Below are 50,121 nucleotides of genomic sequence, written 5' to 3' on the forward strand. Positions count from 1 at the left end.
GTCGGCGCTGGTGAGCCGGAATCGCTGGCCGCGCTCTCGGCTCCCGACATCGTGGTCTTCCGCAGCTTGACCAAGACCTGGGCGCTGGCGGGGCTGCGGTGCGGGTACGCCCTCGGAGCGCCCGAAGTCCTTGCCCGGCTGGCGCACGGCCGTCCGCACTGGCCGCTGGGCACCCTGCAACTGGAAGCGATCATCGCGACCGCCGAACCGGCCGCTGTCGCGGAATCCCGCCGCTACGCCGAGCGCATCGCCACCGACCGGGCCGCCATGATCGACCGACTCACCGCGCTCGGCCTCGATGTCCACACTCCGGCGACCGGACCGTTTCTGCTCGTGCGCGTTCCCGACGGTGCACTGCTGCGCAAACGCCTGGCCGACCGAGGCATCGCCGTCCGCCGCGCCGACACCTTCCCCGGCTTGGGGCCCGACCATCTTCGCCTGGCGGTGCGCGGCCGAGCCGAAGTCGACCGGTTGATCGACGCGATGAGCGCGGCCCTGTGGTGACTCGACCGCGCGGGACATCCTGTCGTGGATCGCACTCGGCTGCCTCCGCCCGACGAATCACCGCACGGACGGTGGCGGCCGGATCGAACCCGGCGACGTCCGTCCGACGGATCACCGTTCGGGCGGTGGAGGCAGGATCGAATCCGGCGACGTCCGTCCGACGGATCACCGTTCGGGCGGTGGAGGCAGGATCGAATCCGGCGACGTCCGTCCGACGGATCACCGTTCGGGCGGTGGAGGCAGGATCGAACCCGGCGACCTCCGCCCGATGGATCACCGTTAGGGCGGTTGAGGCCGATCGCGGTCGCCGCTACGCTCCGCGATCATCCGAAATGCTTGCGGGACAAGGGGATCAAGCGATTCGCCGCATCCCCGCCACGGCAACAGCTCGCACACAACGAAGGAGGCGGCGGTGACCGACCTGGCCGAACTGATCGGGGTGCTCGATGCGGCGTACCCGCCGAGGCTGGCCGAATCGTGGGATTCGGTGGGGCTGGTCTGCGGTGATCCGGCGCAGGAGGTCACCAAGGTGGTCTTCGCCGTGGACGCGACCGCCGCCGTGGTCGACGAGGCGATCGCCTGGGGCGCACAGGCTTTGGTGGTCCACCATCCGCTGCTGCTGCGCGGGGTCGACACGGTCGCCGCCGATACGCCCAAAGGTGCTCTGCTGCACCGGCTGATCCGCTCCGGGTGCGCCCTGTTCTCCGCGCACACCAACGCTGATTCCGCCGATCCCGGTGTGTCCGACGCGCTCGCCGAGGCGGTCGGGCTCACGGTCACCGGCCCCCTGGACCCCAAACCCCTTGCCGCCGTGGACAAGTGGGTCATCCAGGTCCCCCAGTCCCACACCGCCTCGCTCATGTCGGCCCTGTTCACCGCCGGCGCGGGCGCGATCGGTGACTACCGCGAGGCCGCCTGGTACACCTCGGGCACCGGCCAGTTCCGTCCGATCGTCGGCGCCAACCCGGCCATCGGCTCGATCGGCACCGTCGAGACCGTCACCGAGGACGCCGTCGAGGTCGTCTCACCGCCGACCTCGCGCCTGGCGGTCCTCGCCGCCCTGCGTGCCGCCCACCCCTACGAGGAACCCGCCTACCACGTCACCGAACGCGCGCCCCTGCCGTCCTCGCTCGGCATCGGCCGCATCGGCGAGCTCGCGCGGCCCGAAACCCTGCGCGAGTTCACCGCCCGCGTCGGCGCCGGACTCCCGCGCACCGTCTGGGGCGTGCGCGCCGCGGGCGACCCGGACCGGATGATCCAGCGGGTCGCGGTCTGCGGCGGCGCGGGCGACTCCTACCTCGACAAGGCCATCCGCGCCGGCGTCGACGCCTACCTCACCTCCGACCTGCGCCACCACCCCGTCGACGAACACCTGCGCCGCAACGGCCCCGCCCTGATCGACGCCGCCCACTGGGCCACCGAATTCCCCTGGTGCGCTCAGGCCGAAGGGTTCGTCAACGCGGCCCTCCCCAAGGTGGAAACCCACGTCTCCACCCTGCGCACCGACCCCTGGACAGTCACCGGCTGAGCGGTCTCACCACTGCCTCGGACCGGCCCAGGTTCGGGGCCCGTGGACGGCGGCCGGCTGAGTGGTCTCACCACTCCACTCGACCCGCCCACACCCGCGCGAAGTCGGGATGGGCGCTCACGGTGACCGAACTCGCGTCCGGTGCCAGCGACGCCACCAGGTAACGGTCCAGGCGCACGAACACCACCGACCCCGCCAGTACCGCGAGCACGATGACGCCGATGCCGGCCGCGCACAGGATCCACGCGAACGCCGACGGGATGGTCGCCATCAGCCCCACGCCGACGAACAGCGGCAGCAGGCTGCTCATGTAGTAGGCGATCAGCACCCTGACGCGGGTGTCCGCGCGCACCGCGCACTGTTCGCACTCGGGCCACTGCGCGCCGATGATCGCGAGCGGCTCGTTGCATTCGGCCACGATGCGGCCGAGGGCGCCTTTCGGCAGTTCGAACAGCCTGCGCCCGAAACCCTCCTGGCGGTAGGCGCCCGGCTTGCCCCAGAACTTCAGCAGCTGGTTCTTCGGCCCGGTGGCGGGTCGGCCGTGGACGAGACACACCGGGGGCAGCGGGCCCGCCACGGTCAATTGGAGCTGGCGGTCCTCGCCGTTGGGGTCGAGAACGTGCGGTCGCAGGGGCAGTACCAGGTCGACTCTCGGATTCGATGTGGTCACACCTGATCAGACGCGGCCCGGACGCGTTCGGTTCCCTGGTTCGCCGCACGTGTTCGGGTCATGGCGAGATCACACCCGTCGGCGCGGTACGGTTGGGCGATCCATCCATCCACTGTTCAGGAGTTCGTGCGCGTTGAATGTCGAACCGTCGGTCCAGACCAAGCTGTTGCAGCTCGCAGGAGTCGATGCCGAGTTGACGCGCATCGCCCATCGCCGTTCGGCGCTACCCGAGCAGCAGGAGGTGGCGCGCCTGGCGGCCGAGCGTAACGGCTACAAGGACGCGGCCGTGGCGGTGGAGATCGGCATCGACGATCTGGATCGTGACATCCGCAAGCTCGAGGGCGAGGTCGACGCCGTGCGCAAGCGCGAGGACCGCGACCGGGGCATGCTCACCGCGGGCACCGTCGCCGCCAAGCAGCTCTCCGAGCTCCAGCACGAACTCGCCAGCCTGGAGCGTCGTCGCTCGGTGCTCGAGGACGAGCTGCTCACGGTGATGGAACAGCGCGAGGCCATGGTCGCCGATCACGATCACGCCGGTGCGCGGCTGAGCAAGGCCGACGCCGACCTCGACGACGCCGAACGTCTGCGCGACGAGGCGATGGCCGATCTGGAAGTGGCCCAGCAGCGCTGCGAGAAGGACCGCGGCGAGCTGATCGGCCTGTTCCCCGGCGAGCTGATCGCCGTCTACGACAAGCAGCGCGCGGCTCACGGCGTCGGCGCGGCCCTGCTGCAAGCGCGTCGCTGCGGCGCCTGCCGGATCGAGATCGACCGCGGCGAGATCCAGCGCATCGCCAAGGCCGCGCCCGACGCGGTCCTGCGCTGCCCCGAGTGCGGCGCGATCATGGTGCGCACCAAGGAATCGGGGCTGTGACCGGATCGGTGCGCTGATGCGCGCGGTGATCGTCGAAGCCGACGGTGGTTCGCGCGGCAATCCCGGTCCGGCCGGGTACGGCGCGGTCGTGTTCGCCGACGATCACGTGCGGGTGCTGGCCGAACGCAAGGAGTACATCGGCGTCGCCACCAACAATGTGGCCGAATACCGTGGTCTGCTGGCGGGTTTGGCGGCGGCGGCGGAGTTGGGCGCGCGGGTGGTCACGGTGCGGATGGACTCCAAGCTCGTCGTCGAGCAGATGTCAGGACGCTGGAAGATCAAGCACGCCTCGATGATTCCGCTGGCCGAGCAGGGTCGGGCGCTGGTGGCCGGGTTCGACGAGGTGCGTTTCACCTGGATTCCGCGCGCGGAGAACTCTCACGCCGACCGCCTGGCCAACGAGGCGATGGACGACGGCGAGGTGGTCGGCACGGTGCGGGAGGCGGTCGCGGCGGGCCATGCGTCGGGTGACGAAGTGGCCGTGCGAGATTCGGCTGCGGACGACCAGGTCGGCCGTGCTGTGTCGGACACCGCTCGCGTCGACGACGCGGCGCGAAAGTCGGCTGCCCAGCAGGATGCTCGCGACGCGCCTTCCGCTCGCACCACGGAAACGCCTACCGCGCAACAGGTTTCGCACGGCCCCGGCTGGACCGGCACGATCGGTGAACCCACCCGCCTACTGCTGCTGCGCCACGGCCAGACCGCCCTGTCGGTGCAGCGCCGCTACTCCGGTCGCGGCAACCCCCCGCTCACCGAACTCGGCCGCGAACAAGCCGCCCGCGCCGCGACGACGCTGGCCGCCAAGGGCGATATCGCCGCCGTGGTCACCTCCCCGCTCGAACGGGCCAGAGCCACCGCGCAGGCCGCGGCCACCGCGCTGGGCGCACCCCTGCGCGTCCTGGACGGCCTCATCGAAACCGATTTCGGTGACTGGGAGGGTCTCACCTTCACCGAAGCGGCACAGCGGGATCCGGCCCTGCACGCCGCCTGGTTGGGTGACCCGTCCGTGCCGGCGCCGGGCGGCGAGAGTTTCGATCAGGTGCGCGAGCGCGTCGAACAGGCGCGCCGAGATCTGGTGGCGCGCTACCCGGGTCAGAACATCGTGGCGGTCAGTCACGTGACCCCGATCAAGACGCTGCTGCAATTGGCCCTCGGCGTCGGCCCGTCGCTGCTGTATCGGCTGCATCTGGACCTGGCGTCGCTGTGCGTGGCCGAGTTCTACCCCGACGGTGGCGCTTCGGTGCGACTGGTCAACGACACCTCGTACCTGTAGCCACTGGCCCCCTGTCACCTCCGCGCGGTACGGTTCGCGCGGGTCACGGTCGGCGTCACGACAGCGCCCCCGCGCCCGAGGGTGGCGCGTGGACTCGCCGCGACCATCGAGAAAGGCACTTGATGAGGTTTCTACGGGTGGCGGCCTTCGGGGCGGCCATCGCGGGGGCGCTGTCCGCGTCCGCCGGTAGCGTGGCGGCCGACCCGAGCGTGGTGCTCGGCGCCGGTTCGGGCATCGTCTTCGACAACAACTCCGGTTGTTCGCTCACCGCCATCGGCCACGACAGCGCGGGCCGTCTGGTCGGCCTCACGGCGGGGCACTGCGCGCCGACCGGGTCGCGGGTCGGTTCCGAGCAGGCGATCAAGTCGGGCGTGATCGGCACCGTCGCCTTCTCCGACGACGGCGACTACCTCGATTTCGCGGTGCTGCAACTGGACGCGTCGAAGGTGGTCCCGGTGCGCACCATCGGCCAGACCACCGTGGCCGGCATCGGTGAGCCGCCGGCGGCCGGCGCCACGGTGTGCTCGGACGGGCGCACCAGCGGTCGCAGCTGCGGGGTGGTGTGGGGTGAGCTCGAGGGCACCTCGATCAACCAGTACTGCTCGCAGCCGGGCGATTCCGGCGGACCCGTCGTGGTCGGCGACCGTCTGGTCGGCATGAACCAGGGCCGCCTGACCGGCCTTGGCCCGATCGACTTCGACGTGCCGTGCACCAACGGCGCGAACCCGATCCACTCGCCCGCCTACTTCCAGCCGATCGGCGTCATCCTCGACGTGATCAACCGCGCGGGCGGCGTCGGCGCGGGCTTCCAGCCCCTCTGAGCCACGAGAACCACGGGGGGGCGGCACCTTTCATCGGGTGCCGCGCCGTCGCGTCTCAGGGGCGAAGCACCGACACCAGGAAGTCGGTCTGGTCGCGGACGACCTGTTCGAAGACATCGTCGAAGTACACGTCGAAGTGGCCGACCGGATACTGCTTGACCACCGCGTGTTTGGTGCGCTCGGCCGCCTTGCGGGTCGGGCCCGCCGGGGCGATGGTGTCGTTCTCGGCGATCGCGTAGAACACCGGCACCTTCAACGCCTTGGCGCGCCGGCCGGGGCGATCGAAGAAGGTCGAGAAGGCGATGCGCGCACCGACTTTGGGCTCGTAGGTCTCGCTCTCCTCGGCAAGGCGCCCGTAACCCTCCGGCACATCGCCCGCGCTCATCAGCGCCGCCGCGCGCTTGCGCCCCGCCAACCGGATCCGGATCGGCTTGCGCCGGATCGGCCCGAACAGCAGATCGGTGGCGGCGATGGTGACCACCTTGGTCAAACTGATCGGGCCCTTCACCATCGACGACGCCCACCCGCTGGTGAACGGCACCTGCGCCACCACCGCCGCGATGTAGTCGTCGTCAGGCGCCACCGACAGCACATGCCCACCGCCGAACGAGGTGCCCCACAACGCGATTCGCGTGGCATCGAAACCGCGGATACTGCGCGCGTAGGCGATCGCGGCCTTCCAGTCCTGGCGCTGGCGCGAAATGCTCAACACCTGCCGCGGCGATCCCTCACTGGCGCCGAAACCGCGATAGTCGAAGGCCAGCACGCCCATTCCGGCCGCGACGAAGCGGCGCGCGTACCGGTCCAAACCCATCTCGCGGGTCGCCCCGAGCCCGTGTCCCATGATCACCAGAGGGCGCGGCCGTGGCGCACCGTCGGGCAGGTAGAGCCACGCGGCGCACTGCTGGTCACCCGAGGGGAAACTGACGTCGACACGTTCCATGAGTCAATACCGTAGCGAGTACTCTGTAGCGGCGGACGAGTCGGCCGGGCGACCGCGGTGACGGGAACGGACACGAACAGTGTCGCTGCCCGGTGCCGAGGAAAGTCCGGACTCCACAGAGCAGGGCGGTTGTTAACGGCAACCCGGGGTGACCCGCGGGACAGTGCCACAGAGAACAGACCGCCGCACGCGAGTGCGGTAAGGGTGAAACGGTGCGGTAAGAGCGCACCAGCGCCCCGGGTGACCGGGGCGGCTAGGTAAACCCCGCCCGGAGCAAGGTCGAAGGTCGCACCGGTGACGGTGCGGCTGCGCAGGTGTTCGAGGGCTGCTCGCCCGAGCCTGCGGGTGGACCGCTCGAGGCACCCGGCGACGGTGTGTCCAGATGGATGGTCGCCCCCCGATGCGAATCGGGGACAGGATCCGGCTTACGGGCCGGCTCGTCCGCCCATGAACGCGAAAGCGGCGACTCCCCACCGGGGAGCCGCCGCGACGCGCGCCGAAACTCGGCTCAGCACATCAGCTTGGACATCTGGTAGACGGCCGTGGCCTCTTCGGTGGTCGCGGTGGTGGCGCCGTTGCTGGCGGCCTTGGCGATCGCGGCGATGGTGTCGGCCTCGGACTTGCCCGACTTGATGTCGGCGCAGGACTGGTTCAGCACCGACGCGACCGCGGCGTCGTCGCGCCCCTCGGCCAGTTTCGGGAAGGCGTTGCGGTAGCTCACCACGAACATGCCCGCCTTGCTGGCGTCGATCTGGAAGGTCGTGGTGGTCGAGGCGGGGGCGTCGGTGGCGGCGGCGGAGTCGTCGTCGCAACCGGTCAGAAGCAGGGCGAAGGCGGTGGCGCTGGCCGCGATGGCGGCGGTAGTTCTACTCACGGAGCGGGATCGTAGCGGCCCAGGAAACACGCCGCTGCCCGTGCGGTTAACGGGAGGCGACATATTCCGGATCGCGGCGGTGAGCACGCCCGGATCACCTGGTCCGCCTGCTCGGGACCGATGAATATACGCGGGAACTCGTCATGAACGTGAGCGAGGTCATAGAGTGGGCGCCGTCGGCAGGGCTCGCTGCCACCTCCTCGGGCCCGAACACATTCGATCGCGGAAGCAGGTCTTATTCAACATGCGGGTAGTTCGTTCCATTGTCGCCGGTGCACTCATCGCCGGAGCCGCCGCGGTTATCGCTTCGCTGGGTGCCGGTACCGCGAGCGCGGTCGCGGTGACGCCGCTGGCGGGCGGGGTCCAGGTCGATCTCAGCCCCGCTGATACCGCCTGGGTCGCCCAGTCGCGCTTCGGTCTCACGGTCGCGGGTCTGCCGCATCCGTCGGCGGCCTCGTTCGGCCAGGCGCTCGACGCGGCGGCGGTCGTGTCCTCCTCGGTGCCCAACGGCCGGGTCACCTTCACCGTGTACGGCCCGTTCGATCAGCTCAACGGCACCATGCTCGCCCTGCAGTAGGTCTCGCTACGCTGCGAGGATGCAACTCCATCAGCGGATCGTCTCGGCGCCGGTCGACTTCGGCGCCATCCGTTCCGAATTCGGACTGGCCTCGGACTATCCCCCCGAGGCCGTCTCCGAGGCCCGCGACGCGACCGACGCGTTCGCCGACAGCCGGATCGATCGGACCGATATCGAGTTCGTGACCATCGATCCTCCCGGCGCCATGGATCTGGACCAGGCGCTGCATATCGCCCGCACCCCCACAGGTTTCACCCTGAACTACGCGATCGCGGATCTGGGTGCGGTGATCGTGGCAGACAGTGCGCTCGCCGCCGAATCCGAGCAGCGCGGGCAAACCTTCTATCTGCCCGACGGCAACGTGCCGCTGCATCCCCCGGTGCTGTCCGAGGGGACCGCCAGTCTGCTGCCCGGCGTGGACCGGCCCGCCGCGCTGTGGACCATCGAGCTCTCCGAAGACGCTGTGCCGCTGAGCTTTTCGGTGATGCGCGCGATGGTGCGTTCGCGGGAGCGGTTCGACTACGCGCAGGTGCAGGCGGCGGCCGACGCCGGGACGCTGCCGCCGTCGCTGGTCGCGCTGCCCGAGTTCGGGCGGTTGCGGATCGAGGCGGGGCTGGCCCAGGGCGCGATCTCGCTGCGCCTGCCGTCCCAGGACGTGGTGGCCGAGGGGGACCGGTGGCGGCTCGAGCTGGAACCGCGCACCGCCGTCGACGACTGGAACGAACAGGTCTCGCTGCTGACCGGCATGTGCGCGGCGCGAATCATGATCGAGCACAAGGGTGTCGGGCTGTTGCGCACGATGCCTGCCCCGCCGTCGAGCGCGGTCGAATCGATGCGGCGGACCGCGGCGGCGCTGGGTGTGCAGTGGCCCGCCGACGTGCCGGTGGGGCGGATGCTGGCCGGGCTCGACGCGAACACGCCCGCCGCGCTGGTGTTGATGTCGGAGGCGACCGGGTTGCTGCGCGGGGCCGGGTACACGCTGCTGGCCGAACTCGCGGAGCCCACCCCGGATCGGTTGGTGCACAGTGCGATCGGGGCGCCCTACGCGCACGTGACGGCACCGCTGCGGCGGTTGGCCGACCGGTTCACCACCGAGATCTGCCTGGCGCACTGCGCGGGCGTCGAAGTGCCGCGGTGGGTCGTGGACGGGCTGGCCGGGGCGGCCGAGACCATGCGCCGCACCGACGGTGTGTCGAGCAAGGTCGGCCGGGCCTGCGTGGACCTCACCGAGGCCACCGTCCTCGCACCCCGAATCGGCACGGAGTTCACGGCGGTGGTCCTGCGCGCCGCCACCGGCACCCGCCCCGCGGAGGTCTTCGTCGCCGACCCACCCGTACTCGCCCGGTGCGAGGGGGAACCTGTTGAGGGACAGACTGTTTCGGTGCGGTTGGTGGTGGCGGACCCGGCGACCCGGACGATCGGGTTCGCGTACGAGGGAACCGGCACGAAGGGATAGCCAGGGCGCAACCGGACCCGGCAGTGCGAGTTCCGCTCAGAACTCCGGGACGGTGGAGCAGAAACTGGCCGCGGCGGGGTAGTGGCCGATGGCTCGACCGGCGGCGGCTTCTTCGGCGTCGGCCAGGAGTTCGTAGGTGGTGGCGTCGTGCGGGGCGGCGGCGGCCGCGGCGAGGATGGCCTCGCGGGATTCGACGGCGTCGCGGTGGTCGCCCAGGACCGTCTGGAGGCGTTTGGCGCGTGTGCCGAGTTCGGTGGCCGGTTCGTCCAGGGTGGGGCCCGCGGCTTCGCAGGAATAGCGCAGGCGTTTGGCGGCCTTGCGGATGTCGTGGAGCAGTTCCACGCGCTCGGCGGGCGGCGCGGTGGGTTCGGCGAAGACCAGTGCGCGCAGGCGCTTGTTGTCGCGGCGCGCGACATTGCCGAACACGTCGGTCGCGGGTTCGCCCGACAGGGTGCGGTCCAGCGGGGGATCGGTGCGCCACGCGGACAACACCTTTCGCAGGCGGCGGTAGCGCTTGCGGTCGAGTTCGTCCACGACCTCGGCGTGCGCGTCGGCGTAGGCCCGGCGGGCCGCGCCGACCAGCGCGTCGGTGACCGCCGCGGGCACCTCGCCGTGTTCGGCCAGCAGGTCGGTGAAGCGTTCGGCGCGCACCTCGGCGTCGCGGGCCACCCCGAGCAGATCGGCCAACCACTTCAACTCCGCCACGGTCGCGGCGGCTTCCTCGGCGTCGAACAGCCGGCGATAGGAACGCAGCACACTGCGGAGTCGGCGCGTGGCCACCCGCATCTGGTGCACCGAATCCTCGGCGTCGGCCCGCACCTCGGGCTCGGCGGCGAAAAGCCGGTCGATGTCCTCGCGCAATGCCGCGACGACGGCTTTTCCGGCTTTCGGCGCCATAGGTCAGCCTCGCTTCCCGAACGTGTCGGTCGCCTCCACCAGTCGGGCGGTGATGCCGGGCTCGTGCGCGGTATGACCCGCGTCCTCGACGATGTGCAGGGTCGAGCCGGGCCAGGCGTTGTGCAGATCCCATGCGCTCACCGCGGGGCACACGATGTCGTGGCGGCCCTGCACGATCACACCGGGGATGTCGGCGATCCGATCGATATCTCGCAACAACTGTCCCTCGTCGAGGAATCCGCCATGCCGGAAATAGTGGTTTTCGATCCGCGCGAAGGCCAACGCGAACCGCGCCTCCCCGGTCTCGGCCACCCGATCCGGGTGCGGCAGCAGCGAACTCGTCGATCCCTCCCACGTCGACCAGGCGATCGCGGCATCGAGGGCGACCTGCGGATCGTCGGAATGCAGCAGCCGGTGATACACCTCGACCAGGTCCTCGTCGCGTTCGGCGACCGGCACCGGGGCCAGGAAGCGCGCCCACTCGGCCGGGTACACGTTGCCCGCCGCGCCGTTGTAGTACCAGTCGATCTCCTTGCGCCGCAACAGGAAGATGCCGCGCAACACCAACTCGGTCACCCGCTCGGGATGGGCCTGCGCGTAGGCGAGACCGAGGGTGGAACCCCACGAACCGCCGAACACCTGCCACCGCTCGATCCCCAGGTGCTCGCGCAACAGCTCCATGTCGGCGATCAGATTCGGGGTGGTGTTGGTGTCCAGTGACGCCCCATCGGCGATGTGCGGCATGGACTTTCCGCACCCGCGCTGATCGAACAGCACGATCCGGTACACGGCCGGATCGAAGAAGCGTCGTTGCTGCGGACCGGTGCCACCGCCGGGGCCGCCGTGCACGAACACCACCGGCTTGCCCTCGGGGTTGCCGCTGACCTCCCAGTACACCGACTGGCCGTCGCCCACGTCGAGCAGGCCCTGGTCGAAAGGTTCGAGCTCGGGGTAGAGAGTGCGCATCAGAAGGCCAATCCGGCAGCGAGGGTGGGCAATTCGAGGGCGGTGAGGGCTTCGGAGCGCACCTCGGGGCAGCTCTCGGTGGTGATCCGATCGATCATGGCCTTGTCGGCGAGCACGTGACCGTTGATGCCGCCGTTGCGCAGACCCCAGTCGTGGACGATCGCGTTGAGCGCGATCTTGCCCAGCGTGGGGCCCTGCACGCGGAAGTTCGACAGCTCCGGCCGGATCATGTCGCACAGCTGGGTGGCCGAAGACGGGCTGATCGTGAGCGTCTGCGACGGGGTGGGGATCGCCGGCGCCGAGGTGGTGCTCGGCACCGAACTCGGGGACGCGGCACTTCCACTCGGCGCGGGCTCGGTGCCCGCGCAGGCCGCCATGGTGGTGGCGGCCGCGATCAACAACACGGAACGGGTTATCCAACGGCGTGGCGGCATCGATACCTCTGCTAGTCGAGAGCTGACCCCCCGAGTCTGCCATCGGTCACCGATGAGCACCGTGCGCGAACAGCCGCCCCCGGTCGGAGGCGGCTGTCGTGGCGAACGGTCAGAAGCTGTGTTCGGGGCCGGGGAAGGTGCCCTGGCGGACTTCCTCGGCGTAGTTCGCCGCGGCGGTGCGCAGCTCGTCGCCGACATTGCCGAAACGCTTGACGAACTTGGCGGTCTTGCCGCTGGTGTAGCCGGCCATGTCCTGCCAGACCAGCACCTGGGCGTCACAGTCCGCGCCGGCGCCGATGCCGACGGTGGGGATGGTGAGCTTGCGGGTGACCTGGCCCGCGATCTCGGCGGGGACCATTTCCATGACCACCGAGAACGCGCCCGCCTCCTGGACGGCGATGGCGTCGGCGACCAGCTGCTCGGCGCCGTCGCCGCGACCCTGCACCCGGAACCCGCCCAGGGTGTTCACGCTCTGCGGGGTGAACCCGATGTGGGCCATGACCGGGATGCCCGCGGCGGTGATGGTGGCGATCTGCTCGGCGACGCGTTCGCCGCCCTCGAGCTTCACCGCGTGCGCGCCACCTTCCTTCATGAAGCGGATGGCGGTGGCCAGGGCCTGCTGGGGGGAGGACTCGTAGGTGCCGAACGGCAGGTCGGCCACGACCAGCGCGTGCGGTGCGCCGCGCACCACCCCGCGGACCAGCGGGATGAGCTCGTCGACGGTGATCGGCACGGTGGTGTCGTAGCCGTAGACGACATTGGCGGCGGAGTCGCCGACCAGGAGCACGGGAATGCCGGCTTCCTCGAACAGGCGCGCGGACGAGTAGTCGTAGGCCGTCAGCATCGACCAGCGTTCACCGTCGACCTTCATCTGCTGGAGATGCTGGACGCGGGTCTTGCGGCGGGGCTTGTCGGACACGGCGGGAGTGGCACCGTAAGCAGGACGCTGCTCATCGGATACGGACATCATCGTCCCTTTCGTCGGGATTCCTCGAGGCCCATACGTGGGTCCCCGGGCTTTTCTGACGTCTCCAGTGTGGCAGCCCGCATCGGCCGATTTAAGGCCGGACTGGGGTGGGATCGGTCACAGGGCGAATTCGGCTACCGTGACGGGCGCACCCCGGGTGGGGGTGCGCAGCGGAAAGGTGGACCCACCGTGCAGCGAGGCCGGTTCGTAGTACTGCTCGGCGCGATCTGCGCGTTGATCGCCACCGGATGCGGTACCGGCTCCGACAACGCCGTCCCGGAACCACTTCCTCCCGCCCCGCCCGGCCTGAACGCCTTCTACGAGCAGCCCGTCGAGTGGGGTTCGTGCGCCGACTTCGGCGGCCCGGACGACCGCCTGCCGCCCAAGGCCGAATGCGCGCGCGTCACCGTGCCGATCGACTACGCGCGCCCCGACGGCCCCACCGCCCGGATCGCGCTGTCGCGACTGCCCGCCACCGGTCGCAAGATCGGTTCGCTGCTGATGAATCCGGGCGGCCCCGGCGTCTCCGGACTGTCGATGATCTCCGTCGGCACCCGTACCGGCGTGGCCGAGCACTTCGACCGGGTCGGTTTCGATCCGCGCGGCGTCGGCTCCTCGCAGCCCGCGATCGTGTGCCTGACCGCGCAGGAGGCCGACGCCGAACGCGCCGAACCGCCGCTGGACAACACCCCCGCCGGCGTCGCCGCCGCCGAGGCCGACAACCGCCGGTACGCCGACCGGTGCGCCGAACGCTCGGGTCTCGAGCTGCTCGGCCACGTCGGCACCCGCGAGGTCGTCCAGGACATGGACATCTTGCGCGCGGTCCTCGGCGACGCGAAGCTGAACTTCCTCGGCTACTCCTACGGCACCCGTCTCGGTTCGGCCTACGCCGAGAAGTACCCGCAGAACGTGCGCGCGATGGTCCTCGACGGCGCCGTGGACTCCTCCCAGGACCCGGTCCAGGAGTCACTGCGTCAGGCCGCCGGTTTCCAGGGCGTGTTCACCGCCTTCGCCACCGACTGCGCGAAGAAGCCCGACTGTCCACTGGGCACCGACCCGAACCAGTCCGTCGCCCGCTTCCGCGCCCTGGTCGACCCGCTGGGTCGCGCCCCGGCCGCGACCGAGGATCCGCGCGGGCTGAGCTATCACGACGCCATCACCGGCGTCCAGCAGGCCCTCTACACCGATGACTTCTGGCCGATGCTGACCCAGGGCCTGAGCGAACTGCGCGGCGGCACCGGCGACACCCTGCTGCAATTGGCCGACCTCTACGACGGCCGCGGCCAGGACGGCACCTACGCCAACACCCAGGACGCCTTCAACGCCATCCGCTGCGTCGACGACCCGCGCATCACCGATCCCGCCGTGGCGGCCCGCCAGGACAGCGAGTACCGCAGGGCCGCGCCCTTCCTCGACGACGGCAAGGGCTCCGACGCCGCGCCCCTGGAACTGTGCGCGTCCTGGCCGGTGCCCAACACCAGCGAACCGCACCGCGTCTCCGCGCCGGGCCTGCCGACGGTCGTGGTGGTCTCCACCACCGAGGACCCGGCCACGCCGTACCAGGCCGGGGTCGATCTGGCCGAGCAGTTGGGCGCGGATCTGATCACCTTCCGCGGCAACCGGCACACCGCCGCGCTGGTCGCCGGTGATCGCTGCCTGGACCGCGCGGTGATCGACTACCTGGTCGAGCTCGCCACGCCCGCCCCGGGTCTCACATGTTGAGAGTTCATTTTCCTCACAACGCCTCGCCATGGCCTGTGAGATGTGCGAACGATGTGAACGTGATCGAAAACGCGTGCGCGTATGTAACACGGATTTAACGCCGGGTGCTTACTCTCGCCGGTATGGATCGCCAGAAGGAATTCGTGCTGCGGACGCTCGAAGAGCGGGATATCCGCTTCGTCCGTCTCTGGTTCACCGATGTGCTGGGCTACCTCAAGTCCGTCGCCATCGCCCCCGCCGAGCTCGAAGGCGCCTTCGAGGAAGGCATCGGTTTCGACGGGTCGGCCATCGAGGGCTTCGCGCGCGTGTCCGAGGCGGACATGGTCGCGCGGCCCGATCCGTCGACCTTCCAGGTGCTGCCGTGGGCCAGCTCCAAGGGCCACCAGCACTCCGCGCGCATGTTCTGCGACATCACCATGCCCGACGGTTCGCCGTCGTGGGCCGACCCGCGCCACGTGCTGCGCCGCCAGCTCAACAAGGCCGCCGACGCCGGTTTCAGCTGCTACGTGCACCCCGAGATCGAGTTCTTCCTGCTGAAGAACCAACTCAAGGACGGCTACGAGCCCACCCCGGCCGACAACGGCGGCTTCTTCGACCAGGCCGTGCACGACTCGGCGCCGAACTTCCGCCGCCACGCCATCGACTCGCTCGAGTCCATGGGCATCTCGGTCGAGTTCAGCCACCACGAGGGCGCCCCCGGCCAGCAGGAGATCGACCTGCGCTACGCCGACGCGCTGTCGATGGCCGACAACGTGATGACCTTCCGCTACCTCATCAAGGAGGTCGCGATCGACGAGGGCGTGCGCGCCACCTTCATGCCCAAGCCGTTCTCGCAGTACCCCGGCTCGGCCATGCACACCCACATGAGCCTGTTCGAGGGCGAGTCCAACGCCTTCGCCGACGCCGACGACCCGAACAACCTCTCGGGCACCGCGCGCTCGTTCATCGCCGGCATCCTCGAGCACGCCCCCGAGATCAGCGCGATCACCAACCAGTGGGTCAACTCCTACAAGCGCCTGATCCACGGCGGCGAAGCCCCGACGGCGGCCTCGTGGGGCCGGTCCAACCGGTCGGCGCTGGTGCGGGTGCCGATGTACACCCCGAACAAGTCGTCCTCGCGGCGCGTCGAGATCCGCAGCCCAGACTCGGCCTGCAACCCGTACCTGACCTTCGCGGTGCTGCTGGCCGCCGGTCTGCGCGGCATCGAGAAGGGCTACACGCTGCCCCCGGAGGCCGAGGACGACGTGTGGTCGCTGACCGACGCCGAGCGCCGCGCCATGGGCTTCCGCACCCTGCCCGGCACCCTCGACGAGGCCCTACAGGCGATGGAGCGCTCGGAGCTGGTCGCCGAAACCCTCGGCGAGCACGTCTTCGACTTCTTCCTGCGCAACAAGCGCCGCGAATGGGCCGACTACCGCAGCCAGGTCACCCCGTGGGAGCTCAAGGAGTACCTGAGCTTGTGACGTGACGCAGTCGGTGGCGTAGTAGTTTTAACCCTATGGTCCGGCCACCGACTGCCCGCTCCGCTGTTCCCGGCGTTGGCCGGCTCGGGTTACTCGAACCGACAGCGGCGGGCTCACTGCACCAGCTCGGCTGGGACAACGTCGACTCCGTGCCCGTGCTCTGGGCACTGTCACGTTCCCCCGATGCCGATCTCGCGCTGTCCACCCTCGTGCGGCTGCGCGAATCGCTCGAAGACGCCTGGCCCGAACTGGATTCGGCCATTCGTGCCGATACCCGGTTGCGCGGCAGGCTGTTCGCGCTGCTCGGTTCCTCGACCGCCTTCGGTGACCATCTCGTGGCGCGGCCCTCGGCGTGGAAGATCTTGCTGCGCAAGGAACTTCCCACTCGCGAGGAACTGATCGCCGATCTGCTCGACGCGGTCGAGGCGAAACCGGAGGCCGGACCCAACGCGGGCCCGATGCTGTTCCGGGCCGAGATCGCCGGGCCCGAGGCAGTCGCGTTGCTGCGCACCAGGTATCGCGATCAGCTGATGCTGCTGGCCGCGGTCGATCTGGCCTCCACGGTCGAAAACGAGCCGGTGCCACCGTATCTGGTGGTCGGCAGGCAGCTCTCGGACATGGCCGACGCCGCTCTCACCGCCGCGTTGTCGGTGGCGGTGGCCCGGGTGTGCAAGACCGGTCCGGTGCCGGTGCGCCTGGCGGTCATCGCGATGGGCAAATGTGGTGCGCGCGAACTGAATTACGTCAGCGATGTCGACGTGGTGTTCGTGGCCGAACCGGCCGACGCCACCGCGACCCGACTGGCCGCGGAGATGATGAGCGTGGCCAGTTCGGCCTTCTTCGAGGTCGACGCCGCCCTGCGCCCCGAGGGCAAGGCGGGCGCGCTGGTACGCACGCTCGACTCGCACCTGGCCTACTACAAGCGCTGGGCCCGCACCTGGGAGTTCCAGGCGCTGTTGAAGAACCGTCCGATGACCGGCGACCTCGAACTCGGCCGCGAGTACCGCGACGCGCTGATGCCGATGGTCTGGACCGCCTCCGAGCGTCCCGACTTCGTCGCCGACGTGCAGGCGATGCGCCGCCGCGTGGAGGACCTGGTCCCCGCCGATCTGCGCGAACGCGAGCTCAAACTCGGCGCGGGCAGCCTGCGCGATGTCGAATTCGCCGTCCAGCTCCTGCAATTGGTGCACGGCCGGGTCGACGACTCGCTGCACGTGACCAACACCGTCGAGGCGCTCGGGGCGTTGGCCGACGGCGGCTACGTCGGACGCGACGACGCCGCCAACCTCACCGCCTCCTACGAATTCCTGCGCCTGCTCGAACACCGCCTGCAATTGCAGCGGCTCAAGCGCACCCACACCCTGCCCGCCGCCGACGACGCCGACGGCATGCGCTGGCTGGCGCGGGCCGCGCACATCCGCCCCGACGGTCGCCAGGACGCGGTCGGCGTGCTCGACACCGACATCCGCCGCAATTCGGTGCGGGTGCGCCGCCTGCACGCCAAACTGTTCTACCGCCCGCTGCTCGAGGCGGTCGCCCGGATGGACTCCGACGCCCTGCGCCTGAGTCCCGACGCGGCCGTGCGCCAGCTCGCCGCCCTCGGCTATGCCGCCCCCGCCAACGCGCTGGGTCACCTCAAGGCGCTGACCGGTGGTGTCTCGCGCAAGGGCCGCATCCAGGCGCTGCTGCTGCCGACCCTGCTCGAATGGCTCGGCAACACCCCCAACCCCGACGCGGGTCTGCTGGCGTATCGGCGGGTGTCGGAGGGCCTCGACGATCAGATCTGGTTCCTGCGCGAACTGCGCGACGAGGGCGCGGTCGCCCAGCGCCTGATGATCGTGCTCGGCTCCTCGGAGTACCTGCCCGACCTGCTGATCAACGCCCCCGACACGATCCGCATGTACGCCGACGGCCCCGACGGCCCGCAGCTGCTCAACACCCAGCCCGAAGACGTCGCCAAGGCCATGCAGACCGCGGCCGCCCGCTACGACGACCCCAAACGCGCGGTGGCGGCGGCCCGTTCGCTGCGCCGTCACGAACTCGCCCGCGTCGCCTCGGCCGACGTGCTCGGCATGCTCGACGTGCCGCAGGTGTGCAAGGCGCTGTCCTCGGTGTGGGTGGCGGTGCTGGAAGCGTCGCTGAACGCGGTCATCCGTGCCTCGGAGGCCGAACGCGGCGCCCCCGCGCCCGCCGATTTCGCGGTGATCGGCATGGGCCGCCTCGGCGGCATGGAACTCGGTTACGGCTCCGACGCCGACGTGCTGTTCGTCTGCGATCCGCGCCCCGGCGAGGACGAGGCCGCCGCGGTGAAGTGGGCCAACGGCATCGCCGACCAGGTCCAACGCCTGCTCGGCGCGCCCAGCGTCGACCCGCCGCTGCAGGTGGACGCGGGCCTGCGCCCCGAGGGCCGCAACGGCCCCCTGGTGCGCACGCTCGCCGCCTACCAGGCCTACTACGACCAGTGGGCCCAACCGTGGGAGGTGCAGGCGCTGCTGCGCGCGCACCAGGTCGCGGGCGATCAGGACCTCGGCGTGCGCTTCCTGCACGTCATCGACCCGATCCGGTACCCGACCGGCGGGGTCTCCGAGGAATCGGTGCGCGAGATCCGCCGCATCAAGGCCCGCGTCGACGCCGAACGCCTCCCGCGCGGCGCCAACCCCGCCACCCACACCAAACTGGGCCGCGGCGGCCTGGCCGACATCGAGTGGACCGTCCAGCTGCTCCAGCTGCGCCACGCCCACGAGGTGCCCGCCCTGCACAACACCTCCACCCTGCAATCGCTCGACGTCATCGAGACCGAGGGCATCCTCGAACCCGAGGACGTCGCCCTGCTGCGCGAATCGTGGATCACCGCCACCGCCGCCCGCAACGCCCTGGTCCTGGTCAAGGGCAAACCTACCGACCAACTCCCCGGCCCCGGCAAACTGCTCTCCGCGGTCGCCCGCGTAGCGGGCTGGCCCACCGGCGACGGCAGCGAGTTCCTCGACACCTACATGCGCACCACCCGCCGCGCCAAGGCCGTCGTGGATCGGGTCTTCGGCGGCGAGTGAGGACACGAAAAAGCCCCGCACCACTGGTGCGGGGCTTGATCAGTTCACGCCGAAATCAGATGGCGCGGACGTCCTGAGCCTGGGGGCCCTTCTGGCCCTGGCCGACCTCGAACTCCACCCGCTGTCCCTCTTCGAGGGACTTGAAGCCCGAGCCGCCGATAGCCGAGTAGTGAACGAAGACGTCGGGGCCGCCTCCGTCTTGGGCGATGAAGCCGAAGCCCTTTTCGCCGTTGAACCACTTGACGGTGCCTTGAGTCATGTTTTAAAAGTCTTTTCCGTAGGTGAGCCATGGCGATCACTTGCGATCAGCCCAGTCTCAGCAACCGAGTATGCCATACTCGTCGGCAAACCGCGCATAACGGATCGGTCTACCGCGCTGTGGGCGGGGTTCGGCGTGGTCAACCGGCGTGTCGAGCCGATGTCGGTGGCCTTTTCACATCGCGCTGCCGATTGTGCCAATCTGGGCACATGGGTGAGATGAACGGCGGTCACGTCGACCTGGCGATGCGAGTGCTCGACGCGCATGTGGCCTTCACCAAGCAGCAGCTGCGTGAGCCGGCCGGCTTCCTCGAGTTCGTCACCGAGGAGGTCGACGGGGTGCTCGCCGAGGCGGCCGATCTCACGCTCGGGCAGGCCGTCAGCCCGGCTCAGGTCAAAGCGGTCGCGCACAAGTTCGCGGTGCAGGTTCCGGTGGAGGGCGCGATCCCCGAACTCGTCGGCGAGATCGTCGCGCGCCTGTACAACCACCGCATCCACGACGAGGTCGAGGTCGGCGAGATCGTCGAGGCCCGCCGGTTCGACGAACTGATCGATGCCGTGGCCGACATGGACGTGACCCACCGGCTCGTGCGCCTGATCCTCAACAGCCCCCTCACCGTCGACGCCTGCGTGGAGGCCGTGCAGCGCGCCGTGGCCACCGCCGTCGACGACGGCAAGCACACCGAAGGCGGCGGCCTGACCCGCTCGCTGCGCGGTGCCCTGTCGCGACTGGCCGAGCCTGCGATGCCCGTGATCGAGAACGGCGTCGGCCGCATCACCCGCACCGGCGCGCGATTCGTGTTGCGCGGCAACAGCGGTGAGGCCGACGAGGTGCTGCTCGACAGCGCCCGCGAGACCTGGCGCAAACACACCGGCGACGCGGTCGGCTCCTTCCGCGATGTGGTCTCGGCCAGCGACATGGAGGACATCGTGGTCCTGGTGTTCGAGTTCTGGCGCACCTTCCGCGACACCGCCTACTTCCGCGCCCTGCTCGACGAGGGCATCGACGGCGTCTTCGACAAGTACGGCGACACCCCCCTTGCCGAATTGCTCACCGAGCTGGGCATCGGCAGGCCCGACCTGATCGAGGAAGCATTGCGCTTCGGGCCGCCCATTCTCGAAACCCTCGACGAGCGCGGCTATCTCGACACCATGCTGCGGCGCAGGCTCGCCCCGTTCTACGCCTCGGACGCCTTCCGGGCCGCGGTGTCGCCGACGGCGTAGTCACGCCAGTTCTGTTCGGCCGCTGGCATGTCGGGATGTGTCGGTACGATCCGTGCAACGATGGGGCGCTCGCTCGTCGTCGCCCGACCGGATCGCGATCGAAAGGCTGCCGTGACACGTCTGTCCACCCTGCTCGACCAGATCGACTCCGGTGCTGTGCTGCTGCCCGAGTTCCAGCGTGGCTATGTGTGGAATCGTGACCAGGTCCGTGGACTCCTGCGGTCGCTGTATCTGGGGTACCCGGTCGGCGGGTTGCTGGTGTGGGAGACCGGGTCCGAGGAGATCGCGGTGCGCGGCACCACCGCGGGCTCGGGGTTGCGCCAGCTGCTGCTCGACGGTCAGCAGCGGATCACCACGCTGTACGGGATCGTGCGCGGGCGGGCGCCGTCGTTCTTCGAGGGCGACGAGATCGCGTTCACCGGCCTGCATTTCGATGTCGAGCGGGAGGTGTTCGAGTTCCAGGTGCCCGGCCGCGATACCGCGCCGGCCTGGATCGATGTCACCGAACTGTTCGCCCAGGGGCCGATGCACTACCTGGCCCGGTTCCCCGACGAGTCGCCGGAAACCCTTGCGCTGTATCTGGATCGGTTGAACAAGGTCCGCGAGATCACCCATCGCGAGTTCAACGTGGAGACCATCACCGGCTCGGACCGCACGGTCGACGAGGTGGTCGACATCTTCAACCGGGTCAACTCCGGCGGCACCAAACTGTCCAAGGGCGATCTGGCCCTGGCCACCCTGTGCGCCCAGTGGCCGCAGGCGCGCGGCAACCTGCGCGACCACCTGATCCGCTGGGACAAGGAGGGCTACACCTTCACCCTGGACTGGTTGCTGCGCAACGTCATCGCGGTCGGCAACGGGCGCGCGCACTTCGACGCGCTCGGCGATCTCGCCCCCGCGGAGTTCGAGCAGGCGCTGCTCGATACCGCCGAGCAGGTCGACGTGTTCCTCGACACGGTGGCGGGCAGGCTCGGCCTCGACCACGACCGGGTACTGATGGGGCGCTACGCGATTCCGGTGATCACCCGGCTGCTGTTCCTCAACGGCGGCCGCTTCGACGACGACCTGCACCGCGACCGCGTCCTGTACTGGTACGTGCACTCGGCGCTGTGGGGTCGGTTCAGCGGTTCCACCGAGACCTTCCTGCAGCAGGACTACGACACCCTCGAGCGCGGCGGCATCAACGCCCTGATCGGTTCGCTGGAGCGCTTGCGCGGCGGCTCGCTGGACCTGTGCGCCGACGATTTCGCCGGCGCCACCCGAGGCTCCCGGTTCTACCCGCTGCTGTATCTGCTGACCCGCGTCGACGGTTCGCGCGATCTGGGCACCGGCTCGGAGCTGGGCATCGAGCAGTTCGGCGAGCGCACGCCGGTGCAGGTGCACTACCTGTTCCCGAAAACCCTGCTGCGCGACGCCGGTTACGAGCGCAACGAGATCAACGCGATCGCCAACTTCTGCTTCCTCAGTCCCGAGTCCGAAGCCGAACTGGGCGAGCGGGAACCCGCCGACTACCTGGCCGAGGTGGAGCGCCGCCATCCGGGAGTGCTGGCCTCCCAGTGGATTCCGACCGATCCGACGCTGTGGCGGATGGAGAACTACCGCGAATTCCTGCGCGCCCGACGCAAACTGCTCTCGGTGTCGGCGGAGGCGTTCCTGGAGAAGTTGCGCACCGGCAAGCTGCACCGCCAGATGCTGCTCAGTGTCGGCGTCGCCGGGGTGACCATCGGTGATCCCGCCGTGGATCTGGTGAACGCGCTCGTCGACGACCTGATCGCCGACGGTTTCGGTTTCCCGCTGCTCGACGCGGAGGTCTCCGATCCGATCACCGGCCGTGAACTCGCGGTCGCCGACGCCTTCTGGCCCGACGGTCTGCAACCCGGCGTCGGGATGCCGGTGGTGCTGGTCCTCGAACCCGCCAACGCCGACCTGACCCGGTTCGCCCAGCTCGGCTACGCGGTCTTCACCTCCGTCGACGCCCTGCGCGGCTACGTCGACAACCTGCGTATCGAGGCCTCCGGCGATGCCGCGATCGACGACCTCGCCGCCGATGTGGCCGCCCTCGCCGACCGCCTGCCCGCCACCTGGGTCGGCAACTCCGAGCAGGTCTGGTTCCGCTACGCCTGGAACCAGCTCGAACGCGACCGCGCCGAGGACTCCCCGCTGGGCCCCGAACAGCTGGCTCTGCGCTACATCGCCCTGTGGGCGCTCACCCGCACCTTCTACATCCACGCCTTCGACCAGGGCAATCCCGGCGAATGGCGCTACTACCTCGGCGACGTCATCGGCCCCGCCCCGCTGGTTCCCCGCGCCTGGCTGGCCCAGCGCGCCGTCGACTCCGGCGCCCTGGCCCCCGGCGCCGTCCCCGGCGACGAGGACATCGCCATCGCCCTGGTCCACGGCGTCCTGGAAACAGTCGACGAGGTAGCCACCGCCCTGTCCCACCTCCTCGGCGGCCCCGGCCTCTTCGCCTCCCTGTGGGCATCCGCGGGCGCGGCCGAGCACTACGGCTACCCCCTGTCCACCGACCAGATCAACGACCTGATCAACCAGGTCGTCAACGACCCCGCCTCCCGCAAGATCCAGGCCTACAACTGGATCGAGGCGGGCCTACCGCTCTAGGACCCGGTCTCGCGCTGGAAGGTCGTGACGAACGCACGCAGCGCGACGCCGTCCTCGAGATCGGTCGGTCGGTAGCCGCGGTCGGCCTCGACGATGATCGAGGTTCCGGCGCGGATCCCGAGCTCGGTCCAGCACACCCCGAGCACGGGAAGCTGCACGGTGCGCTCGGCCACGGTGAGCGTGATCGCCGAGGTGTATCGGCCCGCGACCGACAGCAGCTCCTCGACGGCACCTTCCGTGAGCGGTCCGGCGGCGGTGAATTCTTCGATGTACACGTCCCACCTCCTCGTCTGCGCGGCCAGTCTAGGCCTCAGAGAACCCTCATGGCGGTCATAAGGGCATAGAAAGGGTTGCTGCCTAGGGTTGGCCGCATGATGCGGACATGGGTGGAGCGGGTACTTCTCGTCCTCGGGTGGGGCGCGGTTGTCGGCGCGGTGATCGGGATCGTGTTGCACCTGGTGGACTGGCAGCGCAAGTCGTTGGTGCTGTTGGCCTCGGGGGCGATGTGGTTGATGCTCGGCGCGGTGGTGGGGCTGGTGCTGATGCTGGTGGCGCGGGGCTGGCGTAGTGCGGGGGCGGCGGCGTTGGTTCTGGCCGGGGCCGCGTGGTTGGTGGTGCCGTCCTACATTCCCGAGGCCAGGGCAGCCGATGGGCCGGAACTTGTTGTGCTGCAGTCGAACATCCTCTTCGGCCTGGCCGACACCGACTTCCTCGTCGCCACCGTGCGCGACAACGCCGTCGACGTGCTCACCGTCGAGGAGCTCACCGACGACTCGATCGTGCGGTTGCGCGAGTCCGGGATGGAAGAACTCCTGCCGCACTTCTATCTCGAGCCGGCGCGTTCCGGCGGTGGCGGCACCGGCATCTACAGCCGATACCCGTTGCGCGACACCGTGAAATACGACGGCTTCATCATGAGCAACATCTCCGCCACGATGCAGCACCCCCAGCGCGGCCCGATCGCGGTGTTCGCCTTCCATCCCATCCCGCCGAACCTCGACTTCGCGGCCTGGTCGGCGGAGATGCGCCGCGTCGACGAGATCCTCGCGGCCACCAGCGCACCCGCCGTCGTCGGCGCGGATTTCAATGCCACCCACGATCATTCGGCCTACCGCGCCCTGCTCGACGGCGCGTTCGCCTCGGCCGCGGACCAGACCGGCGACGGCGTGCTGCTCACCTACCCGGCAGACCGACGCTGGGGTCCGGTCATCGGCATCGACCACATCCTCGTCGCCGGGGGAGTGGCCCAGCGCATCCGCACCATGACCGTGCCGGGTTCGGACCACCGGGCGGTACTGGCCACGATCCGAATGGACCTGTGAGAGTGGTCGTTTACCATGTGAGCGCTCGTGCGTGGACCGTCTGTGAGTCCACGCCATTCCAGGGGAGGACAGCGCAGTGAGAAGACATCGGTTCGGCGCGACCATCGCGGCCGTGGTGAGCGTCGGCATGCTCGTCACCGGGTGCAGCGCGACCACGGTCGCCAGTGACCAGGCGGTCCCGGTAGTGGACAACCCGTGGGAGGTGGCGGGCGCGGCCTCGGCCGATGGCCCGAGCGGATTGCGTCCCGGTGTGCCCGACACCGACAAGACCGCCGAGAACAGCGACAACGGCACGATCGACAAGCTCGCCCTCAACGCCATCGCCGATATCGAAGAGTATTGGCAGACCGAGTATTCCAAGACCTTCCGCGGTGATTTCAAGCCCGCCTCGAAGGTGATCTCCTGGTCGGCGCGCGCCACCGAGGCCGAGTCGGTGCAGTTCTGCAAGAGCAGCACCTACAAGCTGGTCAACGCCGCCTACTGCCCGCTCGATCACACCATCGGCTGGGACCGCGCGGTCCTGCTGCCGCTGCTGGTCGACAAGTACAAGGAGATGTCGGTGGTGATGGTGCTGGCCCACGAGTACGGGCACGCCATCCAGTCCCAGGCCTCGCTGCTGCGCGGTTTCTTCACCGACGCGCTGGTCAAGGAACAGCAGGCCGACTGCCTGGCCGGGGTGTTCCTGCGCCATGTGGCAGAAGGCAATTCCAAGCACTTCACCCTCAACACCACCGACGGTCTCAACGGTGTGCTCGGCGCGACGGTGGCCGTGCGCGACCGCGACCCCAATGATCCCGACGCCGTGCACGGTTCGGCCTTCGAGCGGGTCACCGCGGTGCAGATGGGTTACACCCAGGGTGCCAAGTCCTGCAAGGACATCGACGAGGACGAGATCGAGCGCCGCCGCGCGGGCCTGCCGGTGACCTTCGAGGAGGACGAGCGTGAGCAACAGCTCCCGGTGAACCAGGAGAACCTCACCATCCTGGCGGCCCAGCTCGCCAAGTCGATGCCGGTGCGCAACCCGCCGACCTTCGACTACGCCGGGGTCACCCGCAACTGTAAGTCGACCACCACGACCGAACCGGTCTCCTACTGCCCGGCATCCAACACCATCGGCACCGATATCCCCGCCATGGCCGAGCGGGCAGGCGAGGGCGCGAGCGGCAAGGAGGAACCGCTCTCGGCGGTCGTCACCGGCGACTATAACGCCGCGGCGGTGTTCGTCTCGCGCTACGCGCTGGCCGTGCAGCGAGATCGCGAGCTGTCACTGACCGGCGCGGCCTCGGCGGGCCTGCGCACCGCGTGCCTGACCGGGGTGCTCACCACGAAACTCAGTGAGCCGAGCAGTGATCCGCGCCTGTCGGCCGGTGACCTCGACGAGGCGGTCTCGGGCCTGCTCGCCGACGGCCTCGCCGCCGCCGATGTCGACGGCAAGGTGGTGCCGAGCGGATATCAGCGCCTCGAGGCGTTCCGCACCGGCGTGCTGTCGGGCGAGCAGGCCTGCCTGAGCCAGTTCAAGTAGTCAGCGCGGCAGTGACTGCAGGGAGCTGAGGGTGTTCGCCACCGCGCGGGCGGCCTCGGCTCCCTTGGTCACGAAGTGGTTGGTGTAGTAGTCCACGTGCTCACTGTGCTCGTGGAAGTGGTGCGGGGTGAGTACCACCGAGAACACCGGCACGTCGGTGTCGAGCTGCACGCGCATCAGGCCGTCGATCACCGCGGAGGCGACGAAGTCGTGGCGGTAGATGCCGCCGTCGACGACGAGCGCGGCGGCCACGATCGCGTCGTAGCGGCCGGTGCGGGCCAGGCGCTGCGCGTGCAGCGGGATCTCGAAGGCGCCGGGAACGTCGAACACGTCGACGACCGAGGGGTCGAATCCGAAACCGGTGTATTCGGCGAGGAAGCCCTCGTGCGCTCTGGTGACGATGGAGCTGTGCCAGCTCGCCCGGATGAAGGCAACGGCGCCGGTAGACGTAGTCATGACGGAAGTCTACTAGGTCAGGGCGCCGAGAACCTACTGACCGGTAACATGAGTGGACAGCCAGTCGGTGACATCGCCGATGACCTTCGCGCGCTCGGGTTCGTTGAACACCTCGTGGTACAGGCCCGAGTAGCGCAGCACCGTCACGTCGGTCGAGCCGGCGTCCCGTTCGATCAGGTCCGAACTCGACGGCGCCGCGATGATGTCGGCGGTGCCGTGCAGCACCAGCACCGGCGCGGTGAGCCTGCCGAGGCGTTGCTTGACCAGCGCGGTGTGTTCCAGGATCTCCACCGCCGTGCGCGCGGGCAACTTGCCGCGGAAGACGAGCGGATCCGCGTCGTAGGCGCGCACCACCTCGGGATCGCGGCTGATCGCCGAGGAATCCAGGGTCAGCACCCCGAGATTGGGCGCCACCCGGGTGAGCAGGGGCGCGGCCAGGCGCTGCAGCGGGTTGCCCAGCGGGATGTCCAGCGGCGGGGCCGAGACGACGATGCCCGCCACATCGACCGGTGCGCGGGTGGCCAGGTGCAGCACCACCAGGCTGCCCATCGAGTGTCCGAGCAGGAAGCGGGGGACGCCGGGGTGGGCGGCGCCGGCGAGCTCGAGCAGGGTCGCGGTGTTGTCCGCGGCGGCCTGCATCGAACCGATATTGGCCGCCGCGCCCTCGGACCTGCCGTGCCCGACGTGGTCGAGCGCGTAGACCGCGTACCCCTGCTCGGCCAGCGCGTCACCGACGTGTTCGTAGCGTCCCGAGTGTTCGGCGACCCCGTGGACCAGCACGATCACCGCGCGCGGGGTGGTCTCGGGCTGCCAGGCGCGCCAGGCGATCGTGCCGCCGTGGCCCGCGAACTCGCCGGTGTCGGTCGTCATCGACGCGATCCTCCTGGATTCGGGCGTCGCGGCGAGCCGCTCGATCAGACGCCGGTTGAATTCGATGAGCCGAGCGTAGTTCAGCCGGGAGATCCGCTCGTCGGTTCCGTGGATCCGTTCCAGATCCGCCGAGGTCAGCACGATGGGCGCGAAGTTGCAGCGGGTCGCGGCCAGGCCGTCGTAGTGGCGGGAGTCGGTGGCGCCGGGCACGATTCCGGTGGTGGTCACGATCCCGGGCACCACCTCGGTGGCGATGTCGGCGATCAGCGCGTAGGCCGGTCCGGGCGCGTCGATCCGCGAGGGTTCCGAGGTCGGGCCGACGAGTTCGACCCGCACGCCACGGTCACCGATCACCCGGACGCAGTGCGCGAGCACCCCCGCCACCGAATCACCGGGCAGGATACGGAAATTCACCAGCGCCTCGGCGCTCTGCGGCAGCACGTTCGCCTTCACCCCGCCGCTGATCACCGTCGGCGCGGTGGTGGTGCGCACCAGCGCCTCGGTGGTCGGGCCCGCGGCCATGATCCGGGTGAGCAGCGGTCCGGCCAGCGCGGACAGGGCGCGCGAATCGGTGAGTTCGAGCAGGCGGCGTCGCGGTTCCGGCAGGGCCACCCGCATGCGGGCGAGCATGTCGCTGATCACCGGGGTCAACCGCAGCGGCATCGGATGGTCCTGCACCCGCGCGACCGCCCGCGCCAGTCGACCCACCGCGGTCTGCTTACCCGGCATCGAGGAGTGCCCGCCGGTCTCGCGGACCGAAAGCCGCACCGTCGCGTAGCCTTTCTCACCGAGCATGATGCTCGCGACCGGTCGGTCCACGCCGTCGGCGACCCCGTCGGTGATCACCCCGCCCTCGTCGAGCAGCAGTTCCGCGCGCACGCCCTCATCGCGCAGATACCGCGCCATCCGCACCGCGCCGCCGTCGCCGAAGACCTCCTCGTCGTGGCCGAAGGCGAGAAACACGGTGTGGTGCGGGCGAATTCCGGCCGCCAGGGCCCACTCGATCGCTTCGAGCACGGCCAGCACCCGGCTCTTGTCGTCGATCGCCCCACGGCCCCAGATGAATTCGTCGTCGACGGTCCCGTCGAACGGGGGATGGGTCCACCGTTGCGCGTCGTCGACCGGCACCACGTCCTGGTGCGCGAGCAGGATCGCCGAGACCGCGTCCGGTTCGACGCCCGCCCACCGGTAGAGCCTGCTGTGCCCGAACCTGGTCAGGGTGAGCTCGGCGTGCACCAGCGGGAAGGCCGCCTCGAGGTGCTCGGCCAGCCGGACGAACTCCGCGTCGGCGGTCCGCGCGGGATCCTCGGTCGAGACCGTCGCGCACCGCAGCGCGACGGCCAGGCGCCGGGCGACCTCGTCGTCGACCCCCTCGGTGACGGGGGAGCGGGACGGGGTCACGGTGATCGGGCGCACCCTCGCCATTGTGGTCGGTCGGGGCGCCGAGCACCGGGAAAGACGCCCGAAACCTCGGTCCGGCGACGCGCCATCTAAGCTGACACCATGGCAGGAGGCAAGGGCGGCAAGCCGTCGAAGGAAGCCAGGGCCGCGGCTAAAGCGGCCCGTAAGCAGGCATCACGCGCGCGCAGGCAGCAGTTGTGGCAGGCGTTCAACATGCAGCGCAAGGAAGACAAGGCGCTGCTGCCGCTGATGATCGGCGCACTCGTCGGCACGGCGGTGATCTTCTTCGTCGTCGGGCTGATCTTCGACATGCAGTGGTTCCTGCTGCCGTTGGGTCTGCTGTTGGGCGTGCTGTTCGCGTTCATCATCTTCGGGCGCCGCGTGCAGAAGAACGTCTACCGCAAGGCCGAGGGTCAGGCGGGCGCCGCGGCGTGGGTGTTGGAGAACCTGCAGGGCAAGTGGCGGGTCGCCAACGGCGTCGCCGCGACCACCCAGCTCGACGCCGTGCACCGCGTGATCGGCCTGCCCGGGGTCGTCTTCGTGGCCGAGGGTTCGCCGCAGCGGGTCAAGTCGCTGATCACGCAGGAGAAGAAGCGCACCGCCCGCCTGGTCGGTGACACCCCCATCTACGAGGTCATCGTCGGCAACGACGACGGTCAGGTCCCGCTCAAGGACCTGCAGAAATACCTCACCAAGCTCCCGCGCAACATCGACGTCAAGCGGATCGACCAGATCGAGGGCAGGCTCACGGCGCTGAGCTCGCGCAGCGGTCCCGCGATGCCCAAGGGCCCGATGCCCCCCGGCGCGAAGATGAAGGGCATGCAGCGCGCGATCCGTCGCCGCTGACCCGCTCGTTGCCTCCCGGCCCGTGCTCTCCCCGAGAGCGCGGGCCGGACTTATTTCAGCGGGCGTTGACCAGCGCGGTGCCGGTGGCCTGGTCGTGCATGCCGCGGCCGTCGGCGTCGGTGAACAGCGCCGGGATCACGAACACCACCAGGAGCTGCCTGGCGAGCGCGCGAACGAACCCGACCGGGACCGGCGCATCGATGCGCAGCACGCGCATTCTCAGGAAGTACTGGCCCGGGGTGAACCCGAACAGGGTCACCGCCGCCACCCCGACCACGAACCACACCATCAGCGGCACCGACGAGGACTCGAAGGTGCCCGTGATGGCCGCCGCGATCCCGACCGCGATGAACCAGTCGGCGAACAGCGCCACCACTCGGCGCCAGGTGGGCGCCAGCGAGCCCGCGCCCTCGCGCGGTAGCCCGTAGAGCTCCCCGGGGTAGCCGACGACGTCGGAGTCGCCGGATTCGGCCGAGGGGCCGGAGAGCCAAGTGCCGGTAATACGCGCCATGGTTCCCAGGATAGAGGCGGGGTCGGGGCCGCGACCTACCGCGTTGACGGAGGTCACGTCAGCGTTGAATCTCACGGATGGCAGGATTAGCGTGCAGGTTGCGACCTGATGGCGGGTGCCGTCGAGGTAAACAGCGTGCGTAACACTGGCGAAACACAGCCTTGACCGATGGGAAACTTCGCGTCTCTAGCGTGCATGGCGCGACGAACCCAGGCACTGTGAACGGCTGGGAACCGATCCGTAAGGAGAACAAGTGACGTTCAGCACGGCCGAAGAGGTCATCCAGTACATCAAGGAAGAGGACATCGAGTACGTCGATATCCGCTTCTCTGACCTGCCCGGCGTCCAGCAGCACTTCTCGATCCCGGCGAAGGCGTTCACCGCCGACCTCGCGGAAGAGGGCCTGGCGTTCGACGGTTCCTCGGTGCGTGGCTTCCAGTCGATCGATGAGTCGGACATGCTCCTGCTCCCCGACTTCAGCACCGCCCGGATCGACCCCTTCCGTGCCGCGAAGACGCTCAACCTGAACTTCTTCGTGCACGATCCGTTCACCCGTGAGGCCTACTCCCGCGACCCGCGCAACATCGCGCGTAAGGCGGAGGAGTACCTGCGTTCGACCGGCATCGCCGACACCGCCTACTTCGGTGCCGAGGCCGAGTTCTACATCTTCGACGGCATCCGCTACGGCTCGGGCATGAACGGCTCGTTCTACGAGATCGAGTCGGTCTCGGGTTCGTGGAACACCGGCAAGGAGTTCAACCCGGACGGCAGCCGCAACCTCGGCTACAAGGTCCGCAACAAGGGCGGCTACTTCCCCGTGGCCCCCTACGACCACTACGTCGACCTGCGCGACAAGATCTCGACCAACCTGCAGAACGCAGGCTTCGAGCTCGAGCGCGGCCACCACGAGGTCGGCACCGCCGGTCAGGCCGAGATCAACTACAAGTTCGGCACGCTGCTCTCCGCCGCGGACGACCTGCAGCTGTTCAAGTACATCGTGAAGAACACCGCGTGGCAGGAAGGCAAGTCTGTCACCTTCATGCCGAAGCCCCTCTTCGGTGACAACGGCTCGGGCATGCACGTGCACCAGTCGCTGTGGAAGGACGGCAAGCCGCTGTTCCACGACGAGGCCGGCTACGGTGGCCTCTCGGATCTGGCGCGTCACTACATCGGCGGCATCCTGCACCACGCCCCGTCGCTGCTGGCGTTCACCAACCCGACCGTGAACTCCTACCACCGTCTGGTGCCGGGCTACGAGGCCCCCATCAACCTGGTGTACTCGCAGCGCAACCGTTCGGCCGCCGTGCGTATCCCGGTGACCGGCAACAACCCGAAGGCCAAGCGCATCGAGTTCCGCGCGCCGGACTCCTCGGGCAACCCGTACCTGGCCTTCGCCGCCATGATGATGGCCGGCCTGGACGGCATCAAGAACAAGATCGAGCCGCTGGCTCCGGTCGACAAGGACCTCTACGAGCTCCCGCCGGAGGAGGCCAAGAACATCCCGCAGGCCCCCACCAGCCTGGCCACCGTCATCGACCGCCTCGAGGCCGACCACGACTACCTCACCGAGGGCAACGTGTTCACCCCCGACCTGATCGAGACCTGGATCCAGCTCAAGCGCGACAACGAAATCGCGCCGGTGAACCTGCGTCCCCACCCGTACGAGTTCGAGCTCTACTACGACGTCTAAGTCGTAGCGAGCCGATCCGTCGGTAGCTGTACCTGAAACACCCGCCTCACGGCTTCGTGGGGCGGGTGTTTCGTTGTGTCCGGCGCCGTGCGGGAGCCCCTGATTGTCGGGGCTGGACGGTGGGCGGGGGAGCGTGGATAGTGCTGGGGTGCGATGGGGTGCTGTGGTGTTGCGGATAGTGGCCGGTGTGGCGTTGGTGTTCGGTGTGGCGGCGCCGGTGCGGGCCGAGGCGGTGGCGTTCACGTGGACTCAGGAGTATCTGACCGCGCCGGACGGCACCCGCCTGCATGTCGACATCCTGCGGCCCGAGGGGCTGGCGGTCGACGCGCGCACGCCGGTGTTGCTGACCGCGAGTCCGTACCGGGCACATCTCGCGTACCTGACCGTGCCCCGGCCCGAGGGTGGGCCCTCGATCGAGAACCTGCCGGTCGAGTGGGCGTTGCGGGCCGGGTACACCTATGTGATCGTCGATCTGCGCGGGTTCGGCGGGTCCAACGGCTGCCCCGACTACGGCGGTCCGGGCGAGCGCTCGGATGTGGCCACGGCGGTCGAGTGGGCGGCGAGCCAACCGTGGTCGACCGGGCGAGTCGGCGTCGTCGGCACCTCCTACGAGGGCTGGACCGGCATGATGGCACTGGCCGAGAAGCCGAAGGGCCTGGCCGCGGTCGCCACCTTCGAACCCGTGGTCGACCCGTACTCGTACCTCTACATGCAGGGCACGGCGTGGAAGTTCGGCGGAAAACCGTTGACCGACGACGGAATCCGCCCCGCCGACCTCGCGGGCCCGGAACACCTGGCCATCGCCTCCACTCCCGGCCACTGGGCCGACAGCGACGAATACAAGGCCAACGCCGTCGCGATGACCCAGGAGTGCGCCGCCGGATACCTCGCGCTCACCGGTGACCACAACGGCGCCGATCCGGGCTGGCAGGACCGCGACATGGTGGAGTCGGTGCGCGGCAACACGATCCCGACCTTCCTCGTGCAGAGCTTCCTCGACGCCAACACCCGCGCCGACCGCATCCTCGACGCGTGGGAGGCCCGCGGCCCCGGTGAGCACCGCGCCTGGTTCGGCCAGTGGGGTCACGCGGACTGCCGGGAGAAGTGCGGCACACCGCAATTCAGTGCCGAGCTGTCCGCGTTCCTCGACCGGCATGTCGCCGGTGCCGATATCGAGGTCCCGGGTCCGCCGGTCACCGTGGGCCAGTTCGACGGCGGCTGGCGCAGCGAAAACACCTGGCCACCAACCGATTCGCGTCAGGTCAGCATCCCCCTGCGCACCGGCACCTACACCGATCGCGGCCTGCTCCCCGGCGCCGATCGTGAGATCTGGTCCCTTTCGGCGCCCGTTTCCGAACCGGTCCACCTCGCCGGCCGCCCCACCGCCACCCTCACCCTGTCCGGCCCGCCGGAAGCGACTGTCGCCCTGGAGCTCTACGACATCGCCCCCGACGGCCGCGCCACCGTCATCACCCGCGGTATCGCCCCCGTCCGCCCCGAATCCGAGGTCCGATTCCTTAGGCAGGACGCGCGTTTGGCCACCGGCCACCGCCTCGGCGTCCGTATCACCGACGTCGTCGACGACGTCTGGTCCCACACTCCCGCGAACGCCCAGGTCACCGTCACCTCGGCCCGCTTGAATCTGCCGCTGCTGGACACCGCCCGCGAACCGAACCTGCCGGGTGGTGTCCCCAACTGGCACGCACGCTGGCGCACCGTGGAGACCATCACGCTCACTCCGGAGATGTTGAACGACACCAACAGTCGGATCGACCTGCCCGCCGCATCCCGGTGATCTCCATCGGCCGCCGAGTACCACCGGCCCGCCGCCGACGTGCCCTCCGCTGACGCGCACTCCTGCTGGCGATGAGGTGCGTCGATCCGGCCGAGTTCGCACGCTCGCAGTGACTACGTCGAGCTCCGCGATGGTGGTGCGTGTCGGTCGGCGGCGTGCCGAGGTCGGTGGGACGGGGCTGTCCGACTCCGCGGCAGGCCGACGGGTCCCGGAGGGAGCGTCCGCCTCACACGCGGAAGCCGCGACCAACACCGCCGAAACCCCTCCCAACGAGTTCCGGACCCGGCCGGCAAGCGTGCTCGATTCCTACTCATGGCAGAGGTTTGGACGGGGTGTGGCGCGTCAGGCGGTACGTTGCGCCACTTCCTCGGCGCTGGTGGACAATTCGCCTCGCAGCACAGCCGCGACCGCACCGGGGTGGGTCAACTGGGGGAAGTGCCCGGTGTCGGCGATGGTGGTGACCGGCAGATCGGTCTCCTCGACCAGCGGGTCCTGAGCGCCGACGAGGATCTCGACCGGAACCGTGACCCGAGCGAGCTTCGCGGTGATCTCAGCGCGGGAGGCGCCGGCGGCACGCAGAGTCGCGAACGTCCGCTGGGCAACCCCCGGACGTCGCAGATTCGCCGCCGCCGACTCGACGGCATTCCCTTCCGGAATGCCCAGCTGCGCAGCCAGTTTCGCTACCGACATCCGCCGCACGACCCCGGCCGACAGCGGCGAACTGATCAACCACGACGCGGGCTGCTGCAGAAACGCGGGTGCGACGAGCACCACCCGCGACACCCGATCGGGATGACGCAGCGCGAATTCGATAGCGGCCCAAGCACCGTACGAATGCCCGACGAGGACGGGACGGGTCCGCACCGGCGCCATCACCTCCACCATCCACTCGCCGAGAGATCCCGCCGCCGCCGAACGTCCGAGTCCGGGTAGGTCGGCCGCCAAGACCGGCGCATCCAGTTCGCGAATCACCGCCGCCCACGAATCGCTGTCGACCGGAATACCGTGCAGCAGCACATATTCGGGATCGACCTGTTCGCCGACCAGCCACGCCCCGTTCCGGAACCCTGCCGTCGGCGCGGGCGTGAGGGCACCGTTGCGACTGGCGACGATGCGGTCGGCGTAGGACCGCAGCAGCTCGTCGACCGGCGGATGAGCCACGCCGAGTCGCCGCGCCACCACCTCGCTCTCGCTGGTGTCGTACCGATCGGTGCTGAGGAACGACAGCGCCTCGGGATCGGCATTCGTGAGCGCCCGCGGCAGCCGACGGACCAGCGCCGTCGGCAGCGTGAATCGCGGCGCGGGCACGCGCAGGTGATCGGCGACGAGCCGAATCAGCTCCGGCAGTGCGGGAGTCGCGGGATCGAGCAGGGGATAGGACTTCCCGACCGTCTCGGGCAGCGTCGGCACCCCGGCGATGAACCGCACCACGTAGTCCAGATCGACCACCGGAACGAACGTCTCGGCCGACCCCGGCAGCGCGGGCAGCCGTCCCCGCCAGAGGTTGTCGATGATGTCGGCGAGCCCGAAATACTGGCCCGCCCCGATCACCCCGGCCGGATTCGCCACGGTCAACGGAATGTTTCGCTCGGCCGCGATCGCGCGCAACACCCCGTCGGCCTCGACCTTCGACGCCTCGTAGGCGCCGTTGCCGTAGTCCTGCGGACCACCGTCGCCGACCGCCCGATACCCGGTGATGTGCACGATGCGCCGCAGATCCGGTTGCCGCGCAGCCCATTCCAGCACGTGCACCGCTCCGTCGAGATTCACCCGGCGCGCCACCTCGGCGTCGAGCCCGAACTTCATCACCGCGGCCGCGTTGTACACATCGCGTACCCCCTCGACCGGCTCGCCCAGCGCGAGATCCGGTTCGCCGATATCGGTGGTGGTGATGGTCAGGCCGGTGGTGTCGACGTGCTGCTCATCGAGCCAGCCGCGCAATCGGTCCTGGCTGCCCGCCCGCAGCGCGGCGGTGACGGTGTGTCCGGTGCGCAGGAGTTCGGCGACCAGCGAGCGGCCGATGAAGCCGGCGGCGCCGAAGACGATCGAGTCGGTATGAGCCATGATGCCCTACTTTCAGTAGACCGATTTACATATTTTCAGGATCTGAGTCGAGCGAGAGGGGGTAGGGGAGTCTCAGATCAGGATGTCGATGGTGTCGGCGAGTCGGCGAAGAGGCTCCCGGGAACGATGCGTGCGAGCCAACACCAGCCCACCTTCGATCATCGCCAGCGCGACCGTGGCGATCCGCTCGGGCTCGGGATGATCGAAGCCGATCAGGCGCTCCCGGATGGCTTCTTCCCAGAGCTGATAGGTCGACGAACAGGCTTGCTGCACAACATCATTGGTGGAAGCGGTATCCAGCGCGACAGCCGCCACCGGGCAGCCGATCGTCCACTGCGACCCCTCCAGCTGATCGCCGAGCAGATTCACCATCTTTCGCGCGAAGTCGCGTGCGTCCGTGGCCTCGATCGTGCGGATGATCGTCGCGATATCGGACCCGGCCTCCGACAGTGCCGCCGTCACCAATTCGTCCTTGCCGCCGGGGAAGTGGAAGTACAGCGACCCGCGCGGCGTCCCGCTCTCCTGCACGACCTGATTGAGCCCGGCGCCGAAATACCCGTGCGTCTCGATCAACGACCGCGTCGCCTTGATCAACTTGCACCGGGTCTCGGTTCCCTTTTTGCCCACCGCCCCAAACTAGACCGATCTACATATTTTGGCAACAGGTTGCTCCGTGGGGCGGCACTCGGCAACCACAGAGCTGCGGACATAGCCGTAGCCATCCCCGAACCGGTGATCGAGGCGCTGTGTCGGCGTCTGGTGCGGGTCGTCGACGGTTCGGCTACCGGCGTTGTGCGCCGAGTAAGTCGGCCGCCTCGGCACACAACCGCTCGACCACCGCGGCGGCGGACTCGATATGCGTCACCAGCCCCACCCCCTGCCCCGCGTCCACCGGAGCCAGCCGGGGATCCTCGGCCGCGATCGCCGCACGCAGCTGATCGGTATCAGGGACCGCGTCACCCTGCGCCCACGGATCGGTGAACTCGTTGCGCAGCACGCGCGCCGGGTAGATCGGCGGCCACGGCAGATCGAGGGCCTCGTCGAACGCGGTCGTGACCGCCGTACTGCTGGAATCGGCCGCGAGCATCGCGAGCCGGGCGGATTCGGGCAGCAGCGATTCCTCGGCCGCCGCCAAACAGGTCCCCAACCACGCGCCCGCCGCGCCCGCCGCCAGCACGGCCGCGAGTGTGCGCCCGGACCCGATCCCACCGGCCGCCAGGACCGGAACCGCCGCGATCTCGAGAACGGAGTCGAGCAGCGGCATCAGCGCCAACCGGTCGGCACCGTGACCCCCGCCCTCGCTACCGCGCGCCACGAGAACATCGATCCCGGCGTCCTGCGCGCGGTGGGCGCCGGGCGCGTCGTACACCTGCGTGACGGCGAGGATCCCGGCCGCCCGCACCGGCGGCACCCACGAGTAATCGGTGCCGAAACTGACCGAGATGAGCCGCGGTCGTGCGGCGATGGCCGCCTCGAGCAGCCCGGTCTCGCGCTGCCGCACCCACTCCACCAGCCCGATCCCGTCCGGCGCCCCCGCGACCGCGACCTCGCGCCGCAACGCCTCGACCGACCCCGCGCTCCCCATCCCGATCATCCCCAGCCCGCCCGCCGCGCGCACCGCCGCCGCGAGTCGTCCGCCCGCCGCGCCACCCATCGGCGCGTTCACCACCGGCACCCGCAAGCCCAACGATCGTGACCAGGGGGTCGACAGTGACTGCATCGGGACACCTTCCGCCATGGACCGGGACATCCACCATCATGCAACCACCGGGCGGCCCGCGAGGCGCGTATCTTCGACGGCGATACCGAACGAACGGACAGGGACGCGATGACGATCAGAGATCGCCTCGAACAGAGGGTGACCGAACCGCCGATGGTCTTCGGGGAGCCGTTCGAGACCGCCGACGGCACCACCGTCATCACCGTCTCCCGTGGCGGCGGCCTGCTGCGTCATCCGCGGCCGATCGGCCTGTTCGTCGTCCACGACGGCCGCGCCCACTGGACCCCGGCCATGGACTCCAACCGCATCGCCCAACTCGGCGAATGGATCGGCCTGCTCACCGGCGTCATCGCCGCCCTGGCGATCCTGCGCCGCCCACCGTGGCCGGACCTGCGCTTCCACTCCCGCTGAGCCAGGACAGCGCGAGCGTCTCGCGGCGAACAAACCTGTCGGTGCCCTCGGCTAGGGTCGATCTCGACACATCAGAACCGAGTACGGGGGTGCGACAATGGGGTTCGACCAGCAGCAACTCGATCAGCGCGAGAACGAGGCACGCGAGTTCGCGCTCACAGCACACGGGGACCAGCGCTACGGCGAACATCCCTACATCACCCACCTGGCGGCCGTGCGCGCCGTTCTCGACGATTTCGGCTACGCGGGCGAGCTGGGCCAGGCCGCCTGGCTCCACGATGTCGTCGAGGACACCCCGGTCACCGCCGAGGAGATCGAAAACCGTTTCGGCCGTGAGGTTCTCGACCTGGTCTGGGCCGTCACCGGTGTGGGCCCGGACCGCAAGGCCCGAAATCAGAACGCCTACAGCAAGATCGTCGCCCACCCCAGGGCCGTGATCCTGAAACTGGCCGACCGCACCGCCAATGCCGAGGCCAGCCCGCCCAACAGCAGCTGGATGGGCATGTACCGCACCGAACATCCCACGTTCAAAGCCCACCTCGGCCCGCTACTGGCCGAGGACCCGACCGTGGCCCGCATGTGGGAGCGCCTCGACCGCCGTCTCGACCCCGCCGTCGCCGCCCCCGCCGACCAGTGGGTCGAGATCGACCGGCTGGTCGCGGCGGGCGAGCACGACAAAGCCCTCGCGGCCGTGCGCGCCGCCTTCGAGTGTGGTCCGGGTGAAGCCGAACTGATCCTGGCCGAGCGAGCCTGATCGAGGTGGGCGCCTCAGAACGATTGCCAGGCAGGCTTGTTCGCCAGCGCGTATTTGTAGTAATCCGCCAACTTCAACTTGCTCGCCGCCGCCTCGTCGATCACCACGGTGACGTGCGGATGCCACTGCATGACCGAGGCCGGGCAGAACGCCGACAGCGGTCCCTCGGCGGCGGCGGCGATCGCGTCGGCCTTGCCGGCGCCGAGCGCGATCATCACCAGGTGACCAGCCTCGTTGATGGTGCCCAGACCCTGGGTGAGCACGTGGTGGGGCACCTGCTCGGGGCTGTCGAAGAAGCGCGCGTTGTCCTGACGGGTCTGCTCGGTCAGGGTCTTCACTCGCGTGCGCGAGGTGAGCGCAGAGCCCGGCTCGTTGAACCCGATGTGCCCGTCGGTGCCGATACCGAGCAATTGCACGTCGACCCCGCCCGCCGCGGCGATGGCCGCGTCGTACCGGCGCCCCTCGCCGGCGACATCACCGGCTTCCCCGTTCGGGCTCAACACCCGCAGCGGATCCAGGTTCACGTGGTCGACGAATTCCGACCGGATCACCGAGAAGTACGACTGCGGATGGCTTTTCGGCAGCCCGACGTACTCGTCGAGCAGAAACGCGCTCGCGGTCGCGAAGTCCAGTTCGCCCGCGTCGCACCGCCGCGCCATCTCCCGGTAGCTGCCCAGCGGCGAGGACCCGGTGGCCAACCCGAGGATCGCGTTCCCGCGTTCGACATACCCGCCGACGATATCGGCGACCGTGCTCGCCACCTCGTGCTCGTCGGCCCGGATCACGATCTCCATCAGATTCCTTCCGTTCCGGCCGCGAACACGCGTCGTGGCCGCAATGCCTGGTCGGTGACGAGGATGTCGGCCCGCGTGCCGACGGTGAGACTGCCGCGTTCGCCGGCGAGACCGAGCACCCGCGCGGGGGTGCGCGTCGCGGCGGCGACCGCGTCGGCCAGGGGGACACCCGCCTCGAACACGGTCCAGCGCAGCACGTCGACGAGTCTCGCCGTGCTGCCCGCGATCGCTCCGGGCTGCCCGTCGGCCGTGGCCAGCCGGGCCACGCCCGCGCGCACCCGAACATCGAGCGCGCCGAGCCGGTAGTCACCGTCGCCCATGCCCGCCGCCGCCATCGCGTCGGACACGAGCGCGATCTGATCCGCCCCGACGGTGTCGAACACCATCGCCACCGTCTCGGGCGCCAGATGCACGCCGTCGGCGATCAATTCGACCACCATCTCCCCGCGCCCGGCCGCGGCCAGACAGGCCCCGACCGGACCGGGGGAGCGGTGGTGTAGCTCCGGCATGCCGTTGAACAGGTGAGTCGCGGTGATCGGCCCGCCCCGCGCCTGGTCGATCCGCGCGGCCGTCGTCGCGGCGTCGGCGTCGGTATGCCCCAGACTCGGCAGCACGTCATGGCGTCGCATCGCCGCGAGCAGGTCCTCGAAATGCGCGGTCTCCGGTGCCAACGTCATGGACCGCACCGTCCCCCGCGCCGCCGCGACCATCCGCTCGAACAACGCCGGATCACCCGCGAAGATCGCCGCCGGATCCTGCGCCCCACATCGCACCGCATTGAGGAAAGGTCCCTCGAGATGCACCCCGAGCAACTCCCCGTCCTCGACGAGATCCGCCAGGACCGCCGCCTGCGCGACCAACACCTCCGGCCGCGCCGACACCAAACTCCCCAGCAGCCCGGTCGTCCCGTGTGCCCGATGATGCGCCGCCGCCACCCGAGCACCCTCGGCGTCGGCATTGGGAAACCCGAACCCGGCCCCACCGTGACAGTGCAGATCGATCAGACCGGGCAGCACCAGATCAGCACTCGAACTCGGAAGTGGCCCAACATAATTCGCGACCTCGCCGACCCAGGTGATCCGGCCGTCGCTGAATTCGACGACCCCATCGGCGATCTCACCCTGACCTGTTCCCACAAGCCGCCCACGCACCGTTGTCACCAGCGGCACGTCCGTCCATCGACGCGACGAAAGGTCTCGCGGGCCTGGGGATTCACCCGTTCGCGGAGACCGCGGGGCTCGGACCGACACGGCGCCGCGTCGCGACACCGCCTCCGACCGCCTCGCGACGGCCGAACAACCTGCCCGACAACCGTGTTCACGGCCGCCCGATGATCGCCGCCACAGCCTCGCGCGCCACCTGCGGATTCCGCGCCGCGCATGCCGCATCCGCCGCATCCTGGCACCGCTGCATATCCACCGCCGCCAACGCCGCCCGCACCGCGGGGAGCGCGGGTACCGACATCGACAGACTCGTCACCCCGAGCCCGACGAGCACCGGCGCCAATGTCGGATCCGACGCGGCCTCACCGCACACCCCGACCGACTTGCCCGCCGCGGCGCCCGCCGCCCCGACCATCGCGATCAGATCCAGCACCGCGGGCTGCCACGGATCGAGCAACGGCGCCAGCCCACCCGCCATCCGATCGACCGCGCACGTGTACTGGCTCAGATCGTTGGTGCCGATACTGACGAAGTCCAGGTGCGCGAGCAGATCGGCCGCGCGCAAGGCCGCCGCCGGGATCTCGATCATCGCCCCGACCTTGCGCAACCCGGATTCCCGTGCCAGCGCGGCGAACCCGGCCGCCTCGTCCGCGGTCGCCACCATCGGCGCCATCACCCACAGATCGGCCCCGGTCGCCGCACCCGCACGGGCCAGCGCGGTCAACTGGGTGGCGAGGGTCTCGGGGAACACCGTCCCGATCCGCAGCCCGCGCACACCCAGCGCCGGATTCTCCTCGGTCCCCAGATCCAGGAACGGCAGCGGCTTGTCCGACCCGGCATCGAGCGTGCGCACCACCACCCGCCGCCCCGCGAACTGTTCGAGAACCGTGGTGTACGAGGCGGTCTGCTGCTCCAGCGAAGGCTCGACCGCCTTCCCGAGATACATGAACTCGGTGCGGAACAGCCCCACTCCCTCGCTGTCGACCGACTTGGCCTTCACCGCGTCGTCGACCGTGCCGATATTGACCAGCAGCTGCACCGGCGACCCGTCGGCCGTGCGACCCGGCCCGCTCGCCGCCGCGATCCGCGCCTGGTCCGCCGCCGCCTGCTCGAGCGCCGCGCGTTGGCGCAGGGGACTCGGGTCGACCACCACCTCGCCGGTCGTGCCGTCGAGCAGCACCGGCACCTCGTCGACGAGCAGATCGGCATCGGGACAGTTCACCACCGCCGGCAGCGCGAGCGACTTGGCGAGAATCGCGGTGTGGCTGGTCGGCCCGCCCTCGGTGGTGAGCAGCCCGACCACATCGCTGTCGCCCAGCATGGCGGTATCGGCGGGCGCGAGATCGCGCGCGATCAGCACGAACGGGTACCCCGGCTCCGGGATCCCCGGCATCGGCTCACCGAGCAGCACCGCCACCGTGCGCCCACCGATATCGCGCAGATCGGTGGCCCGCTCGGCCATGTACCCACCCAGGACCTCGAGCTTGGCGCAGAAGCTCTCGAACGCGAGGTGCACCGCGTGCGCGGTCGGCATCCCGGCCGTCAGTTCCTTCTCGGCGGCGGCGACGATGCCCGGATCGCGGGCCATCGTCGCCGACATCGACAGGATCTCCGCCGCGACCCCACTCACACGCGCGGCCCTGGCGGTCATCTCCTCGGAGACGCTCCCGAGCGCCTCCTTCACCCGGGCCAACTCCTCGGCGACCGAGCCGCCGACCGGGTCCTTCGCCGATGTCTCGAGCTGCGAACCGAACCGCAACCACGGCGCGCACACCACTCCCGGGCTCACACCGAGTCCACGGATCACCTGTTCGGGCAATCGCCTCACTCACCTTCCGGCTTCTTGTCCAGTGTCTTGCGCAACTCCGTCTCGACCTCTGCGACCGAAGGCGCGTCGGTTCGAGTATCGCCCGTCGCGGTCAGCGCGGTCTGCGCTTCGGCCTCTGCCGTGTCGGGCACGCCCGCTTCGACATCGGTTTCGGCTTCGCGACCGGGCGTGCGCAGGTTCCACTTCTTGATCACGAAACTGAACAGCACGTAGTAGATCACCGCGTACCCGAGCCCGATCGGGATCAGCAGCCACGCGTCGGTCGCCTTGCCGAAGTTGAGCAGGTAGTCGATCGCGCCCGCCGAGAACGTGAAACCGTCGTGGATGCCGAGCGCGTTCACCAACGCCATCGAGGTACCCGTCAGGATCGCGTGCACCACATACAGCGGCCACGCCACGAACATGAACGAGAACTCGAGCGGCTCGGTGATGCCGGTGACGAACGCGGTCAGCCCGGTGGACAGCATGATGCCGCCGACCAGCTTCTTCTGCGACGGGCGCGCGTTGCGCCAGATGGCGAGGGCGGCGGCGGGCAGCGCGAACATCATGATCGGGAAGAAGCCCGTCATGAACGTGCCCGCGGTCGGGTCGCCGGCGAAGAAGCGGTTGAGGTCGCCGCGCACGAGCTGGCCGGAGGCATCGGTGTAGTCACCGACGAGGAACCAGACCGTGGAGTTGAGGATGTGGTGCAGGCCGGTCGGGATGAGCAGTCGGTTGGCCGCGCCGTAGATGCCGCCGCCGACCACCGAGTTGTCCGCGACGGTCTCGCCCACCCAGGTCAGGGCGGAGTTGAAGGCCGGGTAGATGAACGCCATGCCGACGCCGACGACCAGACCGGTGACGGCGGTCAGGATCGGCACCAACCGCCTGCCGTTGAAGAACCCCAGGAAGTCGGGCAGCTTCGTGCGGTAGAACCGCTGCCACAGGACCGCCGACAGCAGGCCCATCACGATGCCGCCGAGGACGCCGTAGTTGATCAGCGCCTGCGCGCCCTTGGCGTCGGTCTTTCCCTCGAGCACGATCGGCGACATCGCCTCGAACACACCGTTGATCACCATGTATCCGACCAGCGCGGCCAGCGCGGTCGACCCGTCGGCCTTCTTCGCCCACCCGATCGCGATACCGACGGCGAAGATCAGCGGCAACCAGGTGAACACCGCCTGCCCGGCCGCCGAGATCACCGAGGCGGTGCTCTCGAGCGCGGAGAACCGGCCGAGGAGATCGTCCTGGCCGACGCGCAGCAGGATGCCCGCGGCGGGCAGCACCGCGATCGGCAGCATGAGGCTGCGACCGAGGCGTTGCAATCCCGCGAACACCTTCGATTCCTTGGGCGCGGTGTCGGTACTGGCAGTCATGTCGACCTTCTTCGTGCCGGCTTCCCGGCGGTCTCGGCGAGGGAAGACCGGCTGGTCGGCCGATCCGGGTTAACTGTTGTGAACCGGTGTCCCTGACGGGTACTGTCCGGTCATAACCAGTTGCCAGTTTGGCCAGGTGGGATTCGGATGTCAACCATGAAATATGACGCGGCGCACATTCGAGGCTCCCATACTGGTCTCGGTAACCACCGCGGAAAGGGAGAACGAATGTCCAAAGCGGAAGCGATCGTCCGTGGCCTCGGCGGCGCGGACAACATCGTCGAGATCGAGGCCTGCATCACCCGGTTGCGCACCGAGGTGAAGGATTCCGGCAAGGTCGACGAGGCCGCCCTCAAGGCCGCGGGCGCGCACGGCGTGCTCAAGTCGGGCACCGTCGTGCAGGTCGTCGTCGGCCCCGAAGCCGACACCCTCGCCGACGACATCGGCGACATTCTGTGAGCATCCCGGTCCTCGCGCCGCTACCCGGCACCGTCCTCGCCCTGGCCGAGGTCCCCGATCAGGTCTTCGCCGACCAGATCGTCGGTTCCGGCGTAGCCCTCGACCCCGACCGCACCCGCGGCCCCCTGATGGTGACGGCCCCCATCGCGGGCAAGATCCTCAAACTCCACCCCCACGCCTTCGTCATCCTCGGCCACGGCGTCGGCATCCTGGTCCACCTCGGCATCGACACCGTCAAACTCAAAGGCGAGGGCTTCGAACTCCTGGCCACCGAAGGCGACACCGTCGAAGCAGACACCCCCATAGTCACCTTCGACCCCACCGAACTCGCCACCACCGGCTACTCGATGATCTGCCCCGTAGTAGTCATGGACTCCCCCAAGAACTCCGTCCACGCCGACACCATCGGCACCGAAGTCCCCGCCGGCGCCCTCCTGTTCGACTCCCCGTAGCCGCCGCCCGCTGAACCTTTCACCGCGCCGACCCGTAGTTCGGTGCAGCGGGTCGGCGTCGATCCGCGTGAGGACAACTCAGGAGGAAATCGGTGGGTGCGGCGGAGCAGACCAGTGGGGAGTTCGCGGAGCGGTTGTTCGGGGCGGCGCTCGGGACGATCGACATCCTGGCGGTGCACCTGGGTGATCGGCTCGGCTGGTATCGCGCGCTGGTCGATGGCGGCCCCGCGAGTCCCGACGAACTGGTCGGGCGCGCGGGTGGCGATCGGCGGTACGCGCGCGAGTGGCTCGAGCAGCAGGCGGCGACCGGCATCCTCGCCGTCACCGAGGACGGTCGGTTCGCGCTGCCCGCGGGCCCGGCCGAGGTCCTCACCGACCCGCGCAGCCTCGACTACCTGGCACCGCTGGCCCGAATGCTCGCCGGTGCCGCCGTCCAGCTGCCCGCCCTCGTGCGCGCCTACCGCGACGGCGGCGGTGTCGGCTGGTCCGAATTCGGCGTCGACGTGCGCGAATCCCAATCCGACATGAACCGCCCCTGGTTCGAACAGCGCCTCGCCGCCGACCTGGCAGGGATTCCCGACCTCCATGCCCTGCTCGCCCGCCCCGGCGCCAAGGTCGCCGACATCGGTTCCGGCGGCGGCTGGTCGGCGATCGCGCTGGCCCGCGCCTACCCCGAGCTGACCGTCGACGGCTACGACATCGACGAGCCCTCGATCCGCATGGCCACCGACAACGCCGCCGACCTGGCCGATCGTGTCCGCTTCCACCGGGCCGACGCCGCCACCGACCTCCCGGCCGCCACCTACGACGCCGTCTTCGCCTTCGAGTGCCTGCACGACATGCCGCACCCCGTGGAGGTCCTCACCGGGATACGGCAGGCCCTGCGCCCCGGTGGCGCGGTGATCATCATGGACGAGGCCGTCGAGCCCGAATTCACCGCGCCCGCCGGCGATATCGACCGCCTGATGTACGGCTTCAGCCTGCTCATCTGCCTGCCCGACGGCATGGCCCACACCCATTCCGCGGGCACCGGCACCGTCATGCGCACCGCGACACTGGCCGAGTACGCCGACAAAGCCGGCTTCACCGGTGTCGACGTGCTCCCGATCGAGGACTTCGGCTTCTGGCGTTTCTACCGACTCATGGCCTGATCGGCCAGCTGCTCGGCCTGCACGGTCCAGCGCTTGGCCAGGTCGGCGAAATACCGCTGGCTGCTCCACAGCCGGAAGTTGCCGATCACGTACACCCGCCGCCGGGCCCGCGACACCGCCGCGTTGAGCACGTTCGGGTTGGTCGCCGCCCACCGCCGCGAACCGCCGGCGGCGGGTGAGGTCCCCAGGATCAGCACGACCACCTCGGTCGAGGTGCCCGGCATCGCGTGCACCGTCCCCACCTGGCCCAGCGCGAACTCCTCGCCGAGCACCTCGCGCGCGACCTCGCGGGCCCCGTTGGCGACGTCCCGGAACGGACTCACCACCCGGATATCGGCCGCGGCCACCCCGTCCTCGATCAACTCGGTGAGCAGCACGGCCAGCGCCTCGCCCTCACCGGGGATCCAATTCCCTTCGGCCCGTGCGGATCGCACATCGATCCACCGATCCTGCCCCGGGAATTCGGCCCGCTCCGGCGTGCCGAACACCAGCAGATCATCGTCGTAGGCGATGTGGTGGGTGAGCTCGAAGATCGGCCGATCACTGCGCCGATGCACCCGCAACGGCGATCCGACCCACACCGGCGCCACCGAATCCGACGGCGTCAACCACGTGCCGTAGCGCGCGCCCCGATCGGCGGCCTGGCGCACCGAGGCCTGATCCGGCATCCATTCCGCGTCGAGCCCGTACTGACGAACCAGCGCTTCCTGCGCCGAGGTCGGCAAGATCCCGACCGGTCCGAGTTGCCGATGGTCGCCGACGATCACCGCCCGCCGAGCCCGCCACAGCGCCCCCGCCACCGCCTGCGGCGCGGCCTGACCCGCGTCGTCGACGAACAGCCACCCGAGCGACTCCGACCCCAGCCCGGCGAACAGCCGGGGCAGCGCGGTGAAGGTCGTGGTGATCATCGGCACCGCGAAGAACAAGGTCTGCCAGGCCGCCGCCACGGTCTCGGGCTTCGGCTCCACCGCGAGCTCACCACGGATCACCGCGATCGCCACGATCAGGTTGTCCCGAATCCGCGGCGCCGCGTTGAGCAGGAACGCCCGGTGCAGCTTCACCGCCGACAGGAACAGCGCCCGCCGAGCCCGCGCGTACTGCTCGTCGGCCCACGGATTGCACAACTGGAACTGCTCGTCGTCACCGGCGACATCGCCGAACGGGATGGTGTGCGACCAACTCTCGCGTCCCCGCTCGATCACCTCCAGCGCCGCCGCCCGTCGCTCGGTCAGCGCCACGTGCTCACGGATCAGTGTGCGCCCGCTCTCGGCCGCCAGCGCCCACTGCTCACGCGTGTAATCGGCCTCGGTCTGTCGACGACGCAGATCGGCCTCGGCGATATGTCGTTCCCGCAGCAGTTCGTTGCTGCGCGCACTCCACCGCCGCCCCGCCCGGAACCCCGTCGACAACGACGCCATGAATCCCGGCTTGCGCGTGCCATGTTCGGCGAGCACCTTGCCCACCCGGTGGTGCGCGGACTGCGCGGCCCGCAGATTCTCGGTGGCCTGCTGATGCCGTTCGCGCCAATGCGCGTGCGCGTCATCGGCATCGGTGATCGCCGCCGCCATCGACTGCAGACCCGCGTTCATCGAGGGCAGTTCCGCGACCGCGTCGGCGACATCTTGCCGCTCCTGTGTGAGCGCGCGCACCTCGGCGCGTCGATGGCCGAAGTCGCGCACCGCGGTCGACCAGTCCGGGATCGAATCCGGGTCGGCCTCGGCCTGTTTGAGGATGTCGAGCATCCCGCCGTTGGGCGTCCCGGTCTTGCGTTCACCGGCGAACCGGTCCCCGAACCAGAACTGTTCGGCGAACTTGCGCCGCTGCCCGCCCAGCGCCGCCGCGATCAAGCCCCACGCCGGCGCCCCGCCCACGAATTCGGCCAGGTCGGTGAAGTGGTTGAGTTCGTCGTCGATCGCCCCGCGCCGCTGCACCTCGGCCACCACTTCGGCCGCGGTCGCGTCGCTGCCCGTGGCCAGCACCACTTCGAACCCGGTCACGCAGTTCGCCAGCCGGTGCGCGCCGACGGTGTAGTTCTTGGCCACCTGGACCTGCTCGGTGATCCCCGCGAACACCGCCATCGGATCCTCGAACGCCGCCAACTGTGTGGCCCGTTCGACCAGGATCCCGGCCAGCAGATCGCGCAGCATCGTCGTCGTTCCGGTGCCCGGCGCGCCGTGCACGGCGAAAATGCCCGCCCCGTCGCGTAAGTCGGCCACCGCGCGATCCACCGCGAACTGCTGCCCCGACACCAGCGCCTGACCCGGCCACCGCCCGGCGGGCATGTACCGGGGGAGCAGCCCCTCCACGACCGCGTCCTGGCGCAGCCGAACATCGACGCGCTCATCGAGCGGCAGTGCCTCCGCGGCCGCGAGGTAGTTGCGCAGTGCCGAGCCCACGTCGCCACGCTCCACCGCTTTCGCGAGCTCGGCCAGGTCCGCGCCGAGCCCACTGTTGAGCCGGTCCTCGGCGGCGTCGCTGTCGGCGTCGCGCGAGGCGACCTGCACACACGCCACCCGCACCCCGCCGGCCCGCAATTCCGATCGAATCCCCAGCGCGGCACACAGTTCGCCGGTGAGGGATTGCAGATCACGCCCGGTCAACCGCGGCGCCTCGACGAAACCCTCGACACCGGGCTCGGCGAATCGCGTCGCGAACGCGGCCACCGACATCCCCGCCAGTCCCGGCGAGATGACCCCGTCCGCGCTCGCCGCCAGCACCGACGCCGTCACTCCACGCCCGGCCATATCCAAGGCCCGCCATCGCGGCGCCAACTGCCCGTGGTCGAGGTCGACCTCGCCGGTGAGCGCGTCCATCGCGGCGGTGAACGCCGCGGAATCGTGCTCGAACCCCTCGGCCCAGTTGACGTCGTCCGGCCCCGGCGCGCGCAGTCGGTTCACCGCCCACGCCAACCCCGACAGCGTCGCCGAACCCCCGACGACCACACCGTCGTCGGTGAGTCGCACCGCGAAAGCCGCGGTGGTTCCGGCCCGTCGCGCGTCGGATTCGAGTTGGTCCTCGCCGAAGGTGCGCACCAGCGCCTCTCGCGCCCGCCCGACCTCGAAGAGTCCGCCGTACACGAGGAACTGCCACACCCGCCCGGCTTTCAGCGCGGGTAGCGCGGTGATGTTCTCCCACGGCGCGGGGCCGTCCGCGGCGAGATCGACCACCAGACGGTCACTCCCGACATCGGGAACCAACTGAGGACCGAACAACTCCACGGTCTGCCAGAAACGCACGAGCCGCTCGGCATGCTCGAAACCGCCCACGATGCACCCCAATCCGGTCGGCCATCATTTGCAGACAACGTCGCTCACGGTACGCGATCGACATCCGGCGAGCACGTCACCCCGCCCGCCACTGCGAGACCATCCTCGCTGGTCCCGCCGCGTCACCGCGGAAAATCCGTTGACCCACCGGCGGTTCACACCGCACCCTGACAGACATGAATCAATCAGTCGTGTCCCGCCGGAAATCATCCGAAACCGTTGCCGGACAGAAGAACTCTGCCGAACCCGGCAGGCCCTCGCGGTGGCGCGCAACCGTCCGCGCGCTGCGGTCCGAGCGGGCGTTCAGCGAAGAAGCATCTCGGCTACGGCCTTCGGTGCTGCCAGCCATTCACGAACGTTGTTGCGTGCCTCGGTGATCCGCCTGCAGTCGCAGTAGGCCACCACCCCGTCGGCCTCGATGCCCGCCGCGCGGCACAGCGCCACCGCGCGGGGAAGGTGCTGATACTGGCTCACGATGATCGCCCGCTCGACCCCGAACACCGTCCGCGCCCGCTCGCAGGTCTCCCGCGTCGACAGACCCTCCCCATCGGATCGCACGATCGCCGCGTCGATGCCGTGGTCGAGCAGGTAGCGCCGCATCGACGCGATCTCGTCGCCGGAACCACCGCCGGCATCCCCGGACAGCAGGATCTCGCGGGCCTTGCCCGCCCGCACCAACTCGATGGCGACATCGAGGCGCCCCCGGAGATAGGCCATCGGAGTTCCGTCCGGCGCCACCCGCGCACCCGGAACGATCACGACGGGCGCGCTGGGCGCGGTCGACACCGCTGTCCGATGCCCCGACGACAGCGTCCACATGGCCGCGTTCGCCCCCGCGGTCACCAGCACCAGCCCACCCACCAGTACGAGCCCGGCCCGTACGACGCGACGCAACCGCCGACGCTTCCCATTCTGTTCTCCCGCCATGCGCCATTCCTACATGAGGGGCGAGAAAATATCCCCTGACTAGGGGATTTGACATTGCAAATGTCGACACGTAACTTTATTCGAGTCAGAGCGACACGGACACCGACTCAGCCGCCAGGCGGTTCGAGACACGAGGTAGGACGATGAGCGCCTGATCAGTCATGTGGCCAGGCTCACTTGATTCGGACTTGCTTCGAACGGGTTGTCTGCGCTAAGTTTGAACTCTTGCCTCACCGAAACCCCTACG

43 protein-coding genes and 1 other RNA gene (1 of these 44 cut by a window edge) are annotated in these 50,121 nt (G+C 69.4%); 23 read left to right on the forward strand and 21 right to left on the reverse strand.

Going from position 1 to position 50,121, the window contains the following annotated elements:
* Both ACFP3H_RS20290 and ACFP3H_RS20295 read left to right on the forward strand, forming a co-directional pair.
* Nucleotides 1–504: the 3' end of a pyridoxal phosphate-dependent aminotransferase gene (locus ACFP3H_RS20290; protein WP_378608341.1), read on the forward strand. Its footprint begins 804 nt before the window's first position; 504 of the gene's 1,308 nt are visible here — the last part of the coding sequence; the start codon falls outside the window, past its left edge; it ends in the stop codon at nt 502–504.
* Nucleotides 505–916: 412 nt separating this feature from the next.
* A complete protein-coding gene (locus tag ACFP3H_RS20295) occupies nt 917–2,032 on the forward strand; it encodes a Nif3-like dinuclear metal center hexameric protein (RefSeq protein WP_378608342.1) in 1,116 nt (371 codons plus the stop codon).
* Nucleotides 2,033–2,099: 67 nt separating this feature from the next.
* On the opposite strand, the gene ACFP3H_RS20300 is transcribed toward ACFP3H_RS20295, so the two are convergent.
* Complete coding sequence (locus tag ACFP3H_RS20300) at nt 2,100–2,702, reverse strand: hypothetical protein (RefSeq protein ID WP_378608344.1); 603 nt, start codon at nt 2,700–2,702, stop codon at nt 2,100–2,102.
* A 133-nt stretch (nt 2,703–2,835) separates the two neighbouring features.
* On the opposite strand from ACFP3H_RS20300, the gene ACFP3H_RS20305 reads away from it, so the two are divergent.
* From ACFP3H_RS20305 to ACFP3H_RS20315, 3 genes are all read left to right on the forward strand, one after another.
* Complete coding sequence (locus ACFP3H_RS20305; RefSeq protein WP_378608346.1) at nt 2,836–3,573, forward strand: zinc ribbon domain-containing protein; 738 nt, start codon at nt 2,836–2,838, stop codon at nt 3,571–3,573.
* Nucleotides 3,574–3,589: 16 nt separating this feature from the next.
* On the forward strand, nt 3,590–4,846 hold the full coding sequence (locus ACFP3H_RS20310; protein WP_378608347.1) for a bifunctional RNase H/acid phosphatase: 1,257 nt from the start codon (nt 3,590–3,592) through the stop codon (nt 4,844–4,846).
* Between the two features lie 122 nt (nt 4,847–4,968).
* The gene (locus ACFP3H_RS20315; RefSeq protein WP_378608349.1) at nt 4,969–5,667 is read left to right on the forward strand and encodes a S1 family peptidase; all 699 of its coding nucleotides are present in this window, start codon (nt 4,969–4,971) and stop codon (nt 5,665–5,667) included.
* Between the two features lie 55 nt (nt 5,668–5,722).
* Here ACFP3H_RS20315 and ACFP3H_RS20320 read toward each other — a convergent pair whose 3' ends face one another.
* Complete coding sequence (locus tag ACFP3H_RS20320; RefSeq protein WP_378608350.1) at nt 5,723–6,610, reverse strand: alpha/beta hydrolase; 888 nt, start codon at nt 6,608–6,610, stop codon at nt 5,723–5,725.
* 36 nt (nt 6,611–6,646) lie between these two features.
* Between ACFP3H_RS20320 and rnpB the strand changes: the two genes are divergently transcribed.
* An RNA gene (rnpB, locus tag ACFP3H_RS20325) (RNase P RNA component class A) lies at nt 6,647–7,054 on the forward strand.
* 64 nt (nt 7,055–7,118) lie between these two features.
* Here the strand turns inward: rnpB and ACFP3H_RS20330 are convergent.
* Nucleotides 7,119–7,484, reverse strand: a complete 366-nt coding sequence (locus ACFP3H_RS20330; RefSeq protein ID WP_378608352.1) for a hypothetical protein — start codon at nt 7,482–7,484, stop codon at nt 7,119–7,121.
* 244 nt (nt 7,485–7,728) lie between these two features.
* On the opposite strand from ACFP3H_RS20330, the gene ACFP3H_RS20335 reads away from it, so the two are divergent.
* Both ACFP3H_RS20335 and ACFP3H_RS20340 read left to right on the forward strand, forming a co-directional pair.
* A complete protein-coding gene (locus tag ACFP3H_RS20335) occupies nt 7,729–8,061 on the forward strand; it encodes a hypothetical protein (protein ID WP_378608353.1) in 333 nt (110 codons plus the stop codon).
* Nucleotides 8,062–8,080: 19 nt separating this feature from the next.
* A complete protein-coding gene (locus ACFP3H_RS20340; protein WP_378608355.1) occupies nt 8,081–9,517 on the forward strand; it encodes an RNB domain-containing ribonuclease in 1,437 nt (478 codons plus the stop codon).
* A gap of 36 nt (nt 9,518–9,553) precedes the next feature.
* Here ACFP3H_RS20340 and ACFP3H_RS20345 read toward each other — a convergent pair whose 3' ends face one another.
* The 4 genes from ACFP3H_RS20345 to panB all read right to left on the reverse strand — a co-directional run bounded on the left by ACFP3H_RS20345 (nt 9,554) and on the right by panB (nt 12,781).
* On the reverse strand, nt 9,554–10,414 hold the full coding sequence (locus ACFP3H_RS20345) for a CHAD domain-containing protein (protein WP_378608356.1): 861 nt from the start codon (nt 10,412–10,414) through the stop codon (nt 9,554–9,556).
* 3 nt (nt 10,415–10,417) lie between these two features.
* Nucleotides 10,418–11,380, reverse strand: coding sequence for a prolyl aminopeptidase (gene pip / locus ACFP3H_RS20350; RefSeq protein ID WP_378608358.1), 963 nt, complete (start codon nt 11,378–11,380; stop codon nt 10,418–10,420).
* Nucleotides 11,380–11,784, reverse strand: a complete 405-nt coding sequence (locus ACFP3H_RS20355; RefSeq protein ID WP_378608359.1) for a hypothetical protein — start codon at nt 11,782–11,784, stop codon at nt 11,380–11,382. The genes pip and ACFP3H_RS20355 overlap by 1 nt, the downstream gene beginning before the upstream one ends.
* A gap of 139 nt (nt 11,785–11,923) precedes the next feature.
* Nucleotides 11,924–12,781: a 3-methyl-2-oxobutanoate hydroxymethyltransferase gene (panB, locus tag ACFP3H_RS20360; RefSeq protein WP_378608361.1), complete on the reverse strand. Its 858-nt coding sequence runs from the start codon at nt 12,779–12,781 to the stop codon at nt 11,924–11,926.
* Between the two features lie 189 nt (nt 12,782–12,970).
* Between panB and ACFP3H_RS20365 the strand changes: the two genes are divergently transcribed.
* The 3 genes from ACFP3H_RS20365 (at nt 12,971) to ACFP3H_RS20375 (ending at nt 19,016) form a co-directional block, all read left to right on the forward strand.
* On the forward strand, nt 12,971–14,503 hold the full coding sequence (locus ACFP3H_RS20365; protein WP_378608363.1) for an alpha/beta hydrolase: 1,533 nt from the start codon (nt 12,971–12,973) through the stop codon (nt 14,501–14,503).
* Between the two features lie 122 nt (nt 14,504–14,625).
* A complete protein-coding gene (gene glnA, locus ACFP3H_RS20370) occupies nt 14,626–15,966 on the forward strand; it encodes a type I glutamate--ammonia ligase (RefSeq protein ID WP_378608364.1) in 1,341 nt (446 codons plus the stop codon).
* Nucleotides 15,967–16,001: 35 nt separating this feature from the next.
* A complete protein-coding gene (locus ACFP3H_RS20375; RefSeq protein ID WP_378608366.1) occupies nt 16,002–19,016 on the forward strand; it encodes a bifunctional [glutamine synthetase] adenylyltransferase/[glutamine synthetase]-adenylyl-L-tyrosine phosphorylase in 3,015 nt (1,004 codons plus the stop codon).
* 55 nt (nt 19,017–19,071) lie between these two features.
* On the opposite strand, the gene ACFP3H_RS20380 is transcribed toward ACFP3H_RS20375, so the two are convergent.
* Nucleotides 19,072–19,275: a cold-shock protein gene (locus ACFP3H_RS20380; protein ID WP_056821080.1), complete on the reverse strand. Its 204-nt coding sequence runs from the start codon at nt 19,273–19,275 to the stop codon at nt 19,072–19,074.
* A 209-nt stretch (nt 19,276–19,484) separates the two neighbouring features.
* Between ACFP3H_RS20380 and ACFP3H_RS20385 the strand changes: the two genes are divergently transcribed.
* Both ACFP3H_RS20385 and ACFP3H_RS20390 read left to right on the forward strand, forming a co-directional pair.
* Nucleotides 19,485–20,498 (forward strand): hypothetical protein, encoded by a 1,014-nt coding sequence (locus ACFP3H_RS20385; protein WP_378608367.1) that lies wholly within the window; start codon nt 19,485–19,487, stop codon nt 20,496–20,498.
* A gap of 111 nt (nt 20,499–20,609) precedes the next feature.
* A complete protein-coding gene (locus ACFP3H_RS20390) occupies nt 20,610–23,117 on the forward strand; it encodes a GmrSD restriction endonuclease domain-containing protein (protein ID WP_378608369.1) in 2,508 nt (835 codons plus the stop codon).
* On the opposite strand, the gene ACFP3H_RS20395 is transcribed toward ACFP3H_RS20390, so the two are convergent.
* Nucleotides 23,114–23,392, reverse strand: coding sequence for a hypothetical protein (locus ACFP3H_RS20395; protein WP_378608370.1), 279 nt, complete (start codon nt 23,390–23,392; stop codon nt 23,114–23,116). The genes ACFP3H_RS20390 and ACFP3H_RS20395 overlap by 4 nt on opposite strands.
* Nucleotides 23,393–23,488: 96 nt before the next feature.
* Here ACFP3H_RS20395 and ACFP3H_RS20400 point away from each other — a divergent pair, with 96 nt between their 5' ends.
* On the forward strand, nt 23,489–24,439 hold the full coding sequence (locus tag ACFP3H_RS20400) for an endonuclease/exonuclease/phosphatase family protein (protein ID WP_378608371.1): 951 nt from the start codon (nt 23,489–23,491) through the stop codon (nt 24,437–24,439).
* Nucleotides 24,440–24,515: 76 nt separating this feature from the next.
* A complete protein-coding gene (locus tag ACFP3H_RS20405; RefSeq protein WP_378608372.1) occupies nt 24,516–25,961 on the forward strand; it encodes a neutral zinc metallopeptidase in 1,446 nt (481 codons plus the stop codon).
* Here the strand turns inward: ACFP3H_RS20405 and ACFP3H_RS20410 are convergent, their stop codons facing one another.
* Nucleotides 25,962–26,417: a 6,7-dimethyl-8-ribityllumazine synthase gene (locus tag ACFP3H_RS20410; protein WP_378608374.1), complete on the reverse strand. Its 456-nt coding sequence runs from the start codon at nt 26,415–26,417 to the stop codon at nt 25,962–25,964.
* A 33-nt stretch (nt 26,418–26,450) separates the two neighbouring features.
* The gene (locus ACFP3H_RS20415; RefSeq protein ID WP_378608375.1) at nt 26,451–28,703 is read right to left on the reverse strand and encodes a M20/M25/M40 family metallo-hydrolase; all 2,253 of its coding nucleotides are present in this window, start codon (nt 28,701–28,703) and stop codon (nt 26,451–26,453) included.
* 87 nt (nt 28,704–28,790) lie between these two features.
* On the opposite strand from ACFP3H_RS20415, the gene ACFP3H_RS20420 reads away from it, so the two are divergent.
* Nucleotides 28,791–29,534 carry a DUF4191 domain-containing protein gene (locus tag ACFP3H_RS20420; RefSeq protein ID WP_378608377.1) on the forward strand — a complete coding sequence of 248 codons (744 nt, stop codon included), beginning with the start codon at nt 28,791–28,793 and terminating at the stop codon, nt 29,532–29,534.
* A gap of 55 nt (nt 29,535–29,589) precedes the next feature.
* Here ACFP3H_RS20420 and ACFP3H_RS20425 read toward each other — a convergent pair whose 3' ends face one another.
* Nucleotides 29,590–30,045, reverse strand: a complete 456-nt coding sequence (locus ACFP3H_RS20425; protein ID WP_378608378.1) for an RDD family protein — start codon at nt 30,043–30,045, stop codon at nt 29,590–29,592.
* A 253-nt stretch (nt 30,046–30,298) separates the two neighbouring features.
* Between ACFP3H_RS20425 and glnA (ACFP3H_RS20430) the strand changes: the two genes are divergently transcribed.
* Together glnA (ACFP3H_RS20430) and ACFP3H_RS20435 are read left to right on the forward strand one after the other, a co-directional pair.
* Nucleotides 30,299–31,735, forward strand: a complete 1,437-nt coding sequence (glnA, locus tag ACFP3H_RS20430) for a type I glutamate--ammonia ligase (protein ID WP_378608380.1) — start codon at nt 30,299–30,301, stop codon at nt 31,733–31,735.
* Nucleotides 31,736–31,883: 148 nt separating this feature from the next.
* The gene (locus tag ACFP3H_RS20435) at nt 31,884–33,530 is read left to right on the forward strand and encodes a CocE/NonD family hydrolase (protein WP_378608381.1); all 1,647 of its coding nucleotides are present in this window, start codon (nt 31,884–31,886) and stop codon (nt 33,528–33,530) included.
* 342 nt (nt 33,531–33,872) lie between these two features.
* Here the strand turns inward: ACFP3H_RS20435 and ACFP3H_RS20440 are convergent, their stop codons facing one another.
* From ACFP3H_RS20440 to ACFP3H_RS20450, 3 genes are all read right to left on the reverse strand, one after another.
* Nucleotides 33,873–35,594: an alpha/beta fold hydrolase gene (locus tag ACFP3H_RS20440; protein ID WP_378608383.1), complete on the reverse strand. Its 1,722-nt coding sequence runs from the start codon at nt 35,592–35,594 to the stop codon at nt 33,873–33,875.
* A gap of 72 nt (nt 35,595–35,666) precedes the next feature.
* Nucleotides 35,667–36,221 carry a TetR/AcrR family transcriptional regulator gene (locus ACFP3H_RS20445; RefSeq protein WP_378608384.1) on the reverse strand — a complete coding sequence of 185 codons (555 nt, stop codon included), beginning with the start codon at nt 36,219–36,221 and terminating at the stop codon, nt 35,667–35,669.
* Nucleotides 36,222–36,375: 154 nt separating this feature from the next.
* Nucleotides 36,376–37,314, reverse strand: coding sequence for an NAD(P)H-dependent flavin oxidoreductase (locus tag ACFP3H_RS20450; RefSeq protein WP_378608386.1), 939 nt, complete (start codon nt 37,312–37,314; stop codon nt 36,376–36,378).
* A gap of 108 nt (nt 37,315–37,422) precedes the next feature.
* Between ACFP3H_RS20450 and ACFP3H_RS20455 the strand changes: the two genes are divergently transcribed.
* Together ACFP3H_RS20455 and ACFP3H_RS20460 are read left to right on the forward strand one after the other, a co-directional pair.
* Entirely contained in the window at nt 37,423–37,725 is a 303-nt protein-coding gene (locus ACFP3H_RS20455; protein WP_378608388.1) for a hypothetical protein, read from the forward strand.
* Nucleotides 37,726–37,822: 97 nt separating this feature from the next.
* Entirely contained in the window at nt 37,823–38,479 is a 657-nt protein-coding gene (locus ACFP3H_RS20460; RefSeq protein WP_378608389.1) for an HD domain-containing protein, read from the forward strand.
* A 14-nt stretch (nt 38,480–38,493) separates the two neighbouring features.
* On the opposite strand, the gene nagB is transcribed toward ACFP3H_RS20460, so the two are convergent.
* From nagB to ACFP3H_RS20480, 4 genes are all read right to left on the reverse strand, one after another.
* Nucleotides 38,494–39,273, reverse strand: a complete 780-nt coding sequence (gene nagB / locus ACFP3H_RS20465) for a glucosamine-6-phosphate deaminase (protein ID WP_378608391.1) — start codon at nt 39,271–39,273, stop codon at nt 38,494–38,496.
* Entirely contained in the window at nt 39,273–40,433 is a 1,161-nt protein-coding gene (locus ACFP3H_RS20470; protein ID WP_378608392.1) for an N-acetylglucosamine-6-phosphate deacetylase, read from the reverse strand. Before ACFP3H_RS20470 ends, nagB begins: the two co-directional genes overlap by 1 nt.
* Before the next feature lie 157 nt (nt 40,434–40,590).
* Nucleotides 40,591–42,255, reverse strand: coding sequence for a phosphoenolpyruvate--protein phosphotransferase (ptsP, locus tag ACFP3H_RS20475; protein ID WP_378608433.1), 1,665 nt, complete (start codon nt 42,253–42,255; stop codon nt 40,591–40,593).
* A gap of 5 nt (nt 42,256–42,260) precedes the next feature.
* A complete protein-coding gene (locus ACFP3H_RS20480; protein ID WP_378608394.1) occupies nt 42,261–43,619 on the reverse strand; it encodes a PTS transporter subunit EIIC in 1,359 nt (452 codons plus the stop codon).
* A gap of 228 nt (nt 43,620–43,847) precedes the next feature.
* Here ACFP3H_RS20480 and ACFP3H_RS20485 point away from each other — a divergent pair, with 228 nt between their 5' ends.
* From ACFP3H_RS20485 to ACFP3H_RS20495, 3 genes are all read left to right on the forward strand, one after another.
* Complete coding sequence (locus tag ACFP3H_RS20485; RefSeq protein WP_378608396.1) at nt 43,848–44,078, forward strand: PTS sugar transporter subunit IIB; 231 nt, start codon at nt 43,848–43,850, stop codon at nt 44,076–44,078.
* Nucleotides 44,075–44,530, forward strand: coding sequence for a PTS sugar transporter subunit IIA (locus ACFP3H_RS20490; RefSeq protein WP_378608397.1), 456 nt, complete (start codon nt 44,075–44,077; stop codon nt 44,528–44,530). Before ACFP3H_RS20485 ends, ACFP3H_RS20490 begins: the two co-directional genes overlap by 4 nt.
* A 92-nt stretch (nt 44,531–44,622) precedes the next feature.
* Nucleotides 44,623–45,681: a class I SAM-dependent methyltransferase gene (locus tag ACFP3H_RS20495; RefSeq protein WP_378608399.1), complete on the forward strand. Its 1,059-nt coding sequence runs from the start codon at nt 44,623–44,625 to the stop codon at nt 45,679–45,681.
* Here ACFP3H_RS20495 and ACFP3H_RS20500 read toward each other — a convergent pair.
* Both ACFP3H_RS20500 and ACFP3H_RS20505 read right to left on the reverse strand, forming a co-directional pair.
* Nucleotides 45,663–48,947, reverse strand: coding sequence for a DEAD/DEAH box helicase (locus ACFP3H_RS20500; protein ID WP_378608400.1), 3,285 nt, complete (start codon nt 48,945–48,947; stop codon nt 45,663–45,665). The genes ACFP3H_RS20495 and ACFP3H_RS20500 overlap by 19 nt on opposite strands.
* Nucleotides 48,948–49,250: 303 nt before the next feature.
* A complete protein-coding gene (locus ACFP3H_RS20505; protein ID WP_378608402.1) occupies nt 49,251–49,874 on the reverse strand; it encodes a SanA/YdcF family protein in 624 nt (207 codons plus the stop codon).
* Between the last annotated feature and the right edge of the window lie 247 nt (nt 49,875–50,121).

It is taken from the genome of Nocardia lasii, from assembly GCF_042658545.1.
GTDB classification, from domain to species: domain Bacteria; phylum Actinomycetota; class Actinomycetes; order Mycobacteriales; family Mycobacteriaceae; genus Nocardia; species Nocardia lasii.

Bases quoted from the DNA above. Each gene is read 5' to 3' on its own strand.
- ACFP3H_RS20310 (WP_378608347.1), top strand. From the start codon at position 3,590: ATGCGCGCGGTGATCGTCGAAGCCGACGGTGGTTCGCGCGGCAATCCC.
- ACFP3H_RS20315 (WP_378608349.1), top strand. From the start codon at position 4,969: ATGAGGTTTCTACGGGTGGCGGCCTTCGGGGCGGCCATCGCGGGGGCG.
- ACFP3H_RS20320 (WP_378608350.1), bottom strand. From the start codon at position 6,610: ATGGAACGTGTCGACGTCAGTTTCCCCTCGGGTGACCAGCAGTGCGCC.
- ACFP3H_RS20335 (WP_378608353.1), top strand. From the start codon at position 7,729: ATGCGGGTAGTTCGTTCCATTGTCGCCGGTGCACTCATCGCCGGAGCC.
- ACFP3H_RS20340 (WP_378608355.1), top strand. From the start codon at position 8,081: ATGCAACTCCATCAGCGGATCGTCTCGGCGCCGGTCGACTTCGGCGCC.
- ACFP3H_RS20345 (WP_378608356.1), bottom strand. From the start codon at position 10,414: ATGGCGCCGAAAGCCGGAAAAGCCGTCGTCGCGGCATTGCGCGAGGAC.
- pip (WP_378608358.1), bottom strand. From the start codon at position 11,380: ATGCGCACTCTCTACCCCGAGCTCGAACCTTTCGACCAGGGCCTGCTC.
- panB (WP_378608361.1), bottom strand. From the start codon at position 12,781: ATGTCCGTATCCGATGAGCAGCGTCCTGCTTACGGTGCCACTCCCGCC.
- glnA (WP_378608364.1), top strand. From the start codon at position 14,626: ATGGATCGCCAGAAGGAATTCGTGCTGCGGACGCTCGAAGAGCGGGAT.
- ACFP3H_RS20375 (WP_378608366.1), top strand. From the start codon at position 16,002: ATGGTCCGGCCACCGACTGCCCGCTCCGCTGTTCCCGGCGTTGGCCGG.
- ACFP3H_RS20380 (WP_056821080.1), bottom strand. From the start codon at position 19,275: ATGACTCAAGGCACCGTCAAGTGGTTCAACGGCGAAAAGGGCTTCGGC.
- ACFP3H_RS20385 (WP_378608367.1), top strand. From the start codon at position 19,485: ATGGGTGAGATGAACGGCGGTCACGTCGACCTGGCGATGCGAGTGCTC.
- ACFP3H_RS20400 (WP_378608371.1), top strand. From the start codon at position 23,489: ATGATGCGGACATGGGTGGAGCGGGTACTTCTCGTCCTCGGGTGGGGC.
- ACFP3H_RS20410 (WP_378608374.1), bottom strand. From the start codon at position 26,417: ATGACTACGTCTACCGGCGCCGTTGCCTTCATCCGGGCGAGCTGGCAC.
- ACFP3H_RS20420 (WP_378608377.1), top strand. From the start codon at position 28,791: ATGGCAGGAGGCAAGGGCGGCAAGCCGTCGAAGGAAGCCAGGGCCGCG.
- ACFP3H_RS20425 (WP_378608378.1), bottom strand. From the start codon at position 30,045: ATGGCGCGTATTACCGGCACTTGGCTCTCCGGCCCCTCGGCCGAATCC.
- ACFP3H_RS20440 (WP_378608383.1), bottom strand. From the start codon at position 35,594: ATGGCTCATACCGACTCGATCGTCTTCGGCGCCGCCGGCTTCATCGGC.
- ACFP3H_RS20450 (WP_378608386.1), bottom strand. From the start codon at position 37,314: ATGCAGTCACTGTCGACCCCCTGGTCACGATCGTTGGGCTTGCGGGTG.
- ACFP3H_RS20455 (WP_378608388.1), top strand. From the start codon at position 37,423: ATGACGATCAGAGATCGCCTCGAACAGAGGGTGACCGAACCGCCGATG.
- ACFP3H_RS20460 (WP_378608389.1), top strand. From the start codon at position 37,823: ATGGGGTTCGACCAGCAGCAACTCGATCAGCGCGAGAACGAGGCACGC.
- nagB (WP_378608391.1), bottom strand. From the start codon at position 39,273: ATGGAGATCGTGATCCGGGCCGACGAGCACGAGGTGGCGAGCACGGTC.
- ACFP3H_RS20480 (WP_378608394.1), bottom strand. From the start codon at position 43,619: ATGACTGCCAGTACCGACACCGCGCCCAAGGAATCGAAGGTGTTCGCG.
- ACFP3H_RS20485 (WP_378608396.1), top strand. From the start codon at position 43,848: ATGTCCAAAGCGGAAGCGATCGTCCGTGGCCTCGGCGGCGCGGACAAC.
- ACFP3H_RS20505 (WP_378608402.1), bottom strand. From the start codon at position 49,874: ATGGCGGGAGAACAGAATGGGAAGCGTCGGCGGTTGCGTCGCGTCGTA.